This is a genomic window from Mycobacterium persicum, assembly GCF_002086675.1.
Classification (GTDB): Bacteria; Actinomycetota; Actinomycetes; order Mycobacteriales; family Mycobacteriaceae; genus Mycobacterium; species Mycobacterium persicum.
Window position 1 is genome coordinate 1 of sequence record NZ_MVIF01000016.1, and the last position, 55,720, is coordinate 55,720.

General features: G+C 66.6%; 56 protein-coding genes, 1 tRNA gene, 1 other RNA gene and 1 pseudogene (1 of these 59 cut by a window edge). 33 read left to right on the forward strand and 26 right to left on the reverse strand.

Annotated features, from left to right (window positions below):
- Positions 1–125: 125 nt before the first annotated feature.
- Entirely contained in the window at positions 126–482 is a 357-nt protein-coding gene (locus BST40_RS07770; protein ID WP_240316526.1) for a hypothetical protein, read from the reverse strand.
- Here BST40_RS07770 and BST40_RS07775 point away from each other — a divergent pair.
- On the forward strand, positions 472–651 hold the full coding sequence (locus tag BST40_RS07775; RefSeq protein WP_083153938.1) for a hypothetical protein: 180 nt from the start codon (positions 472–474) through the stop codon (positions 649–651). The genes BST40_RS07770 and BST40_RS07775 overlap by 11 nt on opposite strands.
- Here BST40_RS07775 and BST40_RS07780 read toward each other — a convergent pair.
- From BST40_RS07780 to BST40_RS07790, 3 genes are read right to left on the reverse strand one after another with little or no spacing between them, the layout of a single operon-like run.
- The gene (locus tag BST40_RS07780; protein WP_082275377.1) at positions 641–1,783 is read right to left on the reverse strand and encodes a DUF4185 domain-containing protein; all 1,143 of its coding nucleotides are present in this window, start codon (positions 1,781–1,783) and stop codon (positions 641–643) included. The two genes, BST40_RS07775 and BST40_RS07780, sit on opposite strands and share 11 nt — an antisense overlap.
- A 1-nt stretch (position 1,784) precedes the next feature.
- Positions 1,785–2,828: an aspartate-semialdehyde dehydrogenase gene (locus BST40_RS07785; protein WP_083153940.1), complete on the reverse strand. Its 1,044-nt coding sequence runs from the start codon at positions 2,826–2,828 to the stop codon at positions 1,785–1,787.
- Entirely contained in the window at positions 2,829–4,094 is a 1,266-nt protein-coding gene (locus BST40_RS07790) for an aspartate kinase (RefSeq protein WP_075546880.1), read from the reverse strand. It lies immediately after the preceding gene.
- A gap of 329 nt (positions 4,095–4,423) precedes the next feature.
- Between BST40_RS07790 and leuA the strand changes: the two genes are divergently transcribed.
- The gene (leuA, locus tag BST40_RS07795; protein ID WP_075546879.1) at positions 4,424–6,241 is read left to right on the forward strand and encodes a 2-isopropylmalate synthase; all 1,818 of its coding nucleotides are present in this window, start codon (positions 4,424–4,426) and stop codon (positions 6,239–6,241) included.
- An 87-nt stretch (positions 6,242–6,328) separates the two neighbouring features.
- Here leuA and BST40_RS07800 read toward each other — a convergent pair whose 3' ends face one another.
- Genes BST40_RS07800 through BST40_RS07810 form a run of 3 tightly spaced genes read right to left on the reverse strand, consistent with a single transcriptional unit; the run spans position 6,329 to position 8,362 of the window.
- Positions 6,329–6,895, reverse strand: coding sequence for a TetR/AcrR family transcriptional regulator (locus tag BST40_RS07800; RefSeq protein ID WP_083153941.1), 567 nt, complete (start codon positions 6,893–6,895; stop codon positions 6,329–6,331).
- Positions 6,895–7,332: a hypothetical protein gene (locus BST40_RS07805; RefSeq protein WP_075546877.1), complete on the reverse strand. Its 438-nt coding sequence runs from the start codon at positions 7,330–7,332 to the stop codon at positions 6,895–6,897. The genes BST40_RS07800 and BST40_RS07805 overlap by 1 nt, the downstream gene beginning before the upstream one ends.
- A gap of 40 nt (positions 7,333–7,372) precedes the next feature.
- Entirely contained in the window at positions 7,373–8,362 is a 990-nt protein-coding gene (locus BST40_RS07810; RefSeq protein ID WP_083153943.1) for a DEDDh family exonuclease, read from the reverse strand.
- A 197-nt stretch (positions 8,363–8,559) separates the two neighbouring features.
- Between BST40_RS07810 and BST40_RS07820 the strand changes: the two genes are divergently transcribed.
- Together BST40_RS07820 and BST40_RS07825 are read left to right on the forward strand one after the other, a co-directional pair.
- A complete protein-coding gene (locus BST40_RS07820; RefSeq protein WP_075546876.1) occupies positions 8,560–9,789 on the forward strand; it encodes a Mur ligase family protein in 1,230 nt (409 codons plus the stop codon).
- On the forward strand, positions 9,782–10,489 hold the full coding sequence (locus BST40_RS07825) for a type 1 glutamine amidotransferase (RefSeq protein ID WP_075546875.1): 708 nt from the start codon (positions 9,782–9,784) through the stop codon (positions 10,487–10,489). The genes BST40_RS07820 and BST40_RS07825 overlap by 8 nt, the downstream gene beginning before the upstream one ends.
- Before the next feature lie 8 nt (positions 10,490–10,497).
- On the opposite strand, the gene BST40_RS07830 is transcribed toward BST40_RS07825, so the two are convergent.
- From BST40_RS07830 to BST40_RS07840, 3 genes are all read right to left on the reverse strand, one after another.
- Positions 10,498–11,343, reverse strand: a complete 846-nt coding sequence (locus BST40_RS07830) for a hypothetical protein (protein ID WP_075546874.1) — start codon at positions 11,341–11,343, stop codon at positions 10,498–10,500.
- A 145-nt stretch (positions 11,344–11,488) separates the two neighbouring features.
- The gene (gene recR, locus BST40_RS07835) at positions 11,489–12,100 is read right to left on the reverse strand and encodes a recombination mediator RecR (RefSeq protein ID WP_075546873.1); all 612 of its coding nucleotides are present in this window, start codon (positions 12,098–12,100) and stop codon (positions 11,489–11,491) included.
- 11 nt (positions 12,101–12,111) lie between these two features.
- On the reverse strand, positions 12,112–12,534 hold the full coding sequence (locus BST40_RS07840; RefSeq protein WP_083153944.1) for a YbaB/EbfC family nucleoid-associated protein: 423 nt from the start codon (positions 12,532–12,534) through the stop codon (positions 12,112–12,114).
- Positions 12,535–12,632: 98 nt separating this feature from the next.
- Here BST40_RS07840 and BST40_RS07845 point away from each other — a divergent pair, with 98 nt between their 5' ends.
- Complete coding sequence (locus BST40_RS07845; RefSeq protein ID WP_075546871.1) at positions 12,633–13,415, forward strand: Rv3717 family N-acetylmuramoyl-L-alanine amidase; 783 nt, start codon at positions 12,633–12,635, stop codon at positions 13,413–13,415.
- Here BST40_RS07845 and BST40_RS07850 read toward each other — a convergent pair.
- Positions 13,412–13,849: an SRPBCC family protein gene (locus BST40_RS07850; RefSeq protein ID WP_083153946.1), complete on the reverse strand. Its 438-nt coding sequence runs from the start codon at positions 13,847–13,849 to the stop codon at positions 13,412–13,414. The two genes, BST40_RS07845 and BST40_RS07850, sit on opposite strands and share 4 nt — an antisense overlap.
- A gap of 71 nt (positions 13,850–13,920) precedes the next feature.
- Here BST40_RS07850 and BST40_RS07855 point away from each other — a divergent pair, with 71 nt between their 5' ends.
- Positions 13,921–15,297, forward strand: a complete 1,377-nt coding sequence (locus BST40_RS07855) for an FAD-binding oxidoreductase (RefSeq protein WP_208618904.1) — start codon at positions 13,921–13,923, stop codon at positions 15,295–15,297.
- A complete protein-coding gene (locus BST40_RS07860; protein WP_083153949.1) occupies positions 15,294–16,607 on the forward strand; it encodes a class I SAM-dependent methyltransferase in 1,314 nt (437 codons plus the stop codon). The genes BST40_RS07855 and BST40_RS07860 overlap by 4 nt, the downstream gene beginning before the upstream one ends.
- A gap of 5 nt (positions 16,608–16,612) precedes the next feature.
- Here BST40_RS07860 and BST40_RS07865 read toward each other — a convergent pair whose 3' ends face one another.
- The 3 genes from BST40_RS07865 to ffs all read right to left on the reverse strand — a co-directional run bounded on the left by BST40_RS07865 (position 16,613) and on the right by ffs (position 19,999).
- Positions 16,613–18,427, reverse strand: a complete 1,815-nt coding sequence (locus BST40_RS07865; protein ID WP_075546867.1) for a DNA polymerase III subunits gamma/tau — start codon at positions 18,425–18,427, stop codon at positions 16,613–16,615.
- 145 nt (positions 18,428–18,572) lie between these two features.
- A complete protein-coding gene (locus BST40_RS07870) occupies positions 18,573–19,859 on the reverse strand; it encodes an aspartate aminotransferase type Ic (RefSeq protein WP_089025061.1) in 1,287 nt (428 codons plus the stop codon).
- A gap of 43 nt (positions 19,860–19,902) precedes the next feature.
- An RNA gene (gene ffs, locus BST40_RS07875) (signal recognition particle sRNA small type) lies at positions 19,903–19,999 on the reverse strand.
- Between the two features lie 79 nt (positions 20,000–20,078).
- Here ffs and BST40_RS07880 point away from each other — a divergent pair.
- Both BST40_RS07880 and lucA read left to right on the forward strand, forming a co-directional pair.
- Positions 20,079–20,167, forward strand: a tRNA-Ser gene (locus BST40_RS07880).
- Positions 20,168–20,257: 90 nt separating this feature from the next.
- Entirely contained in the window at positions 20,258–21,079 is an 822-nt protein-coding gene (gene lucA, locus BST40_RS07885) for a lipid uptake coordinator LucA (protein ID WP_083153951.1), read from the forward strand.
- Position 21,080: 1 nt separating this feature from the next.
- Here the strand turns inward: lucA and BST40_RS07890 are convergent, their stop codons facing one another.
- On the reverse strand, positions 21,081–21,809 hold the full coding sequence (locus BST40_RS07890; protein ID WP_075546864.1) for an enoyl-CoA hydratase/isomerase family protein: 729 nt from the start codon (positions 21,807–21,809) through the stop codon (positions 21,081–21,083).
- Between the two features lie 136 nt (positions 21,810–21,945).
- Between BST40_RS07890 and BST40_RS07895 the strand changes: the two genes are divergently transcribed.
- From BST40_RS07895 to BST40_RS07905, 3 genes are all read left to right on the forward strand, one after another.
- Entirely contained in the window at positions 21,946–22,419 is a 474-nt protein-coding gene (locus tag BST40_RS07895) for a lipoprotein LpqH (protein WP_075546863.1), read from the forward strand.
- A gap of 62 nt (positions 22,420–22,481) precedes the next feature.
- Complete coding sequence (locus BST40_RS07900; RefSeq protein ID WP_083153971.1) at positions 22,482–24,227, forward strand: hypothetical protein; 1,746 nt, start codon at positions 22,482–22,484, stop codon at positions 24,225–24,227.
- Entirely contained in the window at positions 24,224–25,585 is a 1,362-nt protein-coding gene (locus BST40_RS07905; RefSeq protein WP_075546862.1) for a CHAT domain-containing protein, read from the forward strand. The genes BST40_RS07900 and BST40_RS07905 overlap by 4 nt, the downstream gene beginning before the upstream one ends.
- A gap of 3 nt (positions 25,586–25,588) precedes the next feature.
- Here BST40_RS07905 and BST40_RS07910 read toward each other — a convergent pair whose 3' ends face one another.
- Positions 25,589–25,885, reverse strand: coding sequence for a hypothetical protein (locus tag BST40_RS07910; RefSeq protein ID WP_083153972.1), 297 nt, complete (start codon positions 25,883–25,885; stop codon positions 25,589–25,591).
- A 210-nt stretch (positions 25,886–26,095) separates the two neighbouring features.
- Between BST40_RS07910 and BST40_RS07915 the strand changes: the two genes are divergently transcribed.
- The 7 genes from BST40_RS07915 (at position 26,096) to BST40_RS07945 (ending at position 33,646) form a co-directional block, all read left to right on the forward strand.
- Positions 26,096–27,427 carry a hypothetical protein gene (locus tag BST40_RS07915; RefSeq protein WP_083153952.1) on the forward strand — a complete coding sequence of 444 codons (1,332 nt, stop codon included), beginning with the start codon at positions 26,096–26,098 and terminating at the stop codon, positions 27,425–27,427.
- Complete coding sequence (locus BST40_RS07920) at positions 27,424–28,557, forward strand: hypothetical protein (RefSeq protein ID WP_075546859.1); 1,134 nt, start codon at positions 27,424–27,426, stop codon at positions 28,555–28,557. The genes BST40_RS07915 and BST40_RS07920 overlap by 4 nt, the downstream gene beginning before the upstream one ends.
- A 47-nt stretch (positions 28,558–28,604) precedes the next feature.
- Entirely contained in the window at positions 28,605–29,669 is a 1,065-nt protein-coding gene (locus BST40_RS07925; RefSeq protein ID WP_083153954.1) for an NAD(P)H-dependent amine dehydrogenase family protein, read from the forward strand.
- A 70-nt stretch (positions 29,670–29,739) separates the two neighbouring features.
- Positions 29,740–31,542: a PPE family protein gene (locus tag BST40_RS07930; RefSeq protein ID WP_083153955.1), complete on the forward strand. Its 1,803-nt coding sequence runs from the start codon at positions 29,740–29,742 to the stop codon at positions 31,540–31,542.
- Positions 31,543–31,618: 76 nt separating this feature from the next.
- On the forward strand, positions 31,619–31,801 hold the full coding sequence (locus BST40_RS07935) for a CsbD family protein (protein ID WP_075546857.1): 183 nt from the start codon (positions 31,619–31,621) through the stop codon (positions 31,799–31,801).
- A gap of 12 nt (positions 31,802–31,813) precedes the next feature.
- Positions 31,814–32,539: a cutinase family protein gene (locus BST40_RS07940; protein WP_075546890.1), complete on the forward strand. Its 726-nt coding sequence runs from the start codon at positions 31,814–31,816 to the stop codon at positions 32,537–32,539.
- A 129-nt stretch (positions 32,540–32,668) separates the two neighbouring features.
- On the forward strand, positions 32,669–33,646 hold the full coding sequence (locus BST40_RS07945; protein WP_075546856.1) for an SDR family NAD(P)-dependent oxidoreductase: 978 nt from the start codon (positions 32,669–32,671) through the stop codon (positions 33,644–33,646).
- Positions 33,647–33,722: 76 nt separating this feature from the next.
- On the opposite strand, the gene BST40_RS30740 is transcribed toward BST40_RS07945, so the two are convergent.
- Entirely contained in the window at positions 33,723–33,872 is a 150-nt protein-coding gene (locus BST40_RS30740; protein ID WP_162877232.1) for a hypothetical protein, read from the reverse strand.
- A 138-nt stretch (positions 33,873–34,010) separates the two neighbouring features.
- On the opposite strand from BST40_RS30740, the gene BST40_RS07950 reads away from it, so the two are divergent.
- The 5 genes from BST40_RS07950 (at position 34,011) to BST40_RS07970 (ending at position 37,253) form a co-directional block, all read left to right on the forward strand.
- Positions 34,011–34,313, forward strand: a complete 303-nt coding sequence (locus BST40_RS07950) for a carboxymuconolactone decarboxylase family protein (RefSeq protein ID WP_075546855.1) — start codon at positions 34,011–34,013, stop codon at positions 34,311–34,313.
- The gene (locus BST40_RS07955; protein WP_075546854.1) at positions 34,310–34,888 is read left to right on the forward strand and encodes a carboxymuconolactone decarboxylase family protein; all 579 of its coding nucleotides are present in this window, start codon (positions 34,310–34,312) and stop codon (positions 34,886–34,888) included. The genes BST40_RS07950 and BST40_RS07955 overlap by 4 nt, the downstream gene beginning before the upstream one ends.
- A gap of 71 nt (positions 34,889–34,959) precedes the next feature.
- A complete protein-coding gene (locus BST40_RS07960; RefSeq protein ID WP_075546853.1) occupies positions 34,960–35,694 on the forward strand; it encodes a Crp/Fnr family transcriptional regulator in 735 nt (244 codons plus the stop codon).
- A gap of 231 nt (positions 35,695–35,925) precedes the next feature.
- Positions 35,926–36,609, forward strand: a complete 684-nt coding sequence (locus BST40_RS07965; protein ID WP_075546852.1) for a haloacid dehalogenase type II — start codon at positions 35,926–35,928, stop codon at positions 36,607–36,609.
- 164 nt (positions 36,610–36,773) lie between these two features.
- Complete coding sequence (locus tag BST40_RS07970) at positions 36,774–37,253, forward strand: MPT63 family protein (RefSeq protein ID WP_075546851.1); 480 nt, start codon at positions 36,774–36,776, stop codon at positions 37,251–37,253.
- Between the two features lies 1 nt (position 37,254).
- On the opposite strand, the gene BST40_RS07975 is transcribed toward BST40_RS07970, so the two are convergent.
- Both BST40_RS07975 and BST40_RS07980 read right to left on the reverse strand, forming a co-directional pair.
- On the reverse strand, positions 37,255–37,899 hold the full coding sequence (locus tag BST40_RS07975; RefSeq protein WP_241780241.1) for a hypothetical protein: 645 nt from the start codon (positions 37,897–37,899) through the stop codon (positions 37,255–37,257).
- 86 nt (positions 37,900–37,985) lie between these two features.
- Positions 37,986–39,653 carry a multicopper oxidase family protein gene (locus BST40_RS07980; protein WP_244174314.1) on the reverse strand — a complete coding sequence of 556 codons (1,668 nt, stop codon included), beginning with the start codon at positions 39,651–39,653 and terminating at the stop codon, positions 37,986–37,988.
- Between the two features lie 265 nt (positions 39,654–39,918).
- Here BST40_RS07980 and BST40_RS07985 point away from each other — a divergent pair, with 265 nt between their 5' ends.
- Positions 39,919–40,503 carry a hypothetical protein gene (locus BST40_RS07985; RefSeq protein ID WP_083153958.1) on the forward strand — a complete coding sequence of 195 codons (585 nt, stop codon included), beginning with the start codon at positions 39,919–39,921 and terminating at the stop codon, positions 40,501–40,503.
- 69 nt (positions 40,504–40,572) lie between these two features.
- Here BST40_RS07985 and BST40_RS07990 read toward each other — a convergent pair whose 3' ends face one another.
- The gene (locus tag BST40_RS07990) at positions 40,573–41,418 is read right to left on the reverse strand and encodes a patatin-like phospholipase family protein (protein ID WP_075546847.1); all 846 of its coding nucleotides are present in this window, start codon (positions 41,416–41,418) and stop codon (positions 40,573–40,575) included.
- A 320-nt stretch (positions 41,419–41,738) separates the two neighbouring features.
- On the opposite strand from BST40_RS07990, the gene BST40_RS07995 reads away from it, so the two are divergent.
- Together BST40_RS07995 and BST40_RS08000 are read left to right on the forward strand one after the other, a co-directional pair.
- On the forward strand, positions 41,739–42,251 hold the full coding sequence (locus BST40_RS07995; RefSeq protein WP_240316717.1) for a protein disulfide oxidoreductase: 513 nt from the start codon (positions 41,739–41,741) through the stop codon (positions 42,249–42,251).
- Positions 42,248–43,129, forward strand: coding sequence for a cytochrome c biogenesis CcdA family protein (locus BST40_RS08000; protein WP_083153960.1), 882 nt, complete (start codon positions 42,248–42,250; stop codon positions 43,127–43,129). Before BST40_RS07995 ends, BST40_RS08000 begins: the two co-directional genes overlap by 4 nt.
- A gap of 259 nt (positions 43,130–43,388) precedes the next feature.
- Here the strand turns inward: BST40_RS08000 and BST40_RS08005 are convergent, their stop codons facing one another.
- Positions 43,389–43,781, reverse strand: a complete 393-nt coding sequence (locus BST40_RS08005; protein ID WP_425270694.1) for a hypothetical protein — start codon at positions 43,779–43,781, stop codon at positions 43,389–43,391.
- Positions 43,758–44,048: pseudogene (locus BST40_RS31050) on the reverse strand (DUF427 domain-containing protein); the annotation flags it as partial. The gene BST40_RS08005 and the pseudogene BST40_RS31050, both read right to left, overlap by 24 nt.
- 165 nt (positions 44,049–44,213) lie before the next feature.
- On the opposite strand from BST40_RS31050, the gene BST40_RS08010 reads away from it, so the two are divergent.
- Both BST40_RS08010 and BST40_RS08015 read left to right on the forward strand, forming a co-directional pair.
- A complete protein-coding gene (locus BST40_RS08010; RefSeq protein WP_083153961.1) occupies positions 44,214–46,523 on the forward strand; it encodes a radical SAM protein in 2,310 nt (769 codons plus the stop codon).
- Between the two features lie 102 nt (positions 46,524–46,625).
- Positions 46,626–47,810, forward strand: coding sequence for a zinc-binding dehydrogenase (locus tag BST40_RS08015; protein ID WP_083153963.1), 1,185 nt, complete (start codon positions 46,626–46,628; stop codon positions 47,808–47,810).
- Positions 47,811–47,829: 19 nt separating this feature from the next.
- Here the strand turns inward: BST40_RS08015 and ligD are convergent, their stop codons facing one another.
- Positions 47,830–48,870: a non-homologous end-joining DNA ligase gene (gene ligD / locus BST40_RS08020; protein ID WP_075546843.1), complete on the reverse strand. Its 1,041-nt coding sequence runs from the start codon at positions 48,868–48,870 to the stop codon at positions 47,830–47,832.
- Between the two features lie 37 nt (positions 48,871–48,907).
- Here ligD and BST40_RS08025 point away from each other — a divergent pair, with 37 nt between their 5' ends.
- The 3 genes from BST40_RS08025 (at position 48,908) to BST40_RS08035 (ending at position 52,511) form a co-directional block, all read left to right on the forward strand.
- The gene (locus tag BST40_RS08025) at positions 48,908–50,002 is read left to right on the forward strand and encodes an ATP-dependent DNA ligase (protein WP_083153965.1); all 1,095 of its coding nucleotides are present in this window, start codon (positions 48,908–48,910) and stop codon (positions 50,000–50,002) included.
- A gap of 12 nt (positions 50,003–50,014) precedes the next feature.
- Positions 50,015–51,586 (forward strand): FAD-dependent monooxygenase, encoded by a 1,572-nt coding sequence (locus BST40_RS08030; protein ID WP_083153966.1) that lies wholly within the window; start codon positions 50,015–50,017, stop codon positions 51,584–51,586.
- Between the two features lie 469 nt (positions 51,587–52,055).
- The gene (locus BST40_RS08035; protein ID WP_240316529.1) at positions 52,056–52,511 is read left to right on the forward strand and encodes a hypothetical protein; all 456 of its coding nucleotides are present in this window, start codon (positions 52,056–52,058) and stop codon (positions 52,509–52,511) included.
- A gap of 321 nt (positions 52,512–52,832) precedes the next feature.
- Here the strand turns inward: BST40_RS08035 and BST40_RS08040 are convergent, their stop codons facing one another.
- Positions 52,833–54,077 (reverse strand): cytochrome P450, encoded by a 1,245-nt coding sequence (locus BST40_RS08040; protein WP_075546841.1) that lies wholly within the window; start codon positions 54,075–54,077, stop codon positions 52,833–52,835.
- Positions 54,078–54,278: 201 nt separating this feature from the next.
- Here BST40_RS08040 and BST40_RS08045 point away from each other — a divergent pair, with 201 nt between their 5' ends.
- A complete protein-coding gene (locus tag BST40_RS08045) occupies positions 54,279–54,545 on the forward strand; it encodes a hypothetical protein (protein ID WP_075546840.1) in 267 nt (88 codons plus the stop codon).
- A gap of 79 nt (positions 54,546–54,624) precedes the next feature.
- On the opposite strand, the gene BST40_RS08050 is transcribed toward BST40_RS08045, so the two are convergent.
- Positions 54,625–55,530 (reverse strand): haloalkane dehalogenase, encoded by a 906-nt coding sequence (locus BST40_RS08050; RefSeq protein ID WP_075546886.1) that lies wholly within the window; start codon positions 55,528–55,530, stop codon positions 54,625–54,627.
- 17 nt (positions 55,531–55,547) lie between these two features.
- Positions 55,548–55,720: the 3' end of an NUDIX hydrolase gene (locus BST40_RS08055; RefSeq protein ID WP_075546839.1), read on the reverse strand. It continues 313 nt past the right edge of the window; only the last 173 of its 486 coding nucleotides appear in the window; the start codon falls outside the window, past its right edge; the stop codon is at positions 55,548–55,550.

A 55,720-nucleotide genomic window follows, 5' to 3' on the forward strand; every position in this document is an offset into this window, starting at 1 on the left:
CTCATCACTCGAATATTGCTCAGCGCCGCGACAACCGCAAAGGGTTACGGCGATACGGCACCGGATTGATCACAAACTCATGAGGCCCGGTGCTCGAGTGAGCACCGGGCCTGGTGTCGAAGTTTCTAACGACCGGGTGTGGTGGCGGGTGCAACCGAGGACGGCACCTGCGCGGGACCGCCGGGACTCACCGCTGGGACGCCACCATTGGGACCTCCCATTCGGTGCATCATCGCGTGGGGCTTGTGATGGCGGTGGTGGCCGTAGCCGCCGTGACCGCTTTGCATCCCGAGCCGGAAGCCGGTGAAGAAGATCACCGCGACGATGAACACGATTCCGGCGACGATGGCCACCCACGCCGCGGCTTTGAAGACCTTGGGGGTCTGATGGGGCGCTGGTGGCAGCGCCGGCGGTGGGGGTGGTGCCACGGCGGTCGACGTCGGCGCTGTCGGTATTTCAGGTGTTTCGTTCATGACACGCATGATGCCGGGGCAAACAGTGGTGGCGGCTATGCACAACTTATGTAGTAGCTATGAGCCATTCTGGCCAATCGCCCGGCGGGCAGGGCGACCTCTGGGCGGCGGCACCGGCGGCACCGGCGGCACCGGCGGCACCGGCGGCGCGGGCGGCATCCAGATGATCACGGCTTGAACGGATTGACCGCGAACTGGATCACCCGGTACGGCGCACGGGCACGCGGGTCGGCGTTGTTCCACTGGCTGACGAATATCCGCAACTCATCGAGCGTGGACCCGGGCGAGATGTAGCCGCCATACGGCTGCGCCAGCCGATTGTCGTAGGGCGGCGGCAGGCTTTCGGCCGGCTCGGGCCACTCCTCCTCGTGTTGCACCACGGTGGTCACTGGCGCGGTACCGAGTGACGTCGGGTCGTCGGCCACTCTGACCTCCATGTCGCCGTTGCTGGCGTTGAAATACGAAAGCACCGTTTTGCCCTCGATCTGCTTAATGCTCATCTCGCCGACCTGGTCAAGCCATAGCGGGGTCGGTGGCTTGTTCCAGCCGCCGCCGGCCCCGGCGGCCCAGCCCTGCCAGCGGGACCGGTCGGTGAACGCCTCCGGGGTGGCCCGGTACAGCACCACAGGTAGCCAGCGGGTGAAGCTGTTGGCCACGATGTACACCCACCCGCTGGGCGATTCCGGGGTAGGGATCGGGTCGTAGTACCCGCTGATCTGCGTCTGTCCCCAGCGCTGGTAGGAGGCGTCGCGCCGAGACCCCGGAACTGTCTGCCAGCCGCCGCGCGCCGCTTCGGCCACCACCAGCCGCGTGCTCTGCGGCACCAGGTCCTTGGTCGTGGTCACCATCAGATAGTTGCGCCGGTTGATCTGCACCACCCCGGCGGGCAGCTGCGAATCCCCGGGTGGCGTCGGGTCGGCGAGCAGCGGCTTGCTTACACCGGTGACGCCGGTGTAGCGCACCCCGGCGGGGTCGTCGACCGACGCGGTGTCGACGTGCAACGCAACCGGCGAGTACCAGCCGCCGAACCCGACACCCTGGCCGGCGAAGCTGTCGCCGCAAACCTGCAGCAATTGGCTGGGGAATTCGACGAAGTCGCACAGGTCCGTGGCCCCGATACCGTAGTCACCGGTGGGGGTTCCGGTGCCGGCAGTCGGACCGATCCGCAGCACCTGACCGGGTTCCAGCGGCTGCAGGATCGGCTGCGGCAGCGGCGCCGGTGGATCGGCGTGCGCGACCCAAAAGCACTGCGGGACAAGTAAAGACGCTACCAGCGAGCACCGCGCGACCCAGGCGGAGCTCACCCGCATGTCACAAGTCGGCGGCCAGCAACTCGGCGATCTGGATGGTATTCAGCGCCGCCCCCTTGCGCAGGTTGTCGCCCGCGACGAACAGCGCCAGACCGCGCCCGTCCGCTACCCCGGGATCGTGCCGGATGCGCCCGACCAGTGACTCGTCCACCCCGGCCGCGGCCAGCGGCGTCGGCACGTCGACCACCTTCACACCGGGCGCGCCGTCAAGCAGCTCACGAGCCCGCTCAGGCGAAAGCGGCCGGGCGAACTCGGCATTGATGGACAAGCAGTGCCCGGTGAACACCGGCACCCGCACGCAGGTACCGCTGACCGCCAGGTCGGAAATGCCCAGGATCTTGCGGCTCTCGAACCGCAGCTTCTGGTCCTCGTCGGTCTCCCCCGAGCCGTCGTCCACCAACGACCCGGCCAGCGGCACCACGTTGAATGCGATCGGCGCGACGTACTTTTGCGGCGGCGGGAAATCCAGCGCACCGCCGTCGTGCACCAACGCCTCGGCGTCGTCGATGACCGCACGCGCCTGGGCAGCCAACTCGGCCACCCCGGCCAGGCCACTACCGGAGACCGCTTGATAGGTGGAGGCCACCACGCGAACCAGCTGGGCTTCGTCGTGCAGCACCTTGAGCGCCGGCATCGCGGCCATGGTGGTGCAGTTGGGATTGGCGATAATGCCCTTCTTGAGGGGCCCCGCCCCGCGCACGTCGCGCGCGAAGTTGACCTCCGACACCACCAACGGCACATCGGGGTCTTTGCGCCACGCCGACGAATTGTCGATCACCGTCACGCCCGCGGCGGCGAACCGCGGCGCCTGCACCCGCGACATCGCCGCCCCCGCGGAGAACAGGGCGATGTCCAGGCCGCTCGGATCCGCCGTTTCGGCGTCTTCGACCTCGATCTCCTGACCGCGGAAGGCCAGCTTGCGGCCCTGGGAGCGGGCCGAGGCGAAGAACCGCACCGAGCTGGCCGGGAAGTCGCGCTCGTCGAGCAACGTGCGCATCACCTGGCCCACCTGACCGGTGGCACCCACAACTCCTATCGCAACCATCTAACGTCCCGTCCCCGCATAGACCGTGGCCTGCTCGTCGCCGCCGAGTCCGAACGCCTCGTGCAGCGCGACCACCGCCTTGTCCAGCTCGGTGTCGCGGCACAGCACCGAGATCCGGATCTCCGACGTCGAGATCAGATCGATGTTCACCCCGACGGCGGCCAGCGCCTCACAGAACGTCGCGGTCACCCCGGGATGGCTGCGCATGCCCGCCCCGATCAGCGACAGCTTGCCGATGTGGTCGTCGTAGAGCACCTGGGAGAAGCCGATCTCGTCTTTGAGCGAGTCCAGCTTGGCCACCGCGGTCGGCCCGACGTCGCGCGAGCAGGTGAAGGTGATGTCGGTCTTGCCGTCCTCGATCTTGGAGACGTTCTGCAGCACCATGTCGATGTTCACCTCGGCGTCGGCGATGGCGCGGAACACCTTGGCCGCATAGCCCGGGATGTCGGGCAGCCCGACGATGGTCACCTTGGCTTCGCTGCGGTCGTGCGCGACTCCGGTCAGGATGGGGTCTTCCATAGGTACGTCCTTGATCGATCCGACGACGACGGTGCCCGGCCTGTCCGAATACGACGAGCGGACATGCACCGGAATGTTGTAGCGGCGGGCGTATTCCACACAGCGCAGCATCAATACCTTGGCGCCGCAGGCCGCCATCTCGAGCATCTCCTCGAATGTGACGGTGTCTAGCTTGCGCGCGTTGTGCACGATCCGCGGGTCGGCGGTGAAAATGCCGTCGACGTCGGTGTAGATCTCGCAGACGTCGGCGCCCAGCGCCGCCGCCAGGGCGACCGCGGTGGTGTCCGAGCCGCCGCGGCCCAACGTGGTGACGTCGCGGGTGTCCTGGCTGACGCCCTGGAATCCGGCGACCAATACGATGCGGCCTTCGTCGAGTGCGGCCCGGACCCGTCCCGGCGTGACGTCGATGATCTTGGCGTTGCCGTGGGTGCCGGTGGTGATCACCCCGGCTTGCGAACCGGTGAACGACCGGGCCTGGGCGCCCAGCGATTCGATCGCCATGGCAACCAGCGCGTTGGAAATGCGTTCGCCGGCGGTCAGCAGCATGTCGAGCTCACGCGGCGGCGGCACCGGGCACACCTGCTGAGCCAGGTCCAGAAGATCGTCGGTGGTGTCGCCCATCGCCGAGACGACGACGACCACGTCGTTGCCCTGCTTCCTGGTCTCGACGATGCGTTCGGCGACCCGGCGAATCCGGTCGGCGTCGGCCACCGAGGATCCGCCGTACTTCTGCACGACGAGCGCCACTGATCTTTTCCTGTCTGGGATTCTGGTCCTGGATTCAAGTCCACAACAGAATACGTGGACGAGCATCGAGGGTGAGCTGACGGCATCGAGTGAGCGCTCCGGGCGGAACTTCCGCGATTTGGACGCCCTCAGCGCACGCCCAAAGCCGTCAGCTCACACTCGATATCAGTGGTTTTGGTGATCGGGCCGATAGCGGTAGAGTGCACAACGTGCAGCGGGTGCTCCTCCTCGGACGCCGCGACGGGGTCTGATCCAGACCGGCTTCCCGTCGCGGGACGTTCGCGATTGCGCCGGTCTGAGGTTCCTTCTGACACCCCGGAGCAACTACCGTGACAAATCCTGATACACCCGACGCGTATCGATCGGCGCGAACCGTCGTCAAACCTTCCGGCCCACCGCGACCCGGCCAACCCGGCTGGAATCCCCAGCGAGGCTCGTCGATGCCGGTCCACCGCTACCGCCCCTTCGCCGAAGAAGTCGAGCCCATCCGCCTCGCCGACCGCACCTGGCCCGACCGCGTCATCACCCACGCCCCTTTGTGGTGCGCGGTGGACCTGCGCGACGGCAATCAGGCGCTGATCGACCCGATGAGCCCGGCCCGCAAGCGCCGCATGTTCGACCTGCTGGTTCGCATGGGCTACAAGGAGATCGAGGTCGGGTTCCCGTCGGCCAGCCAGACCGACTTCGACTTCGTCCGCGAGATCATCGAGCAGGGCGCCATTCCCGACGACGTCACCATCCAGGTGCTGACCCAGTGCCGTCCGGAGCTCATCGAGCGCACCTTCGAAGCGTGCCAAGGTGCCGCAAAGGCCATCGTGCACTTCTACAACTCGACGTCGATCCTGCAGCGCCGGGTGGTGTTCAAGGCCGACCGGGCCGCGGTGCAGGCCATCGCGATCGACGGCGCCCGCACATGCCTCGAGGAGGCCGCCAAATATCCCGGCACGCAATGGCGTTTCGAGTATTCGCCGGAGTCCTACACCGGCACCGAGCTGGAATACGCCAAAGAGGTCTGTGACGCCGTCGGCGAGGTCATCCAACCGACGCCGGACAACCCGATCATCTTCAATTTGCCTGCCACCGTCGAGATGGCCACGCCCAATGTCTACGCCGACTCGATCGAGTGGATGAGCCGCAACCTGGCGCGTCGCGACTCCGTGATTCTGAGCCTGCATCCGCACAACGACCGCGGAACCGCCGTCGCCGCAGCCGAATTGGGCTATCAGGCCGGGGCTGACCGGATCGAGGGCTGCCTGTTCGGCAACGGGGAGCGCACCGGCAACGTATGCCTGGTAACCCTGGGGCTCAATCTGTTCTCCCGCGGGGTGGACCCGCAGATCGACTTCTCCAACATCGATGAGATCCGGCGCACGGTGGAGTACTGCAACCAGCTGCCGGTGCCCGAGCGGCACCCCTACGGCGGCGACCTGGTCTACACCGCGTTCTCCGGCAGCCACCAGGACGCCATCAACAAGGGCCTGGACAGAATGAAGATCGCCGCAGATGAGGCCGACACCGATGTTGAAGACATGCTGTGGCAGGTGCCGTATCTGCCGATCGACCCGCGCGATGTCGGCCGCACCTACGAGGCGGTGATTCGGGTCAATTCGCAGTCCGGTAAGGGCGGGGTGGCCTACATCATGAAGGCCGATCACGGCCTGGTCCTGCCGCGGCGGCTGCAGATCGAGTTCTCTCGCGTAATCCAACAGATCGCAGAGGGCGCGGCGGGCGACGGCGGTGAGGTCTCACCGAAGGAGATGTGGGACGTATTCGCCGAGGAATACCTCGCCCCGGTGCGGCCGCTGGAGCGCATCAAGCAACATGTCGATGCCGCTGACGACGACGGCGGCACCACCAGCATCGTCGCGACCGTCAAAATCGACGGCGTGGAGACCGAGATCAGCGGCAGCGGCAACGGCCCCCTGGCGGCGTTTGTCGACGCACTCCATCCGGTTGGCTTCGACGTGGCCATCCTGGACTATTCCGAGCACGCGATGAGCGCCGGCGGCGACGCTCAGGCAGCGGCATATGTCGAGGCGTCGGTGGCGGGCAAGGTCGTATGGGGCGTGGGCATCGCGCCGTCGATCACCACCGCGTCGCTGCGGGCGGTGGTGTCGGCGGTCAACCGGGCCAGCAATCGGCGATGAGCTGACGCCTGCCCACCGGCGCCGCCGCCGTAGGACCACTATCAGGTGTGCATGCCGTCGGCCGCTCCGAGTATTCGCTGCGGCTCACTACTGCTCGAATAACGCACCTAACAGCCGGTCGACGACTCCGGCCGGATTCGGTGCTCCGCCCGGTATCGTGAGGTTGCTGAACAGGTAACCGTTCAGCAGCCGACTCAACTCGTCCATCTGCTCAGGCGTCGGGGTGAAGCCCGCCGCCTCGAGGATCAGCGTGGCGGACTTCACCGCGGCGGCCTGAAGATCTTTCAGGAACGGCTGCAGCTCGGGCCGGCGCGTCCCCTCCATGAACAGCTCGAACCGCGCCAGCGTGTAGCGTCGCGCCCGCTCGTCGGGGTCGGCCAGCATGCGCGTCAGGAGCGCTTTGACGCCGTCACGGGCCAGCGAACCGACCGCGGTTTGCAGCGCCGCCACGCGTTGCCAATGAAGGTCGACGGTGCGCGCCGCGGTCGCTTCGAGAAGTGCCTGGCGTGTCCGGAAGTAGTTCGAGGTGGTGCCCGCGGGCAGGCCCGCCCGCTCGTCGACCTGGCGATGCGTCAGCTCGCCGATTCCCTCCTCGGCGAGTATGCCGATGGCGACGTCGAGGATCTGCGCGCGGCGTTGCGGATTCGGCGGCATCAGTGGGTGTAGCGCAGCCGCCAGAACATGGTCAGGAACGCCGGATAGACCGCGATCAGCAGCAGGTAGCTGAACGACATCGGAAACCACGTCACCATCGACACGTCCCTGACCACATAGGACATGTAGAGGTGCAGCGGCACGCTGCCGGCGATGTAGACCAACGATGCGGTGAAGAACAGCCGATGCCGTTTGCCGGTGAACCGGACCCGGTGCCACACCAGAATGCCGGTGATGGCCGCATACGTCATCGGCACCAGCAGGATTCGGTCCGTCGTTACCGTCACCATGTAGCGCAGGGTCAATTCGTCTCCGAAGACCACCCGGTACAGGTGCAGGACGACGCCGAGCGAAATCGTCAGGATCGCGGCTTCCCGGAAGAAATAGCCGTGCCGGCGGTACACGGTTCGGCCTACTACATCCGTAGTGGTTGCCATGGGTAAGACGTTACCACTACGGTTGTAGTGCAAGCAAGGTTCAGAAGAGGGCGAGCTGATTGTCGATCAGGCCGGGATCGGTGAATTGCTCCATGCTCGTGCCGCCGGTGACGGACTCCACGCGGTCCATGAACTGCACGTCGGATAACACCGGTACCCCCAATTGCATTGCGTGATATCCCTTGCCCTGATCGGGAGCGGTCTCGTTGCAGACCACAAGCGAGGTCTCGCGGTCCACGTCGTCGCTGTAAGCCAGTCCGGCGTACAAGATCCGCTCGACCAGCTCCTCGTGGGTGCGCCCCACCTCTGCGGCCAACGCCACCCGCATGCCCTGCACCAAGGGCCGGCCGGTGACGTAGCGGCCCGGGTTGAGATACGGGCAGAGCATCCGCGATGCCATCACCTTCAGCGGGCGCAGCTCGTCATGAGTCACCCGCCCGTTGGGCCAATGACGCCGGGTCACCGGCCGTATCGGCAGCCAGACATCCAGTTCCCGAGCGCGGGCGAGAGCGGGCGTCAGCACTCCGGTCAACACCAGCGCGTCGTCGAACGCGTCGTGGGGGCGCTGCTGGGTGATACCCCAGTGCGCCGCGAGCGTCTCCAGCCGCAGGTTGTCCATGCCAAGCTCGAGCCGGCGTGCCAGCTCGACCGTGCACATGACGGTGTCGACGGGAAGTTCGGCGTCCGCGAGTTCGGCTTCGGCGGCCAGGAACGCGTAGTCGAACGCGACGTTGTGCGCCACCAGGGTGCGCCCGCGCAGCACTTCGACCACGTCACCGACAATGTCGGCGAATTGCGGCTGGTCTTCGAGCATGGCCGCGGTCAGACCGTGGACATGGGTGGGGCCCGGGTCCACTCCCGGATTGAGCAGGCTGACCACGGACTGCTCCACCCGCCCGGCGGCGTCGAGGCCTAGCGCGGCGATGCTGATGATCCGGGCCTGACCAGGGCGAAAGCCCGAGGTCTCGACGTCGATGACGGCCCAACCCCCGTGTGGGTGGCTGGCCGGCCGTCCCCAGGTGTGGCTCACAGAATGAGAATCGCATGCGCGACCGACATCAGCGGCGTCGCTGCGCATCGTGTCGGGCATGAAACCACACGAGGGCGACCCGCCGCGCCCGGCGCCACAAGCGCCGAGCTTGCGATCGCCCCGCAACCCCACCAGGGCGACCCGCCGCGCCCGGCGCCAAAAGCGCCGAGCTTGCGATCGCCCTTAAACTCACCCGGGTGATCACCACCCGGGCCCGCCTTGCCCTCGCCGCCGGAGCGAGCGCGCGCTGGGCATCGCGGGTCACCGGGCGCGGAGCCGGCGCGATGATCGGCGGTCTGGTCGCGATGACCCTGGACCGCTCGGTGCTGCGCCAACTCGCCGTGGGCCGTCGCACCGTGGTCGTCACCGGGACCAACGGCAAGTCGACGACCACCCGAATGACGGCCGCAGCTTTGGGCACGTTGGGCGCAGTAGCCACCAACGCCGAGGGCGCCAACATGGACGCCGGCCTGGTGGCCGCACTGGCCGCGGATCGCCATGCCAAGCTGGCTGCCCTGGAAGTCGACGAAATGCACGTGCCGCACGTGTCCGACGCCGTGGAGCCCACCGTCATCGTCCTGCTGAACTTGTCGCGGGATCAGCTGGATCGCGTCGGCGAGATCACCGTGATCGAACGCACGCTGCGCGCCGGGCTGGCGCGGCACCGGCAGGCCGTCGTCGTCGCCAACTGCGACGACGTGCTGATGACCTCGGCGGCCTACGACAGCCCAAACGTCGTGTGGGTGGCCGCGGGAGGTTCCTGGTCCAACGATTCGGTGAGCTGTCCTCGCAGCGGCGAGGTCATCGTCCGCGAGCACTGCCACTGGTATTCCACCGGCGCCGATTTCAAGCGGCCCAGCCCGCAGTGGTTCTTCGACGACGACACCCTGTACGGGCCTGGCGGGCTCGCGCTGCCGATGCGGTTGACGCTTCCGGGCGCGGTGAATCGCGGCAATGCCGCCCAGGCCGTCGCCGCCGCCGTCGCGCTGGGCGCCGACCCTTCGAAGGCGGTCGCGGCCGTGTCGAGTGTCGACGAGGTCGCCGGCCGCTACCGGACCGTGCGGATCGGTGCGCACGAAGCCCGCATCCTGCTGGCCAAGAACCCGGCCGGCTGGCAGGAAGCGCTGTCGATGGTGGACAAGCACGCGGCCGGGGTGGTCATCGCGGTCAATGGGCAGGTGCCCGACGGCGAGGACCTGTCGTGGCTGTGGGACGTCCGTTTCGAGCATTTCGAAGAGACCCCAGTCGTCGCCGCCGGCGAACGCGGCACCGACCTGGCGGTGCGTCTGGGATACGCGGGTGTCGAGCATACATTGGTGCACGACACTATGGCGGCCATCGCGTCCTGCCCGCCCGGGCGGGTCGAGGTCGTCGCCAACTACACCGCGTTCCTGCAGCTGCAACGGGCACTGGCGCGACATGGCTGAATCCAAAATGCGGATCGGGCTGGTACTACCCGACGTGATGGGCACCTACGGCGACGGCGGCAACGCCGTGGTGCTGCGCCAACGACTGCTGCTGCGCGACATCCCCGCCGAGATCGTCGAGATCACGCTGGCCGACCCGGTTCCGGAATCGTTGGACCTCTACACGTTGGGCGGCGCGGAGGACTACGCGCAGCGGCTGGCCACCAAGCACCTGCTGCAATACCCCGGCCTGCAGCGCGCGGCGGCCCGGGGCGCGCCCGTGCTGGCGATCTGTGCGGCCGTCCAGGTGCTGGGCCAGTGGTATGAGACATCCTCGGGAGAGCGGGTCGACAGCGTGGGCCTGCTCGATGTCACAACCACGCCGCAACCGGCCCGCACCATCGGCGAACTGGTCAGCACGCCATTGCTGACCGGTTTGAGGCAGCCGTTGACCGGCTTCGAAAACCACCGCGGCGGTACCGTCCTGGGCCCCGCGGCGTCGCCGTTGGGGGCGGTGGTCAGGGGTGCCGGCAACCGGGCCGGTGACGGCTTCGACGGCGTGGTTCAGGGCAGCGTGATCGCGACCTATATGCACGGGCCGTGTCTGGCCCGCAACCCCGAGCTCGCCGACCTGTTGCTCAGCAAGGTGGTAGGTTCGCTACGACCGCTGGAGCTCCCCGAGGTGGACCTGCTGCGCCGCGAGCGGTTGGCTGCTCGCTAAGGCTAAGGCTAGGGCCGCCAGCCTCTGGCCAGCAGTGCGTGGCGCACCCGGGCGATTACCTCTTCGGACCTGTCTTCGGCGATCACCCGGATGACCAGCCAACCCAGCTGCGCGAGCGTACGCAGTCGCCGTTGGTCGTGCGCATACCGCCGGCGGTCGGTGCGGTGTTGGTCACCGTCATATTCGGCCGCCACCTGGTATTTCTCCCAGCCCATATCCAGCATTGCGATCAGCCGCCAATCCTTCTGCACCGGTATCTGCGTGCTGGGCGTGGGAAATCCGGCATCGATCAGCAAGAGCCGCAGCCAGGTCTCCCTGGGGGACGCCGCCCCCGCGTCGACGAGGGGCACCGCCGCCCGCAGTCGCCGGACACCACGCGCACCTGGATAGCGCGTGGCCAACAGGAGCACATCTTCGGTTGAGAACGGCGTCGCTCGCATGAGCGCGTCGAGGCGCGCCACCGCCTGCCCGCGCGGCAGATGCCTACCGAGGTCATAGGCCGTCCGCGCCAACGTGGTCACCGGCAGGCCCGCTACCCGGGTGATCTCGTCATCGGCCAGGACTTCGTCGCGAGCGACGAGCCCCCGCGGCGGCCTGGTGTTCGACCAGACCAACTCGATGGCGACGTCATCGTCGATCCATTGCGCGCCGTGTAGTGCGGACGCGGCTACACCGGAGATGACCGCTCGGCGTCCCGACCATAACCATGCCCCGATGGTCCGGTCGCGCAGTGACAGGTTGTGCCGCTGCGGGGCGTAGACACCTGGGTACACCGGCCGATACCACCGTTGCAGCTCGTGCCGGGTCATTTTTCTGGACGTGACCGCTTCGCTCCCGAGGAAAACCGCCGTCATGGCTCGAAATGTTGGCAGCGAGAGCCGACAACTCGCCGACCCTGTAAATCTGCAGGGAAAGTGCGAGTAGCGGCCTGCAAAATTACAGGCTCGGCGAAATCAACGGCGAAATCAATGGCGAAATCACGGCGACATCACGGCGACATCACGCGAGCACCCGGCGGCCGGTCAACGCGCGGCCGAGGGTCAGCTCGTCGGCGAACTCCAGGTCGCCGCCCATCGGCAGGCCCGATGCGATCCGGGTGACGGTCAGGCCGGGGATGTCGCGCAGCATCCGCACCAGGTAGGTGGCGGTGGCCTCACCCTCGGTATTGGGGTCGGTGGCGATGATCACCTCGGTGATGTCGACGTCGTCGACCCGCTCACCGATGCGGCTCAGCAGCTCGCGGATCCGCAACTGCTCAGGGCCGATCCCGGACAGCGGATCAAGCGCACCACCTAAGACGTGGTAGCGGCCGCGGAATTCGCGGGTGCGCTCGACGGCTTGGATGTCCTTGGGCTCCTCGACGACGCATACCAGGGAACCGTCGCGGCGCGGATCCGCGCAGATGCGGCAACGTTCGCCATCGGAGACGTTGCCGCACACGGCGCAGAACCGCACGCCGTCGCGCACCCGACCCAGTACGGCGGTCAGGCGGTCGATATCCGCTGGCTCGACCGACAGCAGGTGAAACGCAATGCGCTGCGCACTCTTGGGTCCGATACCCGGCAACTTTCCCAGCTCGTCGATCAGATCCTGGACAGGTCCCTCGAACATGTCGGTGCCGGTCAGACCCCCGGCGCTCCCGGCATCCCCGGCCCACCAGGCATACCCGGCATCCCGGGCGCTCCCGGCATCCCCGGCCCACCAGGCATACCCGGCCCGGGTGCACCGGGCGCACCGGGCGGACGCATCGCCCCGGCCAATGCCCCCAGCCGTTCCTGCGCCATCTTCGTCACTTGCTGTGATGCGTCGCGCATCGCACCGACGATCAGGTCCTGCAGGGTCTCGATGTCGTTGCGGTCGACGACCTTGGGATCGATCGTCACACCGATCACCTCGCCACTGCCTTTGACGTGAACCTGGACCAAGCCACCACCGGCTTGGCCGTGCACCTCAGAGTTGGCCAGTTGGTGCTGGGCTTCCAATAGCTTCTGCTGCATCTGCTGCGCCTGGGCCAGCAGTGCCGACATATCGCCTCCAGGTTGCATGACAGTCCCCTCGCATCTTGGTCTCGAGTTGGTTTCGCCTGCGGTTGTCGGGCGATTCGAAACACCTAGCCTAGACCGCGCCACGTTAGCTTTGCGCAGTGGACGTACCAGTAAGCCTGCGTGTCGGGATCGCCTTCCTACTCCAAAGGGTTGCCGGCGTGCTCGTCGCCGCCGCGGCACCGCTGATACCGATTGTCCCCACAGCCGCCGCCACCCCCGCCAGCATCGCCGGCATGGTGGTATTCATCGATCCCGGCCACAACGGGGCCAACGACTCGTCGATCGGGCGCCAGGTACCCACCGGTCGCGGCGGCACCAAGGACTGCCAAGCCAGCGGAACGTCGACCAACAGCGGCTATCCGGAACACACTTTCACCTGGGACACCGCGCTGCGGCTCCGGGCCGCGCTCAACGCGCTGGGGGTGCGCACCGCCATGTCGCGCGGCAACGACAACGCCCTGGGGCCATGCGTCGACGAACGGGCCAACATGGCCAACGCCCTGCGCCCCAACGCGGTCGTCAGCCTGCACGCCGACGGCGGGCCGGCCACCGGCCGCGGCTTCCACGTCAACTACTCCGCGCCGCCACTGAACGCGACCCAGGCCGGACCCTCGGTGCAGTTCGCCAAGGTGATGCGGGACCAGCTGCAGGCCTCGGGTATTCCACCGGCCAACTACATCGGCCAGGACGGACTGTACGGACGTTCCGATCTGGCGGGCCTGAACCTGGCGCAGTATCCGTCGATCCTGGTCGAGCTGGGCAACATGAAGAACCCCGCGGACTCGGCGCTGATCGAATCAGCCGAGGGCCGGCAGAAGTACGCCAACGCGCTGGTGCGCGGCATCGCAGGTTTCCTGGCCGCCCAGGGCCAGGCGCGTTAGCCTTCCAGCTGCTTCTTCAGGTTGGCCAGCACTTCGCCCTGAATTCGCTTCAAGCCCAACGGCGCAAACGTCTTTTCGAAGAAACCCTTGACGCCGCCGGCGCCGTTCCAGCTGGTCTTGACCGTGACGCTGCAGCCGGGACCCGCGGGAGCCACCGTCCAATTGGTGATCATGGACGAGTTCGCGTCCTTTTCGATCACCGTGTGGCCCGCGACGTCGACGTTGACTTGCACATTGCGCACGCGTGATTTGGTGGCCTGCAGCCGCCACTTGGCGACCGTGCCCTGCCCCTGCCCACCCTCGAGCACCTGATACTCGCTGTACTGCGGAGAGAGGATTTTCGGGCGGACATGGCGATAATCGGCCACCGCGTCAAGGGCGGCCGCGGGCTCGGCATTGATCAAGATCGTGCTGGCTGCGCTCACCTGTGCCATCAGGCGCAACTCCTCCGTATCGAGCCCGCGCGCGGATGCAGGGGCTGTGGTCGGTGACTACGATATATGTGATGCCCGCCCGTGAATCTGCGCTGTCCACCTACACCTCGGGCGTCCAGCGGTTGCTGGCGAGCTATCGATCCATCCCTGCAACCGCGACCGTCCGGTTAGCCAAGCCCACCTCAAACCTGTTCCGCGCCCGCACCAAACGCGATACCCCCGGCCTGGATACCTCCGGACTGACCGGCGTCATCGGTGTGGATCCCGATGCCCGCACCGCCGACGTAGCCGGCATGTGCACGTATGCGGACCTGGTCGCGGCGACGTTGCGTTACGGCCTGTCGCCGCTGGTAGTTCCGCAACTGAAGACCATCACCCTCGGCGGGGCGGTCACCGGCCTGGGCATCGAGTCGGCATCGTTTCGCAATGGCCTGCCGCACGAGTCGGTGCTGGAAATGGACATTCTCACCGGCGCCGGCGAATTGCTCACCACGTCTCCCGACCAGCACGCCGACCTGTACCGCGCATTTCCCAATTCCTATGGAACACTGGGCTATTCGACCCGGCTGCGAATCGAGCTGGAGCCCGTGAAACCCTTTGTGGCGTTGCGGCACATTCGATTCCACTCATTGGCCGAGATGATCGCGGCGATGGAACGCATTGTCGACACCCAAGGACTCGACGGGCTCCCGGTGGATTACCTCGACGGAGTCGTCTTCGGCGCCGACGAGAGCTACCTGTGCGTGGGCGTGCGAACGACGACTCCGGGCCCAGTCAGCGACTACACCGGAAAAGACATCTACTACCGGTCCATCCGGCATGGGACCGGAGTCAAAGAAGACCGGTTGACCATCCACGACTACTTCTGGCGCTGGGACACCGACTGGTTCTGGTGTTCACGCGCCTTCGGCGCGCAGAACCCGCGGCTGCGGCGCTGGTGGCCGCGCCGCTACCGGCGCAGCAGCGTCTATTGGAAGCTGATGGCGGTCGATCAGCGCTTCGGAATCGCCGACCGGATCGAGAAACGCAACGGACGTCCGGCGCGCGAACGGGTCGTGCAGGACGTCGAGGTGCCCATCGGGCGCACCGGCGAATTCCTGGAATGGTTCTTAGGCAATGTGCCGATCACACCCATCTGGGTGTGCCCACTGCGGCTGCGCAACCCCAGCGGGTGGCCGCTGTACCCGATCCAGCCGGATCGCACCTACGTCAATATCGGGTTCTGGTCGTCGGTGCCGGTAGGCGCCGCCGAGGGCGTGACGAACCGGGCGATCGAGGCGAAGGTGAGCGAACTCGACGGCCACAAGTCGCTCTACTCCGACAGCTACTACACCCGCGAGGAGTTTGACCAGCTCTACGGCGGGGAGTCTTACAACACCGTGAAAAAGATCTACGACCCGGACTCGCGTCTACTCGACCTCTACGCAAAGGCGGTGCAACGACGATGACAACGATCAAGGAGGCCAGCCGTCCCATAGCCGGGGGCAAGCTGACCATGGCCGAAATCCTGGCGATCTTCACCGCTCCTGGACAGCAGCCGCTGAAGTTCGCAGCCTATGACGGCAGCACTGCCGGGCGTGCCGACGCGGCGCTGGGTCTGGAACTCACGTCTCCGCGCGGCATCACCTACCTGGCGACGGCCCCGGGTGAACTGGGTCTGGCCCGCGCCTACGTGTCGGGTGACCTGCAGACCCGCGGCGTCCATCCCGGCGACCCGTATCAGCTGCTCAAGGCCCTGACCGACCGAGTGCACTTCAAACGCCCGTCGCCGCGGGTGCTGGCCAACGTCGTGCGCTCGATCGGTGTCGAAAACCTGCTGCCGGTCGCGCCGCCGCCGCAGGAGGCGCCGCCCCGGTGGCGCCGGCTGGCCGAGGGTCTGCTGCACAGCAAGTCCCGTGACGCCGAAGCCATCCGCCACCACTACGACGTCTCCAACACCTTCTACGAATGGGTGCTCGGCCCGTCGATGACCTACACCTGCGCGGTCTACCCGCACGCCGACGCGACGCTGGAAGAGGCCCAGGAGAACAAATACCGGCTGATCTTCGAGAAGCTGCGGCTACAACCCGGCGACCGGCTGCTCGACGTCGGTTGCGGCTGGGGCGGCATGGTGCGTTACGCAGCGCGACGAGGGGTCCATGTGTTGGGTGCCACGCTGTCGGCCGAGCAGGCCAAGTGGGCGCAACAGGCGATCGAAGACGACGGCTTGACCGACCTTGCCGAAGTGCGGCACTGCGACTATCGCGACGTGGCCGAGACGGGATTCGACGCCGTCTCGTCGATCGGACTGACCGAGCACATCGGCGTCCGGAACTATCCCGCCTACTTCGGCTTCCTCAAGTCGAAGTTGTGCACCGGCGGCCTGCTGCTCAACCACTGCATCACCCGCCACGACAACAAGTCGGCCCCATTCGCGGGCGGGTTCACCGACCGCTACGTCTTCCCCGACGGAGAGCTGGCGGGCTCGGGACGCATCATCACCGACATCCAAAACGCCGGTTTCGAGGTGCTGCACGAGGAGAACTTCCGGCATCACTACGCGATGACGCTGCGTGACTGGTGCCGCAACCTCGTCGACCACTGGGAGGAGGCCGTCGCCGAGGTCGGGCTGCCCACCGCCAAAGTGTGGGGTCTGTACATGGCTGCATCGCGAGTGGCGTTCGAACACAACAACATTCAGTTGCATCACGTGCTGGCCGCCAATGTGGACCCGTGGGGCGAGGATGACCTGCCGCTGCGGCCCTGGTGGACGCCTTAGATTTCCTAGTCGATGGGCCGGGCGCCCAGTTCGTTACGCAGCAGCTCGAGTGCCACCTCTTCGGGGTCGCGGCGCGGCTCGGAGGGGTTGTTGCGGCCGGCTTCGGCGAGCATGCTTTCCTCTTCGTCTTCCCTGGGCGGAGCGGAATCGGTTTCTGGCACAACCTCTTCCGCTCTCGCGGGCGCCGAGGCTGCGACGGGCTCGGGTCCGCCCACCTCGCAGCGCACCCGCCAGGCGACCCCCAATGCGTCTTTGAGCGCCTCGGCGATGACGTCTGCATTGCGCTGTTCGGACAAGCGCCGCGCCAGCGGCGCCGAATCGTGGGTCAGCACCAGGGTGTTGCCCTCCAGGGCGCGAACGGTGGCCCCCGCCAGCATCACCTCGGTGGTGCGGCTGCGCTGGCGCACCTTGTCGCGCACCGTCGGCCACATGGTACGAACGGCGGCCGCGTTGAGTTCGCTGGACGCCTTCTCCGGTTCGGGAGTCGATTCGGGAGCCGGCTGCGGCGGTGTGGGACGGGGCGGGGCCGCGGTGTCCGGCGGTCGCGCGGGCGGTGTCGGACGACTCCGCGCCGCGGCATCCGCCGGCCGCGCGGGCGGTGTCGGACGACTCGGCGCCGCAGTGTCCGGTGTCGCTGCAGCGGCCGGGATCGACATGGCCAATCGGGTTTCGATCCGCTCGACACGTTGCAGCAACGCCGATTCGGCGTCACTGGCCGACGGCAGGAGCAGCCGCGCGCAAATCACTTCCAGGAGCAAGCGCGGCGCAGTCGCGCCGCGCATCTCGCCCAGGCCGGCCTGAACCACCTCGGCATACCGGGTCAGGGTCGCCGGCCCGATGTGCGCCGCCTGATCCCGCATCCGGTCCAGCACGTCCTCCGGCGCATCCACCACGCCACGAGACACGGCATCCGGAACCGCTTGCAGGACAAGCAGATCCCGGAATCGTTCCAGCAGATCGGTGGCGAAACGGCGAGGGTCGTGCCCGGCGTCGATCACCGATTCGACCGCCCCGAACAACGCCGCCGCATCGCCCGCGGCCAGTGCGTCGACCGCGTCGTCGATCAGGGCCACATCGGTGGCCCCCAGCAGCCCCAGTGCCCGCTGGTAGGTCACCCGGATGCCGTCGTCGCCGTGGTCGGAGCCGGCCACCAACTGGTCCAGCACCGACAGCGTGTCGCGCGGAGACCCGCCGCCGGCACGGATCACCAACGGGTACACCGCGTCGTCGACGACGACGCCCTCCTGCTCGCAGATTCGCCCGATGAGCCCTCTCATGGTGCGCGGCGGCAGCAGCCGGAACGGGTAGTGGTGAGTGCGTGACCGAATCGTGGGCAGCACCTTTTCCGGTTCGGTGGTCGCGAAGATGAAGATCAGGTGCTCGGGCGGCTCTTCGACGATCTTGAGCAGCGCGTTGAAACCGGCGGTGGTCACCATGTGCGCCTCGTCGACGATGAACACCCGGTACCGCGATTGAGCCGGCGCGTAGAACGCGCGATCCCGCAGCTCGCGGGTGTCGTCCACGCCGCCGTGACTGGCGGCGTCGAGTTCGACCACGTCGATGCTACCGGGCGCGTTGGGCGCCAGCGCCACGCAGGAATCACAGACGCCGCACGGCGTGGCCGTCGGGCCAAGGGCACAGTTCAAGGAGCGCGCCAGGATGCGCGCCGACGACGTCTTCCCGCAGCCGCGCGGCCCTGAAAACAGGTACGCGTGGTTGATCCGGCCGGCTTCCAGGGCGACCGACAGCGGCTCGGTGACGTGCTCCTGCCCCACCACCTCGGCGAAGGTTGCCGGTCGATACTTGCGGTAGAGAGCCACGGTCAGCAGGCTACTCAGCTTGGGTGACTAGCGCCCGGCTGGGCATCCAGTGTGCTCTCACGGCGTCGAGGGTGCACACCGGGCGGGATTTCCGCGATTTCTGCCGCCTTGGACGCACAGCGAAAGCCCTGAGCGCACAGTCGATCTAGCTGTGATGACCAGGATCCAGCAGCGACTCAGTGGCCGCCAACAACGCACACGTCGCCAGCCCGTCGACGGCGTCGCGCAGGTCGGGAAGCGACGGGAACGTGGGCGCGATCCGGATGTTCTTATCGTCGGGATCCTTTCGATACGGGAACGACGCACCCGCCTCGGTGACCGCGATTCCGGCGTCCTTGGCCAATGCCACCGTGCGTCGGGCCGTTCCCGGCAGCACGTCGAGGCTGATGAAATAGCCGCCCTTGGGCTCCGTCCAGGAGGCGATCTTGGAATCCTGGAGCCGCTGATCCAGGATCTCCAGCGCCAACTCAAACTTGGGCGCCAGGATCTGCTGGTGGCGCAGCATGTGCAGGCGCACGCCGTCGGCGTCGCCGAAGAACCGCAGATGCCGTAGCTGGTTGACCTTGTCCGGGCCGATCGATTTCTTCCCGGCGTGCTGCAGATACCACGCGATGTTGCCCAGCGACCCGCCGAAGAAGCTGACGCCCGCTCCGGCGAAGGTGATCTTCGACGTGGACGCGAAGACGTAGGGGCGGTGCGGGTTGCCGGCCTTGACGGCCAGTCCTAGCACGTCGACCTGACGAATGAAGTCATGGGTCAGGGTGTGCACCGCGTAGGCGTTGTCCCAGAACAAGCGGAAATCGGGCGCGGCTGTCCGCATCAGGGCCAGCCGGCGAACGGATTCCCAGGAATAGGTGACACCGGTGGGGTTGCCGAACACCGGCACCGTCCACATGCCCTTGATCGCGGCATCGGCGGCGACCAACTCTTCGATCAGGTCGACGTCGGGGCCGTCGTCGAGGATCGGGACGGGGATCATCTCGATGCCCATTGTCTCGGTAATCGCGAAGTGCCGGTCATACCCGGGGACGGGACACAGGAACTTGACGCTCGGTTCGTCCTTCCACGGCCGGGGCGAATCGACCCCGCCGTAGAGCATCGAGAACGCGACCACGTCATGCATCAGCTCCAGGCTGGAGTTGTTTCCCGCGATCAGGTTCTGGACCGGGATTCCGAGCAGCTCGGCGAAGATGGCTCGCAGCGCCGGCAGACCATGCAGGCCGCCGTAGTTGCGGGTGTCGACCCCTTCCGGGTCGCGATAGTCGTCTCCGGGCAGGCTCAGCAGCTGGTTGGACAGGTCGAGTTGCGCCGCGGACGGTTTGCCGCGAGTCAGATCCAGCGCCAGCTTCTTGGCCTGCAGCTCCGCGTAGTCCTGCCGATGGCGGTCATGCAGCGCTGCCAGCTCGTCACGGCTGAGGGAATCGAACGACACCATGCGGCCCTTTCGCCGTCGAACGCGGTTACGCCTCCCCTGACCAGAGGGGACCCCGCGCACCCGACAGAGCCCGTTGACCCTTGCTGCCTTCCGGCCCTGGGGGAGTTCACAGGATAGACGCCGCGCGGGGTCCAACGATCAAGTCTAGTACCCCGGCTGACGCGCTCGACGACGGCCGCAAGACACCTGGCCCCGTCCAGCGGCTACCATATCGGCGGAGGATTCGCCTAGTGGCCTATGGCGCTCGCCTGGAACGCGGGTTGGGTTAATAGCCCTCGCGGGTTCAAATCCCGCATCCTCCGCCATAAGTCCGCAGCGCGGACACACACGGTGTGGGCCGGCCAGCTTGTGGGGCAACGTTAAGCTGACCAGTGCCAACCAGTATGAGGAGGCATATGCGCCGCAAGTGGGCCGTCGTTTGGCACGCGTCGTTTTCGATCGCCGCCGGCCTCCTCTACTTCTATTTCGTATTGCCCCGCTGGTACGAGCTGATGGGCGAGACCTCGCACGCGTTGGGAACGACGCTGCGGATCGTGGCCGGCGCGCTGATCGGCCTGGCCGCTCTGCCGGTGGTGTTCACCCTGTTGCGCACCCGCAAGCCAGAACTCGGCACCCCGCAGCTCGCGCTGTCGATAAGAACCTGGTCGATCGTGGCGCATGTGCTGGCGGGCGCGTTGATCATCGGCACCGCGATCAGCGAGATCTGGCTCAGTCTGGACTCCGCGGGACAGTGGTTGTTCGCGATCTATGGGGCCGCCGCCGCCATCGGGTTGCTCGGGTTCTTCGCGTTCTACCTGTCGTTTGTCGCGGAATTGCCGCCGCCGCCACCCAAACCGCTCAAGCCGAAAGCGACCAAGGAGCGGCGCAGTCGCCGCAAGAAGCCAGGCGACTCCGACGAGGCTGAGACCGAAGAGGCCCAGACCAAAGAAGCCGAGGAAGAAGAGGCCCCGGCCGCTGAAACGACCGAAGCCGAAACCCAGGCAACCGAAGAGGCGCCGGCCGAGCCGGAGACCCCGGAATCTACGGCTGAGGCCGAGCCGGAAGTGACGGCCGAGGTAGCAGCCGAGACCGAAGCCGCCGAGGAGCCCGAAGCGGCCGAGGAGCCCGAAGCGGCCGAGGAGCCGCGGAGTGCGATACGCAACCGCCGCCCGACCGGCAAGACGTCCCACCGTCGCCGGCGCACCCGCACCCGCGGCGGGGTCACGGTCGAGGATTAGCTCAGCGCCGGCGAAGACGCTCCAGGTAGTCGGCGATCCCCTGCCGGGTCTGCTCGGCACCCCAGCGCCGGCGGACGCCGTCGTCGATGTCGCCGGATTCGCGCATTCGTACCACCGTGGGTGCCCGCAGCTGGATCTTGGTGTGCCGGTATGCCTCGGCCGGAATGTCACCAAGGCTCGCTGCCTCCGCGACGGCCGCTTCGAGGAGGTCCTCGTCGACGACGGTGTGCGCAAGTCCCCGCGCGACGGCCTCGGTCCCGCGGAACGTGCCGCCGCCCAGCAGCACCTCCTCGGCGCGGTCGCCGCACGCATAGCGCATCACCTCCAGCGCGGCGACCGGGAAGGGCACTCCGACCCGTACCTCTGATGCGCCGATCTGGGCATCGGGGCTGATCAATCGCCGATCGCAGGCGCAGGCCAGCACACACCCGCCCGCGATGGCCGCACCGTTGATTGCGGCCACCGTCGGCCCGGGATAGCTGAACATCGCCTCGAACGCGCCGGACAGCGCCGGGATCAGCCGATCGGTATAGGCCGCACCGCCGTCCAGCACGCGATTGAGGTCCACACCGGCGCAGAACACCCGCCCGGCGCCGGTGATCACCAGCGGGCCCTGCAGCTGGTGCAGAACGTCGGTCAGCTCACCGAGCAGCTCGACGTCGAGGGCGTTCACCCGCCCCGATGAGAGCGTCACCACTTGCGCCGTTTCCCGAGTCTGGATGTCGATCACACTGACACTCCATCACCACGACCGAACAGCGGCGCTTGCGGGTCGCTCGAATACTTGGGATCGGTAGCGACCGAGCGGATTTGTACTTGCTGCCATGACGCCGCCATCGGGGCGGCGCACAACGGAAGGAAATCCGATGAAGCGTGTTATCGCGGTGGCGATTGGAACCATCGGCGGCGCTGCGGTACTGGTGGGCTGCTCCAGCGGCGGTCACACGGCCAGCCCGGCATCGAGCGTCTCCACCGGCGGTGGCGGCACTCAGGTCCAGGTCGGCGGCACCGATCTTCCCGGACTGAACCCGTCCTCGGTGACCTGCGTCAAGCAGGGCGGCAAGATCAACATCGGCAGCGGCTCCACCGGTGGTCAGCAACAGGCGCTGGCGGTGGTGATGACCGACGAGGCGACACCGCGGGTCGAGTCGCTGGCGCTGGTCGTCGACGGCAACGCCCTGTCCGTCGCGGACAACATGGGCGCCAAGGTGGGCTCGGCCAAGGTCGCGGTGGACGGCAAGACCTACACCATCACCGGCCAGGCGCAGGGAGCCGACTTAAAGAACCCGATGGCCGGAATGATCACCAAGGACTTCAACATCAAGGTGACGTGCGGCTAGCGCGGCAGATCCCGGCCGGCGGACATGCCTCCATGTCCGCCGGCCGGACTTATGATGCAGCCGTGTCGATCTCCGACGAGCTCGAACGCGCCCGGCGCCTGGCGTTCGCCGCCGACGAGGAGGGTGCGCGGCAACTGCTGCTGTCGCTGATGCCGCGTATCGAGCAGGCCGACCGAGACGACCTCATGCTGGAGGTTTTCGCGCAGCTCGGTGAGATCTACCTGGCTCGCGGCGCCAATGACGGTGTGGAGGAATGCATTCGGCGGATCCGCGACTGTGTGGCGAGCTATTCCGGGATTCTGGCCGGCGCGATGCCCGAGGCCGCCGTTCAGGTGCGGATGTCCGACGCGGACATCGCGTGGATGGTCTGCCGCTACTCGCGGCGCGCTCAGTTGCTGCACACCGGCCTGGCAGCGGCGCGCGGCGATCACCCCGGCGCCCAGACGGCGCTGGCGGAGTTGGCTGCGTTGGTCAGCGACTCCGGTGACGCCTTTCCCGACCTTGCCGGCGAGGGCGCCTGCCTGCTCACCCATGCCCGCCTCCGGTGCGCTGTTGCGCTCTGCGACGATGACCTGCATCCCCGATCGCTGCACCTGTGGGAGCAGATACTCGACGCCGTCAACCGGCCTACCGGCGAGGATTATGACGACTACCTCTGGGTTTGCGCGGCCACCGGATACGGCAGATTCTGCGTCGAGACCGGGCGACTGCCGGAAGCCGAGCCCTGGTTACTCCGGGCCGGAGCCCGCGCGGCCGCCAACGGCTGGGAATTCGCTTCGGCCAGAACGCAGTTGGAGCGCGCGGCGGCCCGCTGGCTGGTCGGCGACCACGTGATGACCGAGCAGTTGGTGTCGCAGGCTCATCCGGTCATCGCCCGGTACGCGCGGGCGCACGATGTCGCCCGGTGCTGGCTGTATCTGGGACTTGTCCGGTTGGCAAGCGGCGCACTGGAAGCCGCCGACGAATGCTGGGAACACGCCGAACGGCATTGGCGTGAACTGGGCAAGCCACTGCCTCTGCATCGTATTCTGCTGCAACGCAGCTGGATCCCGATCTTCTGCAGTCGCTTCGCCGAAGCGGTCGAGATGATTGCGCAAGCGCGCGAGTTGCTCGACTCGTCACCGCGCAGCAGTTGGCTGCAATACGCTCAGCTGGATAGCCACCTGGGCACCGTGTGGCGGGCAGACGCGCTGGCCGACTTGGGTTTTGACAGTTCCGGCGACCCGGAGGAGACGTTGCAGGAAACCGAGGCGCGGCAAGCCGAGGGGCTCGGCATCCTGCGCGGCGAGGTCGGGACCGCGCGATACCGGCGCGCGCTGACCAAGCTCGAGCAGGCCGCCGAGCTCAAGGTGCCCGCGGCGCTCGCCGTCGACTCGGTGCGCTATTCGATCGCCGACGCAGACGCGAGAGCACGGTGGGCCGCCAACGTCTCGGCGCCGATGCTGGCCGGCGCCTTCGCCGTCGCCTGGGAATGGGAGAACACCGGCCTGGTCAGCGAGCTGGTCGAATACCACAGTGCCAGAGGAACTTTCAGCGGCGTGCCGGAACGGCCGGCAATGGGCGAGTGGGCGTCGACCACCACGGCAACGGCATTGGCCGACACCGAGCCGGAGCCGGCCCTCGCGGCCCTCGCGGCAGCGGGTCCACCGGCGCAAACCGGTAACTCGCTGACCCGGCTTGGGCCGTTGCCGCCGCTGCGGATGGAGCCGGACGCCGAGCCCATCATGAGTCACTATCGGGCACTGGCGTTTCAGCGATACGGGCGCGCTGTCACCGCCACCGAGCCCGCCTGGTCGACCTGGCCATGAGCGATTCGGGCCGGCTGACTCTGGTCCTGCGATACGCCGACGTCGGAATCGCCACCTACGCCAGCTTGCGGATCGTTGGCCAGCCGTCGAAAACCGTTGCCTGGGTGGTGGAAGAGCCGATTCTGCTGGCGGCCCTCGACGAACTCGCCGACGCGCTGCCGGAGCCGCACGGCTCGGAGAGCCGCCGCGATGCCATCGAACGGTCACTGGCCACCGGTCCGTTCGCGACGCCGGATGCCGAACTGACGCTCGCCTACATCCTCGGTGTGCTGCTGATCGGTGCATCGGGATGGCAGCTACTGACGGAGTGCGTGTCGTCGCCGCGCCCGGTGCTGTTCGTCGCGCCCAGCGCCCGTCTGGCACGGGTGCCTTGGGGTCTGCTGGCGGTGCCGAAATCCGGACCCAGCAAGGAAGAGCTGGTGCGCGCCCGGCAGGAGGCCATCACCGCCAGCGGCCGGGCGGCCGCCCGCATCCCGTGGCAGCTGGCCGATATCACGGCCCACACCGACGGCTACCGGCTGATGGAGTTGGTCGACGTGCTGCTGGCGGTGCCGCAGAACATCGTCAATGCGCCGCGGGCACCGGCCGGCTGGGACGCCCGGCAAGACGGTCCGCCGGTGCTGGTCCTGGATCCCCGCGTCCCCGGGCAGCGGCCCGACTCCGCGCTGGGATCGGTGCTCGGCCGCCCATCGGAGCACACTGTGCTGGCGCGGCACTTTGCCGAGCTGATGCAACGCCGCGCGGTGTTGCCGGCCGTCGAGGCGGCAGTCGAATTGTTTCGCCGCAGCGATGCCGACCGCTGGTGGCTGGCCGGCTTACTGGCTCAAAACCCGAGCCGACTCGTATATGTCGGGCACGCGAGTTCGGCCGACAGTGATCTCGGCCGGGCCGACCGGGCCGCGCTGCACCTGGCCTGTCGGGCGGAGATCGCCGGCGATGCCGACGCGGTCGGCGAGCACCGGCCACTGACCGCGTCGGATCTGATGGCCCTGCGGTTGCCGATACCGCCGCGGGTGGCACTACTGGCCTGCGCGTCCGGCGGTGACTATCGGTTCGACGAGGCTACCGGCCTGGTGGCGGCGATGATTCTCGGTGGGGCGCAGCTGGTGACGGCCACCCTATGGTCGCTGCCCACTACCGCCGCCTATCGCCAATTCGCAACCGCCGGTGACGATCTGGTCGATCCGATGGCCGACGCGGTCGCCGCCGTGGACCGGGCCCACGACAACGTCGACGCCGGATGTGCCGTCAACCGCTGGCAGCGCGACCAGATGCGGCGCTGGCGGGACGGAGACGTCACCGCCAGCCCGCTGTATTGGGCGGCCGTGGTCACTTTCGCGGTCGACGGCGCTCGCTGACGGTCATGCGAAGCTCAGGCCGCGAGCGCGGACGGCCAACACGTCATCGGGCAGTGAAAGCGCCTCGCGGTCAGCGGGATCGAATGCCACCAGGACGACCAGGCCGGGACGCAACGCCGCTTCGTCAGAATCGTCGTCGTCACGCACCAGTCGGCCGATGAACGTGTCGCCGTGCACGCTGGCCACCTCGATCCAGATCTGGCGCTCCCCCGGGCCGACCGCGCGCACGGTGCCCACCCCGACGGTGCGGCTGTCTGCTGCTGCCGGGCGGGAGCCGCGGGCGAGTCGGCCAACGAGCATCACCGTCGCCGCGGCCAGGGCAACACCGGTGAGGGCGAGCCACGACCAGTGAAACATCAGGTACAGCAGGGTGGTTGCGATCAGCCCGATCTCGGCGATGACGGCCGGCAGCTTCGACGTGTTCATGCCACCAGGCTCTGGTATGCGACCGGCTACCGAACCCAACTTTCGGGTTATCACTATGGCCGCCCATACCCCTATCCTGTCGAGATGAGCGCGGATCCGCGGGTGGCGATGGCCGTAGCGGTGGGTCACCCCCGCCGGGCGGTGATCGACCGGGCGTGGCGCGCAATCGGTCCCGGTGTCGAGGTGCTCAGCAGTGATGACGGCGGCCCGCTGAGCCGCACCGTCAAACGGATCATCGATCCGCTGGTGCTGCGGTTGCGATCCAATCCCCAGTATTCGGCCCCGGTCGTCGACCCCGGCACGGCCGCGGCAATGAGCGACCTGATCATCGGCTGCGGGCACGAATTGCGTTGTGCGGCTGCGTGGTTCGACGTGCTTAAGCGAGAACGGCGGCGGCTGCGAATTCGCAGCGGAAACGCCCAAGAGCTCTACTTCCCGGTGTGTTTCGAGTTGGCTGTGACGAAAGGTCCACCCGCGCCGGATGATCGTGAGACCGCGGCCGCGGTGCTGCACGAGGTGCATCAGGGTCGGGACCGCACCGCCGTCGAAGTGCTCAACGAATACGTGTCGAGCGCCACGGTGGTCGCCGGCCTGACCGCGCAACTCGACCGCAGCTGGCGGGACATACGCGCCCCGGAAATGGCTCTGGACACCGTGGTCGAGTCGTTTCTGGCCGGGTTGGGAACCGTGCTGGATGCCGCCACCGGTCACCGCGCAGCCGCCGCCCGCCAGCGCGCCTGGTGCGCGCTTATCGCCGATGCCACCCCGTACAACCTGGGAGCGCTGGCCCGCGTCGACGATGCCCAGCTGCCGTGGTCGATAGTGACACTGGGGCTCAGTTCCGCTGCGCCGCAACGGCGCCCACAGGTCGTCGGCGGCTCCGACAGCGACCGCCCGCTCGACCGGACGGTGGTCGATCGGGTGCGTGCCACGCTACGGCGTGCCCTGGATCGCGACGCACTACCCGATGTGCCGCTGTTGTGCGCCGAGGAGGTGGACCGGGCCTGTGCCCCGTGGGGTCTGCTGGCCGAGGACAAGCAGGCAACGCTGGTGGCCGGCATCGAGGTCGCGGTCGAACTCGCGCCCCTGGACCGGTCGACGACCAATCGGTACCCGCTGGCCGCGCAGATCCAGTCCAGGTTGCGTAAGGAGGCGTACGTCCTGCACGCCCGGCGCTATCTCGCCGAAGGCGGGCCGATCCATCCCCGGCAGCAACAGGTTGTCGACGACCTTGCCGCCTACCCGCAGCCCTACCTGAGCCGACTGTGGGCTCGGCTGCACGGACGTGACGTCTGGCAGGAGCCCTGCGAGGACGTCGACGACGTGCGATCGCTGCTGGAGGGCGTTGCCCGGTCGGTCAGCCTCGACCACCGGCAGCGGATCAAGTCGATGCTGGAATTGCAGGTGGCGGGATGAGATTGGTCGCCGAATCCGGTTTGTGGACGACAGGCCCGGCTCATCCCGCGACGACACCGCTGACCGCGGTGCTGGAAGTCAGTGGCGCGGTGTTGTCGTGGACCATCGACGACCCGCCCGACGACGCCGCGACCCACATCGCCTTCACCGACGTGTCGCGCGCGGACTGGCTGTGGCGGGTGGTCGGCGAGACCGGCCATGTGGCGCTGACATCGGCGCTGGCCGCGCATCCTGCCGGTGACCTCGAGCTCGCCGGCGTCGACGTGGTGTCGGGGTCGACGGCCCCGCTGCGCAGGCTGGCGTTGGGCCACTGGCTGCGACGCTGGTGGCCCGCCAGTCAGCGCGACGGCATCGCCGGACTCGACCGGGCTCTGCTCGACGTCGAGGTGGCGGTGCTGACGGCCGGCGTGCAGGGCTTCTTCACCGACGACACCCTGGATTCGGATGTGGCCGGGCTGCTGGCACCGCATGCCGCCGCGCTGCTTTCCCACCTGCGGACAGACGATCGACGTGTCCTCGAGCTGGTGCGGTCCGGCGCCCGGCTGGCCGACGAGGCGGGCCTTGACGACATGGCCTGGGCGGAACTGTCCGCGGCAGTTGATGATTCGTCGGTTGTCGCGACGTTGCCGAGCGGCCGCCGGGACGACTACGCGCTGGCCGCCGGCACCGACGGGGCTCCGCGGGGCGCGGCATCGATCGGCCGGGGCGTGGCGTCGATCAACTGGGGTGCGGTGCCGCCGGGAATCTTCGATGCGGCCGAGGACACCGTCGACTGGAGTGTCGAGCCGGCGGGCCCGGGCGTTGTCGCGGTGATACGCGCAGCCGTCGTCGGGCCGGATGCGCCCACCGACATCCCGGTACGGGTGAACTCCGGGGAGGTCAGCGGCGCCGGAGCCCTGGACGCCGGCGGCCGGGCCACCCTCGCGCTCGCCGACGCACACCGGCACGCGATGGCGCAGGCCGCGGCCTGGAACCACGATTGGCCGCGGACATCGGTGGTGATCGGCGCCGATGTCGACGAATCGCGGCACACCCGCGATCGGGTCCGCCGCTGGGTGCGGGAGCGGTTGGACCGACCGCCGGCCGACGCGTTCCTCGCCGAAATCCTGGCCGGCGAGTCCGCGTATTGAGCCGGGATTCGCTGTCGCCGCGCAACCGGCATCCCTATGCTGAGCGAGTGCCAAAAACCTATCGGGTCGTGCAATGGACCACCGGAAACGTCGGCAAGAGCGCACTGCAGGCGATCGCCGCCAACCCAGCCCTCGAACTGGTGGGATGTTATGCATGGTCGCCGGAAAAGGTCGGCCGCGATGCCGGCGAATTGTGCGGCATCGCACCGCTGGGCGTGGCCGCCACCAACGATGTCGACGCGCTGCTGGACCTCGAGCCGGACTGCGTGGTCTACAACCCGATGTGGAAGAACGTCGACGAACTGGTTCGCATCCTGTCGACCGGCGCCAACGTGGTGACCACCGCGGCCTTCATCACCGGGCACAACCTGGGTGCCGACCGCGACCGGATCCTGGACGCGTGCCGGCGGGGCGGCTCGACGATCTTCGGCTCCGGCGTCAGCCCCGGCTTCGCCGAGCTATTGGCCATCGTGTCCGCGATGGTCTGCGACCGGATCGACAAGGTCACCGTCAACGAGGCCGCCGACACCACGTTCTACGACTCCCCGGCGACGGAAAAACCGGTCGGCTTCGGCCAGCCGATCGACCACCCGGACCTGCAGGCGATGACCGCGCACGGGACGGCCGTTTTCGGCGAAGCGGTCCGGTTGGTCGCCGACGCGCTAGGGATCGAGCTCGATGACGTGCGCTGTGTGGCCGAGTACGCCCAGACCACGGCGGACCTTGATCTCGGGTCGTGGACCATACCGGCAGGTTGCGTCGCGGGTGTGCACGCGAGCTGGCAGGGCGTGCGCGACGGCGCCATCGTCGTCGAGCTCAACGTCCGCTGGCGCAAGGGGCAGACGCTCGAACCGGACTGGAAGATCGACCAGGACGGCTGGGTCATCCAGGTCGACGGGCAACCGACGGTCACCACCCGGATCGGCTTCTTGCCGCCGCCGTACTTTCAGGCCGAGACGATCGCCGACTTCATGGTGCTCGGCCACATCATGACGGCGATGCCGGTGGTCAACGCGATCCCGGCCGTCGTCGCCGCGGCGCCCGGCATCGCGACCTATAACGACCTCCCGCTGACCCTTCCCCGCGGGACGATGCCGCGGCGCAGCGCATAGCGAATAGCGCAAACCCGCTCCCCGGCGCCGAACACGATCGTAGAGTTCTGGCGGAAAGGGGTCACGGGCGATGAACTTTTCGGTGCTGCCACCGGAAGTCAATTCGGCGCGGATCTTCGCCGGAGCGGGGACGGCGCCGATGCTGACCGCGGCGGTGGCCTGGGATCGGCTTGCCGACGAATTAGCCGCCGCTGCAAGCTCGTTCGGCTCCGTGACCACGACGTTGGCCGGTCAATCCTGGCAGGGGCCGGCGGCTGCCGCAATGGCCGCGGTGGCCACTCCGTACACCGCCCGGCTCGCCACGGCCGCGGCCCTGGCTGCGCAGGCGGCGGGGCAGGCCCGGGTGGCGGCCGCCGGCTACGAGGCCGCGCGGGCGGCATCCGTGCATCCGATGACGATCGCGGCCAATCGCGGTCGGCTGGTGTCGCTGGTGTGGTCGAATCTGTTCGGGCAGAACACCCCGGCGATCGCGGCCACCGAAGCCTGCTACGAGCAGATGTGGGCTCAGGATGCGGCCGCGATGTCCGGCTATCACGCGCTGGCGTCGGCGGTGGTCGCGCAGTTGCCACCGATCAACTTCGGTTTCGGCAACATCGGCTCGCTCAACCTGGGCGGTGGCAACACCGGCAATGCCAACCTGGGCAGCGGAAACATCGGCAACACCAACCTGGGCAGCGGAAACTTCGGCAACACCAACCTCGGCAGCGGAAACTTCGGCGACTTCAACCTCGGCAGCGGCAACGGGAACTTCTTGGACGCGGTGCAGGCCAACTTCAACGTAGGCAGTGGGAACAACGGCAGCAATAACGTGGGCTTCGGCAACTCGGGCCCGGGAAGTTCGGCGGGCAATGGAAACGTCGGCACTGGGAACCTGGGCAGCGGAAACTTCGGCAACGGCAACAGCGGTAACAACAACGTCGGATCCGGAAACAACGGTAACGTCAACGTGGGATACGGCAATGTCGGTGATCGCAACTGGGGCCTGGGCAACAGCGGCAACAACAACATCGGCTTCGGCAACACCGGCAACGCAAACATCGGTATCGGGCTCACCGGCGACAACCAGCGAGGCGTCAATCTCGCCGGCTGGCTGAATTCGGGCAGCGGCAACATCGGCTTCGGCAATTCGGGCACCGGCAACATCGGGTTCTTCAACTCCGGCAGCGGCAACGTCGGCATCGCTAATTCCGGGCTCAACAGCTTCGGCGTCGCGAACTCGGGCCAGGTCGACACGGGCATCTGGAACTCCGGCGACACCAATACCGGCGTCGGGAACTCGGGCTCCGGCGCCTTTGGCGGCGTCAACACCGGCTTCGGAAACGGCGGCTATCACAACACCGGTTTCGCGAACGGGGGCTCGTTCAACGTCGGCAGCTTCAACTCCGGCAACCACAACACCGGCGGCTTCAACTCGGGTTTCATCAATACCGGCTACTTCAATTCGGGCCCGTTGAACACCGGCCTGGCGAACTCGGGCGGTATCAACACCGGCCTGTTCAACGCGGGCGAGCTGAACACCGGGTTGGGCAGTTCGGCCGACCAGCCCGGGCCCAACTCGGGCTTCGGCAATTCGGTTTCCGGCAGCTCAGGGTTTTTCAACGGCGGCGAAAACAGCTCGGGCATAGGCAATATCAGCGGTCTCGGCTTGGACTCCGGCTTCTGGAACCAGGGCGGCGGCGGCCGCGCTACCGGCTTCTTCAACACGGGCGCAGGCTTCGGTGTGGCCGGCTTCTTCAATTCGGGCAGCGGCGGATTGAACTCGGGCTTTTTCAATTCCGGTGCCACCGGCAGCAACTCGGGCCTGCATAACACCGGTGGCAACAGCTCGGGCGGCTTCAACAGCGAGTCCGGGCAGTCGGGTTTCTTCCGCTGAGGGGCCCGATGCCCACTCGCTGCGCCGAATCATGGCGGAGGTTTCACCCTCGCCCGATGCCGGGTATCCAGGGATAATGAGTGCCAAGAACAACAAGGGCAAGCTGAAAAACAAAATCGAGGACCTGGGCGGCCGGGCCAAGGAAGCGATCGGCAGGGCCACCGGAAATCCGGATACCACGAACCGAGGCCGGGCCGACCAGGCGAAGGCCAACCTGAAGGCTGCCGGTGAGAAGGTCAAGGATGCCTTCCGGAAGTAGGGGATGACCACGATGGGCCAGCGCTGGCTGACGGCGCAGTTGGCACGGCTACGCCGGTTGACAACCGGCGCCGCGGTCGCAGTGGGCACGGTTGCCGCGTTGACCGCGGCACCTGCCGCCCAGGTTCCGTCGGCATCCGCCGAGCCATGCCCCGACGTCGAGGTGTTGTTCGCCCGCGGCACCGGCGAACCGCCGGGGATCGGCAATATCGGAGCCTCTTTTGTGGAGGCGCTGCGCTCGCAGATCGGTGCCAGGTCACTTGGGGTCTATGCGATCAACTATCCGGCCAGCAGTGACTTTTCCAGCAGTGATTTCCCGCTCACGGTTATCGACGGGGTTCGCGACGCCAGCACGCATATCGAATCCATGGCGGCCAGCTGCCCGGCGACTCGGCAGATACTCGGCGGCTACTCTCAGGGGGCGGCCGTGGCCGGTTACGTCACCTCCGCCGCCGTGCCGCCCGATGTTCCGGCGGCCGCAGTGCCCGCGCCGATGCCGGCCGAGATCGCCAATCACGTTGCGGCGGTTACCCTTTTCGGAACACCGTCGGGTCAATTCCTGAACCGGTACGGCGCACCGCCGATCGCCATAGGGCCGCTGTATCAGCCCAAGACGATCGAGTTGTGCGCGAACGGCGACGGCGTTTGCGGTGCCGGCAACGATCCCGTAGCCCACGTCTCGTATGCGATGAACGGCATGACAAGCCAGGGCGCGGATTTCGCGGCGCGCCACCTCTAGGACCACCCCCGCCGAGCGTGAACCACGCGACGCTTCGTCGGCGTTGCGTCGTCGGATGCACAGTCGGCGCTAGCTTCGTGAGTCCCGCCCCGGCCGCGTGCCGGTCGGCCCGCCGTGCACAATCGCTCCATGCATGTTCTGGTAACCGGAGGTACGGGGTTCGTCGGCGGCTGGACCGCCAAGGCCATCGCGGATGCGGGGCATTCGGTGCGCTTCCTGGTCCGAAATCCGGCAAAGCTGGAGAGGACCGTCGCCCAACTGGGTGTCGACACATCGGACTTCGTTCCCGCCGACATCAAGGACCGCGACGCGGTACGTGCGGCGTTGACCGGATGTGACGCCGTCGTGCACAGTGCCGCACTGGTTGCCACCGATCCGCGCCAGACACAACAGATGCTGAGCACCAACATGGAAGGCGCGCGCAACGTCCTCGGCCAAGCCGTCCAACTGGGGCTGGACCCCATCGTGCACGTATCCAGTTTCACCGCGCTTTTCCATCCCGACTTGGAAACCCTGACGGCCGACCTGCCGGTTGTCGGCGGAACGGACGGTTACGGAACGTCGAAGGCGCAGGTCGAAATCTATGCGCGCGGCCTGCAGGACGCCGGCGCACCGGTGAACATCACCTATCCCGGCATGGTTCTCGGCCCGCCCGTCGGGGACCAGTTCGGTGAGGCCGGCGAGGGAGTCAAAGCGGCGCTGCAGATGCACACGATCCCCGGGCGCCGGGCGGCGTGGTTGGTGATCGACGTCCGCGACGTGGCCGCCGTGCATGCCGCGCTGCTGGAACCGGGCCGTGGACCGCGCCGCTACATGGTGGGCGGGCACCGGATTCCGGTGACCGAGCTGGCCACCATGCTCGGTCAGGTGGCCGAGACACCGATGGTGAGCGTCCCGGTTCCCGACACCGTGCTGCGCGTCGCGGGGACGCTGTTGGACTTGGCCGGTCCGTACCTGCCGTTCGACAATCCGTTCACCGCCGCCGGGATGCAGTACTACACCCAGATGCCGGAGTCGGACGACTCGCCCAGCGAGTCCGAACTCGGCATCACCTATCGGGATCCGCTCAGCACCTTGGCCGATACGGTCGCAGCCCTGCGGGCGTAGCCGGTTGCGTCGAGATTGCCGTTAGGGCTGTGGTTTTCCGTCGGTGCACGACCGTGGCGGCAATCTCGGCGAGAAATCACGGCAGCGCGTCGGGGTGCTGTGTTTCGTCCCCCTCGGAGGGCGGGATAGGCGAATTCTTCAACCACGTGCGTAGCCGGAGAAGTTCGTTGATCACGATGCCGATGCCCACCAGCACCAGCACCGTCACCACAATCGCGGTGGTCACGTACTCCATGGTGACAGGCCGGCCAGTTGCCGGCATGCCCCGCGCTGAACGGCACCGTACCGGGATCGCTAAGGTCAGACGCACCTTGCCGTACCGGGCCACACCGGCCCACCAACAAGGGGGTGCGCGGTGCCGACAATGGGCCGATACCCACGCTTGCGGGAGAGGCTTCACCACGCTGTTCTCGATGCCCCGGCCGATACGGATCCGGCCCTGCGACGCGCCGCCTACCGCGGCGATAACCTGCCCGAGCCGTTGCAGGCATATGTGGACAAGCTGCGCCGGCATGCCTACCGGGTGCAGGACAGCGACATGGAGCGGCTGCGCGGAGCCGGCTATTCCGAAGACCAGATATTCGAGGTGACCATCGCCGCCGCGCTCGGTGCGGGTGACAGCCGCCGGCGCGCGGGTATGGCCGCCCTCGACGAGGCGTTGCGATGAGACTGCACAGCGTCGCACGTGGTCGATTCGGCACTCGCCTGGTGTTCGCGGCGTTGCGGGCCGCGACCCGCCGCGACATACCCGACATCATCAAGATGCGGCACTACCGTCCACGCTTCTTCGGCAAGCCGTTCTTCTCGCTGGCTCAGGCGGTGATGCGGGGACCATCGCCGTGGACGGTCGGTGAGCGAGAACTCTTCGCCGCCTTCGTTTCGGAGCAAAACCGTTGCCAATTCTGCGCCACCACCCATGAGGCGGTCGCTTCGGCTGTCCTCGACCCCACGATCACCGTTGCGGCAGTGAGCGATTGGCGTACCGCCCCGGTCGACGACCGGGTACGGGCGACGCTGGGCCTGCTGGAAAAGCTAACCCGCACACCCGATGAAATCGGACCGCCCGATGTGCGCGCGGTGCTCGACACCGGCGTCAGCGCGGAAGCGGTCCGGGACGCGATCGAGGTCTGCGCGTTGTTCAACACGATCAATCGGGTGGCCGACGGTCTCGACTTCAGGCTGCCGACGACCGCCGAGGGCGCCTTCAATGCTCGAGTTCTGCTCCGGCTGGGCTATCGCTGAGCGGGCATCGAGCCGAACCGGATATCGGCGCCCGCTTCGTGACATGATCGGCGGTGCATGAAGGAGGCGCGATGTCAGACCACCCGGCAAGTCCGCTCCGGCATCTCGTGCAGTCGCTGGGCGGCGGCCAGCAGGCCTCGGAGGCGCAGGTCCGACACGCAGCCTGGGTGGCACGGTGCGTGGGTCGCGGAGCATCGGCCCCGCTGCACCCCAACGATGTGTCAGCTCTCGCGGAAAGCCTCCAATCCAGAGACTTTGCCCCGGGAACGGTCGTGTTCCTGGCCGACCGCGCCGCCAGCGGGGTGTGCATTGTGCGGCAGGGACGGCTCGAACTCGCGGTCGGCTCCGGGCGGCGGCGCGTGGTGGTCGACGTGCTTCGCCCGGGTGATGTCGACGGCGACATCCCGCTGCTGCTCGACATGCCGCCGCCCTACACCGCAAGAGCGCTGACCGATTCGAGCTGCCTGTTTCTGGATCGGCAGGCATTCGATCGGCTGCTCGCAACCCACCCGGCGATTTCGCGGCGTTGGCTGTCGAGCGTGGCGCAACGAGTGTCGGCCAGTCAGTCGCGGTTGATCGGACTGCTTGGCCGGCCGCTGGCGGCTCAACTGGCGCAGCTGCTGCTCGACGAGGCCGTCGAGAACCACGTCGAACTGGCGCAGCGCACTATTGCGGCCATGCTCGGTGTCCAGCGTCCGTCAATTAACAAGGTGATCAAGGACTTTGAACGCGATCAGCTGATCCGGGTCGGATATGCGGTCATCGAGATCCTCGACGAGGCCGGGTTGCGCGCTCGCGCGCAATAACTTTCGAATCCGGGCCTGAGGTAGCCGGGGGGCGCCCGGCGCCATCGTCGAGTATTTCGCTGGTCATATTGGGATAGCCGCGTCCGAATTGGGTATCCATCGGCTAGCCATCACGAAGGAGCAACCGGCATGGCCAAAGCAACCGTTCCTGTCGGCATCGAATCGCACGCCGAGCCCGAGCGCGTGCCGAACGCCATGCCTTGCGGCGGTTACCCCGGGGGTAAGTGAGGCATGGCCTTACCGCACCGGCCGAAGGCGGTGGTATTCGACGTCGTCGAAACTCTGATCTCGTTGGCGCCATTGCGATCCCGATTCGCCGACATCGGGCTGGCGGCCGAGCTGGCCGAGCGCTGGTTTGATCGGCTATTGCGCGACGGGATCGCGCTGAGCTTGGCCGGCGACTACCAGCCGTTTCCGGTGGTCGCCGCCGCGGCACTGCGTACGCTGGCGCGAGACGAGCTCGACGAGGACGCGGTGGGCCACGTCATGGCAGGCTTCGGCGCGTTGCCCGCCCACCCCGACGCCGAACCCGCCATGCGAACCCTTGCCGATTCCGGGATCTCACTGGCCTGTCTGAGCAACGGCACCGCCGAGGCCACCATGGACTTTCTCAACCGCTCCAGCCTGGGGCGCTATGTCGATCAGGTGATCAGCGTGGCCGAGGTTCGCAGCTGGAAACCCGCGTCGCCGGTCTATACGCATGCGGCGGGCGTGATCGGGCACCGGCCCGAGGAACTCGCGCTGGTCGCAGTACACGCCTTCGACTGCCACGGCGCCAAGCGCGCCGGCTGGACGACCGGATGGGCCGGCCGTACCGACGGGCACTACGCCGAGGTCTTCGCTCCGGCCGACGTCGTCGGGACCGACCTCGTCGATGTCGCCACCAAGCTGCTCGCGCTGAGCGCTCACGCTTAGTTGCGGCCGAGCGGTGGGCATCCCGCGCCGGCCAAATCTCGATCAAATCCCGTGATACCGAGGCGCTGGCAGCGGCGGATAACAATTCTTGAAAACAGTGGTCATATGCGAAAAGGGTGATTTATATATATACCGTTGTCGCTCCAACCACCGAGGAGAGCACCATGAAAATCACCACCTTGATTCAGGCGGCAGTCGCAACCCTGGTCGTGGCAACCGCCGGGGTCACCAGTGCACCGACTGCGTCGGCCGCCTATCCGATGGTCGGCAAACTTGGCACCGAACTGACGATGACCGACAGCGTCGGTCAGGTTGTCCTCAGCTGGAAGGTCAGCAACCTGCAGCCCAGCAGCGATGAGACGCCGGGCTACCAGGTGGCCGGGAAGCTTTGGGAAGCGACAGCGACCGTCAAGGCCATTCGGGGCAGCGTCACTCCCGCCATTTCGCAGTTCAACGCCGTCGCTCCCGAACAAGCGGCTTACCGGGTTCTGTGGTTTGTCTCTTCGCCGTCCAACATCAGTGGAGCCACCATTCCCGAAGGCGCACAATCGACCGGAAAAATCCACTTCGACGTCACCGGCGCCTCGCCCACCACGGTGACGATGAACAACGGGATGGAAGACCTCATGATTTGGGGGCCATAAGCTAGCCAGGCGCCTCGGCAGCGGGCTCGGCCGGCCCGCCCGGCTCGAGGGTGACCATCGGCGGTAGGGGTAGCGGGGTCGGTGGCAGGCCGCCGCCGTAGGAGGCCTGCCGCACGCCGACGACAAGCGTCAGCACGTAGGTGGGCGGCGTGTCGGGCGGGAAGCCCAGCACTCTGACGTCCTCGGGGATCGGGTCGGGACGCAGGCAGATTGTTGCCAAACCCCTTCCGGCCCAGTAGTCGTCGGGGTTTCCGGGCAGGAGTCGGTAGTCGAAGATCGTGATGGTCCTGCTGCCGTCCACCCGTTTGTCGAACGGGATGTACACGCCGGGCAGTTCGTACGGGTTTGCCGACTCCCGGTAGCGGTTCTCGTTGGGAACGGTGCGCTGACCTTCAAGTTGCACGGCAACCCGCTGGTGCCGCGGGGGGCCGTCCGGGTACCACGAACCGCTGATTTCGGCCCAGTCCCAGCCCGGGCTCGGCTGACAGTCCGGTTCGCCGTAGGGAATCCAGTGGATCGGATCGCTCGGCAGTTGCACTTCGAGCAGGGCGCCTTTGGGGATGAGCTGCGGCACCCAGGTGCGGTTCCACCAACTGAGATTGTCGCGATGCTGTTGGTTGAAGGTGTAGCGACCTTCGCTCTCCATCGGCTGCATTGACGGATCGGCTGTTGCCAGGCCGACGGCCGACAATGTCGATAGCACAAAAGCGATGACAAGTGGGCGGCGCATCATCACTCCATCGCATGCTGTCCGGGCGGATCGATCATGAGAAGGCCCATCATTCCCCTGTCTTCGTGCGGCAGAATGTGGCAGTGATAAACGGTCATGCCGGTCACGTCGGGGCGGAAATACATACGTAGGGTGTACCGGCCGAACGGGGGTAGCCGGAAGGTGTCCCACCACACGTCCGGCTCCGTCTGCCAGCTGGTGTCCCCGGGTGGGATACCGTGGATGTCGACGACCTGAAACGGGTTGACATGGATATGAATTGGATGCTGAAAGACATCCTCATTGATCATCGTCCACTCTTCGATGGTGCCAGCCTCGACCTCGGTGTCAATCCGTTGGTGATCGAATTCCTTTCCGTCGATGAGGAACTGCACTCCCATGCCGGTCCGGCCGGTGATGTCTCCGGAGAACACCATGGTGCGACGGCGGGCGATGGGCAGGTTCGGCATCTGTGGCGGATCCACCAGGGTGGTGGGCATCCGGCTGTTGACCTTGTTCCCGGTCACCACCAATGTGCCCAACGGCATCGAGGGGCGCGGACCGCCGGGGTGGCCCTGGTCGTAGGCTGCCGCGTAGATCCGGTAGCGGCCCGGCTCACGCCCCTTGATGATGAACTCGGCCCGGTTGCCGGCGGCCAGCATGATGTTCGGCCGGGGCCGCGGTGTGTGGTAAGGCGTTCCGTCCGTGGCGATTTGGTGCAGCGTGTGACCCTCGACATGTAGCCAGATCGACCGATGCGGGCACGCGTTGAGAAACCGCCAGCGCTGCGCCTCCCCCGGTTTGATACTGATGTCGGGCAGCAGTTGGCCGTTGAGGGGGTAGTACATGGACGACGGCACCGCGGGAATGGATTCGAAGGGTGCGTGACCCGCCATGGGAACCACCACGGCGAACGGCACCTCGGCACTGTCGTCGGCGATCCACATCTCGTTGACGACGATGGTTCGCTCTCGCATTTCGGCAATCTCGGGTATCGCGTCGATGTCGCCCTCGACGATGATCGGACCGGACAGCCCGTTCCACAGCTGATGGGCCGTCGCCGTGTGGAAATGCGGGTGATACCAATGCAACCCGGTCGGCTGGTTGGCCGCGATGTTGTAGCTGTACTGGTGGTCTTGCAGCGGGCCCAGCTGAAGTCCCACGTTGTCCCCGGGGTCCTCCGGAGACACCTGCAGCCCATGGGTGTGCAAGTTCGTGTCGACCAACTCCTGGAACATGGTTGCCCTTCGCTCCCACCTATTCCAGAAGTCGTGGACGCAAGCTCGCCGGGTGTCGAAACGCGGGTCGTTCGACTTGGAGGCGCAATAGGGCACCATGAAAACATTATTTGTGGGAATGCCTACCGGAACGATGCGGTTCTTCAGCAAAATTCGTAGGTTGTCGCCCTGCCGTATCCGCAAGATCGGTCCCGGAAACTGGCCGTTGTATGTCTCCAGGGTCAACTGACGACCGCCCAGCTCTACCGGATTGGTCACCGCCTCCAGCGAATAGTCCAAGACGCCGTTCTCGCTGGACACCTGAGGCAGGTCTCGCAGCTCTTCGCCACCGGCCCGCGCCGGACCGGCGCTCCTGATCACACCCGCGCCGGCCGTGACAGCCATCAGGGCCAGAAATGTCCTGCGGTCCAGGGGATTTCGCCGCAGGCGACGCCCGAGGGATGCAGATTCCATTGCGGATCCTTGTCGTCGTGGAAGTCAGCGCAGAGCGTAACCCACACAGGCGGCCTGGAGAAGCCGATCTTTTACATCGTTATCCGGGGTGAGGTTATCCGGGGTTATCCGGGCCGGAGGCCGATTAGCAGAAGTGTTATCCAGATGACTATTCGGTTGAAAGAACTCGCGCACCCGAATACCGGCCCGGACCTCGCCGCAAAGGCTGCGGCAATGGCCAGAAAAACCTGGCCGGCAAAGCAGGCGGAGCGTATTGTCTGCCGTCATGAGTCCCACCACGCGCAGCTGGGCGGTGATCGCCGCCGTGACGGGCGCTGCCCTCGGCTGGCTGCTGACTCCCGCGACTGCACTGGCCGACCCGCACAACCCGCACAACGTCACCTACATCGTGAAGGTGGACGCGCCCATTTCCAGCGCTCGAGCGATCTACATGGTCAACGACAGCTATACGGCTACCGCCCCGTTGAGCGCGACAGGCCGCGAATTCACCACCAACACCATGCTGGCCGATCCGGCGAAAGCTGGTATGCAAGTGAGCATTCCGTCACCGTATGCCGGAAACGTGCACTGCGAGATCGACGTGGACAACAATGTCGCCGCAATGGTGGATCAATACGTGACGTCGTCGCCCGGAGCTCCCGGCGACCCGGATACCTACGGGGTGGTGGCCTGCGGCGCCTCCCCGCTACCCGTACCGCAGTGGTGGGCCAAACTCTGCGACGCCTGGTGGTGTGTCGACACTTCCTTTCCTTCCAACGCTCGCGACGAGGCCCGTACCGACGTGACGCGGGACTCCGACCCTGAGCACAGCCCGACGTGGCCGCGTCGCCCCTACGAACCGGCGCTTTAGTATCGAGCGGTCTTGCCGCCACCACACGCTTCCGCTGAACCAGGGCGATTCTTCGGCGCTCGCGATGGTTCAATGCCGATGCGGCGCGAGCAACGCCGCCTGACCAACGACGGGGCGACGCGTCGCCAGCCACTCGCGGGTGCTGTTATGCGATCGTTCGATGAGCCGGGTGGTATGCGAGAAGTCGATTGGCGTAACACCGAGTGGACACAGCGGTGGGACGACGCGCAGGTCGACCGATTTCTCATAGGTGGCGACATCCACGGCCAGGCGTTGGTTGATGGCAAGGGTCAAGGCGTATATCGCCATCGCCAGCGCCCCCCTTGGTGCTTCGGGCAGCGCGCATGGGTAGCCGGTCGGCAGCACCCAGACCAGATCGGCGCCGAGCGCCACCGCGTGCGACAGCGGAGTGTTGTTGACGACACCGCCGTCCATCAGATCCCGTCCGTCGATGTTCACTGGGGGAAAGACGGCGGGAATGGCGGCGCTGGCAGTGATCGCGTCGACCGCGTCACCCGAGGAAAGCAGGACGTCGTGGCCCGACAGCACGTCGGTGGCCACCACATGCAGCGGTATCGGTGCATCCTGCAGCCGGGAAAACTGCAGATGGCCCTTGAGAAGCCGCCGCATACCGTGGCTCGGCACCAGGTTGGAACGCAGACCGAGAAAACCCAACAGCCCCACGATCGGGCGGGTGGGGAACACGTCTTCTCTCGATATCGACCGCCACAGGTCGGCCAGCATGCGAATGCCCTCGACATCAGCACGCGACGCCAGCCAACCGCCGTTGACGGCGCCGACGGAGGTGCCGACGATCAGGTCCGGCCTAATGCCGCTTTCGGCCAAACCGAGGAGCATCCCCACCTGGATAGACCCGAGGCTGCCGCCCCCGGAGAGCACAAACGCGGTTGTCATAGTTCACCTATTAGCACGTACCGGCACCGCATCTATCTGATCCCACGCTGATACCCGGTCCGGACCGTTCCGCAACCGGCGTGAACATGGACAATTGTCAGCACGCTGACCAACCTGTGTTTTCCGTCGAGCCGTTGGGCTGGACTATGGACGTGACGAGCAGAAGACTGTCCATCGGCGCGACCATTCCGGTTCGCCACCTGAACATGACCACCGGCCAAACCTCGCGCGGGCCATTCCGCCGGCCTACTGACGCCGGAATCGGCGATGGCACAACCCATTTGGCCTTGCTAGCCCCCCTTGTCGCTCTTGCAGCCCTCATCGCCTTGATCGCCGGGTGCGCCCGCGGTGCTACCACGCTGCCGGCTGCGGCGCCGGCGGTAGCGTCGGTCGCGACGTCCGGATCGGCCGGCGCCCATCTGCCCGTGCCGGCGCAGTTGCAGTTCACCGCCAAGACCCTTGATGGCCGCATATTTTCGGGCGAAGGCCTGTCGGGCAAGCCTGCAGTGCTGTGGTTTTGGGCGCCGTGGTGTCCCGTCTGCCAACGGGAAGCCGCAACGGTCGGCAAAGTCGGCGCCGCGTATCCCACGGTGACCTTCGTAGGGGTAGCCGCGCAAGACCAGGTACCGGCGATGCGAGACTTCGTCGACAGATACCAGCTCACCTCGATGCCGCAGCTGGCCGATACCGACGCGGCGGTCTGGGCGAAGTTCGGCGTGACGGCGCAACCGGCTTTCGCGTTCGTCAGCGCAAACGGCACTATCGACGTCGTCGAAGGTCCCTTGACCGAACCCGAGTTGACCAAGCGGGTTAGCATGCTGGCTGACCTGTGATCGACACGACCCCGCTGGTCCTGGCGCTGACCGCCGGGCTGGTGGCCGCGCTGAACCCGTGTGGATTTGCGTTCCTGCCAGGCTATCTGGGCTTGGTCATCGCCGGCGGCAGCCAGATCACGTCGCGGCCAGCGGCGCTGGCCCGTGCTGGAGCGGCCACGCTTGTCATGTCAGCCGGATTCCTCACGGTGTTCGGCCTCTTCGGTCTGCTGATTGCGCCACTGATCGCCTCGGCGCAGCAGTATGTTCCGTTTGCCACCGTGATCATCGGTGTGTTGCTGATCGGTTTGGCGGCCTGGCTGCTCAGCGGCAGAGATATCGCTGTGGTGGCGCCAAAGATTTCCGGTGGCGCACCAACTGCGCGCCTGCGTTCCATGTACGGCTACGGCGTCGCATACGCGGTGGCCTCGCTGTCGTGCACGATCGGGCCATTTCTGGCGTTGATCAGCACCACATTTCGGCGCGGCTCGATACACACCGGGGTTCTGGCATTCGTGGTCTACGCCCTCGGCATGGCCATCACTGTGGGAGTGGCCGCACTGGCCGTGGCATTTGTCGGGTCATCGGCGGCGGGTGTGCTCCGTCGCATCCTGCCCGCCCTCGGTCGCGTGGCAGGCCTGCTGCTGCTGCTGACCGGGCTCTACGTGACCTATTACGGTTACTATGAGATCCGGCCGTATTTCACCGACGCCGACACGGAGGATCCCGTCATTGAAGCCGCCGGTGCGGTGCAAACGTGGCTGGTCCAACGCGTGGACTCGCTCGGGGTATGGCCGCTGCTGGCTATTCTCGCCGCACTCCTGACTGGCGCCCTCGGATTGCGAATGTTAGCCTGTCGCAGCATGTTTCGCCGTAGCACTGCATCGTCAAGCGGTTGACAGGTGCACCGCCGTCAGCCGGATTGGCGGGTTGGATTCGTTCCATGGAGGTGGATCTGAATGTCCGCATTCCGAGTCCGGGGGCGAGACCGCTCAGCGGAGCTAGCCCCGATAGCCGATTGCGCCGACTTTCGTCATCGCCCGGGACCTCGAGACCGGCTTTCTGAGTGAGCTTTTCGACTGTCATCTCGGGTGTGCTGCTGGTGGGGCGCCCGCGCGCCGCCATGTCCGGGTAAGTCACCGCGTTCAACGCCGTGGTCTAGGCGAACCTTTCCAGCCAGGTCGTCACCGCGTACAACACCGCGTAGGTGCCAACCGCGATGCCCAGCGTGGTCGCCAGCCGCCACCGTAACCGGCGGATGCCGCCGAGACTGCACTGATTGCGCCGCCGCAACGCAATCCATACCAGCAGCGCGAGGACGCCCAGGCCACTCAGCCGGAACCACCACGCGTAGTTGCCGTACAGATTGTTGGCCCACACCAATGCCGTTGCACCGCTGATGATTCCGAACATCGCAAGGACGGTGGGTCCCACACAGCACAGGATGCCGACCAAACCGCCGGTGATGCCGATGCGCCAGATCGGCAGCCGGCCATCCTTAAACGATGGTCTTTGCGGAGGAGCTTCTTCCGGCTCGCCTTCCACGCGCACACCGTTCCAGAACGCGACGTGGTTCTTGATCCGACGCGCCAGCGGGCTCGGACGTGGGTAGTACCACGCGGCGTCCGGATTCACATCACCGTTGACCGATACGGTGTAATAGTGCGCCAGGCCCTTCCACGGGCATATCGACTTCGTCGAGCTGTCGACCAGGTGCTCGCGCCGCAGCGACTCCGGCGGAAAGTAGTCGTTGCCCTCCACCCGGACGGTTCGCGGCGCCTCGGCAAGCACCGCGCCGTTCCAGACAGCACGAATCATTCTGGTCAACCTCCTGCAATCATCCTTGCCGCTATAGCACGCTATTGCGGTGCGCCGCGCAGCTGAACTGTAGTCCTGATGACAGTTGCGCGCGGGCACGCTACCCGCCGTGATGAGCTACCCCGGTTTACCGGGCCGATGGGAAACGGGGCACCAGTGACGACGATGAAACGGGATCGCGACGAGGTATTCCTCGAGTACACCAGGAGCATCTGCCCGGTGTGCAAGGTCGTGATCGACGCACAGGTCAACGTCCGCGGCGGCAAGGTATATCTGCGCAAGCGCTGCCGCGACCATGGCGAGTTCGAGGCCCTGGTGTACGGGGATGCCCAGATGTACTTGGACTCGATGCGATTCAACAAACCCGGCACCATTCCGCTGCAATTTCAGACCGAGATCCGCGACGGCTGTCCCACCGACTGCGGGCTTTGCCCGGATCATAAGCAGCATGCCTGCCTGGGGTTGATCGAAGTCAACACCCACTGCAACCTGGACTGCCCGATCTGTTTCGCCGACTCCGGTCACCGGCCCGACGGCTACGCGCTCACCTTGGCGCAGTGCGAGACGATGCTCGACGCACTCGTCGCCGCCGAAGGCGAACCCGAAGTCGTGATGCTCTCCGGCGGCGAGCCGACGATCCACAAGCAGATCCTGGAGTTCGTCGACGCCGCCCAGACCCGTCCGATCAAGACCGTCATCATCAACACCAACGGCATTCGGCTGGCATCGGATCGGCAGTTCGTCGCCAACCTTGCGCAGCGCAACCGGCCGGGGCGCCCAGTGCACATCTACCTGCAGTTCGACGGCCTCGAGGAAGCCACCTATCGCCAGATCCGCGGCCGTGATCTGCGGGACATCAAGGCCCGCGCGCTGGACAACTGCGCGGCGGCGGGCCTGACCGTGACCTTGGTGGCCGCCGTCGAGCGCGGGGTCAACGACCACGAACTCGGCGCCGTCATCCGTCACGGTATGGCGCAGCCAGCGGTGCAATCGGTGGTGTTCCAGCCGGTCACCCACGCCGGCCGGCACCTGCAGTTCGATCCCCTGACCAGGCTGACCAACTCCGATATCGTCCACGGCATCGCCGCCCAGCTGCCCGCCTGGTTCCAGGCCGACGATTTCTTCCCGGTTCCGTGTTGTTTTCCCACCTGTCGATCGATCACCTATCTGCTCACCGACGGTGAGCATGTGCTGCCAATTCCGCGACTGCTTGACGTGCAGGACTATCTCGACTACGTGTCCAACCGGGTGATCCCCGACCTGGCGATTCGCGAAGCGCTGGAGAAGCTGTGGTCGGCGTCGGCGGTGATGGGCACCGACACCACGATCGAACAGTTGCAGCGGGCGGCAGCCGCGCTCGACTGCGCCAACGCCTGCGGGATCAACCTGCCCGAGGCGCTGGCCAACCTGACCGATCGGGTCTTCGCCATCGTGATCCAGGACTTCCAGGACCCCTACACCCTGAACGTCAAGCAACTGATGAAATGCTGTGTGCAGCAACTCACTCCGGACGGGCGACTGATCCCGTTCTGCGCCTACAACTCGGTGGGCTACCGCGAGCAAGTCCGCGAACAGCTCACCGGCGTGCCGGTTCCCGATATCGTGCCCAACGCCGCCCCGCTCGCCGGTCTGGTGACCGATTCCCCACACGGTTCCAAGCAGGCCGGCCACCGTGCGACGCCGATCACGCTGTCACCGCAGCAGATCAAAGCCTGCTGCGCCGAAGCTTATTCCGGCGACATCGTCACCCTGCTGCTCGGCGACTCCTATCATCCGGGCGGCGCGGCACTGACCCGCAGGCTGGCAAACCGGCTGGGGCTACGGCCAGGGCGGCGGGTTGCCGATGTCGCCGCCGGGCGGGGCGCCACCGCACGACTGCTCGCCAGTGAATACCATGTCGAGGTCGACGGGGTGGAGCTCAGCGACATCAATGTGACGCGCGCCCGGGCGGCCGTTGCGCAAGCCGGGCTGCAGCATCGGGTGCACCTCCATCACGGCGACGCCGAGGCACTTCCCCTGGCCGACAACGCTTTTGACGCCCTGGTGTGCGAATGCGCACTGTGCACCTTTCCGGACAAGGCTGCGGCAGCCCGCCAGTTCGCCCGGATCCTGCGTCCGGGAGGCTTGGTCGGCATCACCGATGTCACCGTCACCGATGCCGGCCTACCGCCGGAGCTGACCTCACTGCGCGCCTGGGTGGCTTGCATCGCCGACGCCCGGTCGGTCACCGACTACACCGGCATCCTGCAGCAGGCGGGGCTACGCATCCGCCACGTCGAGTCGCACGACCGGAGCTTGCTGGACATGATCGACCGCATCGACTCGCGGATCACCGCCTTGGCTATCGCCGTGCCAGATACCTTGGCAGACAACGGTATCCAGCTCGACACCGTCCGCGCGTTCACCGCGCTGGCGCGATCCGAAGTCCAGGCCGGACGCCTCGGCTACACCCTGATGATCGCGGAGAAGCCGTGATCGGTGCGGGTGATGACGCCCTGGGGGGGTGACAGCCGGGTTCGTCCAGGCTTACGTTTGCCCCGGCAACAACATCAATCCGACCGAACAGGCTGTCTCAGGATGAGAGCGGTAACCTGCACCAACGCGAAGCTCGAGGTAGTCGAACAGCGCACCCCGCAACCGGCCAAAGGGCAGTTGCTGATCGATGTCCGCAAGTGTGGCATCTGCGGATCGGACCTGCACGCCCGTTACCACTGTGACGAACTCGCCGACATGATGGACGAATCGGGCTACCACGCCTTCATGCGATCCGATCAGCACGTGGTGTTCGGACACGAATTCTGCGGCGACGTGGTCGACTACGGCCCCGGCACCCGCAAAGCTCCCCGGCCCGGCACCCCGGTTGTGGCCATGCCGCTGCTGCGACGCGGCAACGAGGTGCACGGGATCGGACTGTCGACAATGGCGCCGGGCGCCTACGCCGAGCAGCTGCTCGTCGAGCAGTCGCTGACGTTTCCCGTCCCTAACGGCCTGTCGCCGGAGATCGCTGCGCTGACCGAGCCGATGGCCGTCGGCTGGCACGCCGTGCGGCGCGGCGACGTGGGCAAACGCGACGTCGCAATCGTGATCGGCTGCGGCCCTATCGGCCTCGCGGTGATCTGCATGCTGAAGGCACACGGCGTGCGCACCGTGATCGCCAGCGACTTCTCCGCGGGCCGGCGCGCGCTGGCCACCGCCTGCGGCGCCGACGTCGTCGTCGATGCGGCGCAGGACGCCCCCTACGAGGCGGCCGCCGCCCATGGACCGGGAAAGGGCTACCTGAAAAGCATCCTCGACGCGTTCGACCTCGCGGTCGGCACCGTCGAAAAGCTACACCGGCTGCGGCTGCCCTGGTGGCATCTGTGGCGCGTGGCCGAAGCGGCTGGCGCGGCAACGCCCAAGCACCCGGTCGTCTTCGAATGTGTCGGTGTCCCAGGCATTATCGACGGCATCATCGCGAGCGCCCCACTGTTTTCCCGCGTTGTGGTGGTCGGGGTCTGCATGGGCGCAGACCAGATCCGCCCGGCGATGGCGATCAACAAGGAGATCGACCTGCGGTTCGTGCTCGGCTACACCCCGCTCGAATTCCGCGACACGCTGCACATGCTCGCCGACGGCAAGGTCAACGCCGCGCCGCTGATCACCGGGACCGTCGGGCTGCCCGGTGTCGAGGCCGCGTTCGACGCGCTCGGCGACCCCGAGGCACACGCGAAGATCCTGATCGACCCGAAGAGCGACGCCGCGAGCCCACAACCGGTGCGCTGACCGCGGTATGAGTTCGGCGCTACCCGTTGCGGGCATCCCTCTTCAGATCGGTATCCCGGCTCGGCTGCACCCGTTTCGGTTCCCCGGGCATCTTCGGGTAATTCGGCGGGTACGGCATGTCTCCGAGGCCGCGCTCTTCGTCCGCGGCAACCATGTCCAGCAACGGCGCAATCGACTGCGCCACATCATCCATGCCGGCCCAGGGATCGTCACGACGCCGCACTAGGTCGGGCACCGTGGCCATGGTGTAGTCGTCGGGGTCCGCGCCCGCCAGCTCATCCCAGGTCAACGGTGTCGACACGGTGGCAATCGGGGTACGGCGCACCGAATACGCCGACGCCATGGTGCGGTCGCGGGCATTCTGGTTGAAGTCGATGAAGATCCGCTCGCCGCGTTCTTCCTTCCACCAGGACGTGGTCACCGCGTCGGGCGCGCGACGCTCCACCTCGCGGGCCAGCGCGATGCCCGCCCGACGCACGGCGATGAAGTCCCAGTCGGTGGCGATCCGGAAAAACACGTGCACCCCGCGCCCGCCCGATGTCTTCGGGTAGCCGACCAACCCGAGTTCGTCGAGCAACGGCCGCAACACGTCGACGGCGACATCCCGCGCCTGCACAAAACCGGTACCGGGCTGCGGATCCAGATCGATGCGCAATTCGTCGGGGTGCTCGGTGTCAGGACAGCGCACCTGCCACGGGTGCAGTGTCACGGTGCCCATCTGCGCCGCCCAGACGATCGCCGCCGGGTGGGTCACCTGCAATGCGTCGGCGGTGCGTCCCGACGGGAACGTCACCCGGCAGGTCTGCAGGTAGTCGGGACGGTGCTGGGGCACCCGCTTCTGATAGATCTCCTCGCCGTCGATGCCGTCGGGAAAGCGCTGCAGATGCGTGGGCCGGTCGCGCAACGCGGCCAGCATCGGGCCCCGGCCAACGGCGCGGTAGTACTCGACCAGCCGGCGTTTGGTGCCGCCGGAGCCGAGCTGCGGGAAGTACACCCGGTCCGGGTTGGTCACCCGCACCCGGATGCCGTCGACGTCGAGTTCTTCTGCAGCAGCGGCCATAGCTGGATTCCAGCATGCCGCACGCCAGAATGAACCCATGGACCTACCCGTGATACCGCCCGTTTCGCCGATGCTGGCCAAGTCCGTCAAGACCATCCCGGCGGACGCCTCATACGAGCCGAAATGGGACGGCTTCCGGTCCATCTGTTTTCGTGACGGCGACGAGGTCGAGCTGGGCAGCCGCAACGAGCGGCCGATGACCCGCTATTTCCCCGAGCTGGTCGCGGCGGTGCGCGCCGAGTTGCCGCCGCGCTGCGTCATCGACGGCGAGATCGTCATCGCCACCGAGCACGGCCTGGATTTCGAGGCGCTGCAACAGCGCATCCACCCGGCCGATTCGCGGGTGCGCATGCTCGCCGAGCACACCCCGGCGTCGTTCATCGCGTTCGACCTGCTGGCCCTGGGCGACGACGACTACACCAAGCGTCCGTTCACTGAGCGCCGGGCGGCGCTGGTGGATGCGCTGTCCGGCTCCGGCCCGTCGATCCACGTCACCCCGGCCACCACCGACCTGGCGACCGCGCAGCGCTGGTTCTCCGAGTTCGAGGGCGCAGGTCTCGACGGCGTCATCGCCAAACCGCTTTCCATCACCTATCAGCCGGACAAGCGCGTCATGTTCAAGATCAAGCACGAACGGACCGCCGACTGCGTGGTGGCCGGGTACCGGGTGCACAAGTCCGGCGGTGACGCGGTCGGCTCGCTGCTGCTGGGGCTCTACCAGGATGACGGCCAACTCGCCTCGGTCGGTGTGATCGGCGCCTTCCCAATGGCGCAGCGGCGGCAGCTCTTCACCGAATTACAGCCGCTGGTAACGACTTTCGACAACCACCCATGGAACTGGGCGGCCCACGAAGCCGGCGAACGCACCCCGCGCAAGAACGAATTCTCCCGCTGGAACGCCGGCAAAGACCTGTCGTTCGTGCCGCTGCGCCCCGAGCGCGTCGTCGAAGTGCGTTACGACCACATGGAAGGCGCGCGGTTTCGCCACACCGCCCAGTTCAACCGGTGGCGCCCGGACCGCGATCCACGCTCGTGCACCTATTCCCAACTCGAACAGCCGGTGTCGTTTCGACTGAACGACATCGTGACCGGCTTGGGACCGCGCACCGCGGCGGGCACCGGAACGGACTAGTAGTCTCACCCCGTGGTCCAGGTCGTCATCGCCGGAGCCGGCCCCAACGGGCTGATGCTGGCATGCGAACTGGGACTGGCCGGGATCCGGCCGGTGCTGCTGGACGGCAGTCCCGGCCCTAACCGCCAACCTCGCGCGGCGGGCATTGTCGGCCAAGGGGTTCGGATCTTCGACCACCGCGGCCTGTACAGCACTCTCACCGGGACGGATGAGCCCCCGCAACCCGCCCCCGGCTCGTTCTTCGCCGGGTTCGCATTCAGTTTCGCGCAGGTGCCGAACCACCAGCTGTACACGCTTCGGGTGGAACAACCCAGGCTCATCGAGGTGCTGCTGGCCGCAGCCCAGAAATACGGCGTCGACTTCCGCTGGGGTCACGCGTTGACCGGCTTCGACCAGGGCGACGACGGCGTCACCGTCAACATCGCCGGGCCGGACGGCGCCTATGAGCTGGCGACCGAATACCTGATCGGCGCCGACGGCGGCTCGAGTTTCACCCGCAAGCTGGCCGGCATCGACTTTCCCGGGATGTCGTCGTACGACGTCATCGAACATGTGACGTTCGGGGTGCTGCCGCCGCTTGACTGGGTGGATCCGGTGAACGGCTCGCTGAATGTACCGGGGTTCGGTGCCGTCCCGCCCCGGCAGTACTTTCGCACCCCCCACGGCATCTTCGGTTGGGGCCTGCAACTGACAGACCGGCCGGGGGCATTCACCATCGAGCTGGATAGCGCACCGCGCGAAAACCCCGACTCCACCGACAGCGACACCGCGCCCATGTCCGTTGCCGAGCAGGAGGCCAGCATCAAACGCGTGCTGGGCGCGGCTGTGCCGCTCCAGCCCGAATCCACCGGCGCACCACCGGATTTGCGGCGTTACCGCGGCGTGAACTCGAGGATCGCGTCGCGATACCGGGCCGGCCGGGTCCTGCTGGTCGGCGATGCCGCGCACGTGCAGCCGCCGCTCGGGGGACCAGGTCTCAATCTGGGTTTGCAGGATGCGATGAACCTCGGCTGGAAGCTGGCCGCCGTGCTCGACGGACGGGTCGGCCCCGAGCTACTCGACACCTACGAGGCCGAGCGCCGGCCCGCCGCCGAGCGGGTGATCATGTACAGCCGCGCCCAGCTGGCCCTTATTCGGCCCGGGGCCGAAGTCACCGCGTTACGGGAACTCTTCACCGAATTGCTGGCGCAACCCGATGTGGTCCGCCACCTCGGCAACCTGGTGTCGGGCGCCGATATTCGCTATGCGGCGAGTTCGGATGAGCATCCCCTCGTCGGGCGCTGGGTGCCGGATTTTGCGGTCGAAAACTCGCGCGGAGCCACCCGCATCGCGGAGCTCGCCCGCGACGGGAGGCCGTTGCTGGTAGACCTCACCGAGCACGGCGTGGTGGCTCAGGCGGCGGTCGACATCGACCGGGTCACCGTCGCCGCCGGACGCCCGGTCGGGGACGTGCCGGCAACGGCGCTGCTGGTACGTCCAGATGGCTACGTAGCCTGGGCGTCCGCGGCGCCAACACCTAACATCGCCGACCTCGACGAGCTTGATCGCCTGCTCACCCGCTGGTTCGGCGTCACCTTGACCTGATTACGACAACCCCCGATCCCGCCTGATGGCGGACCCCCGTTGTCCACCGTTCGTGCTACTCGGAATTCGTCGTAAAGAACCCCTGATCAGGGGACAACGCATGCCGCTGAAATGAGGCATCGTTGCAAGGCTGGGCACTTCCGCACGGCAGGTGAATTGCGATAAGGAGATACCTGATGAGCCATGAAGCCCTTTTCCACGAGGTGGACGCCGCATACGCGTGGGCTGTCTTCGTGGTCGACGACATCGATTCGTAAGCACCGTGTCGGCTGTCGGGCCGACTAGATCGGAGGTCAAGTCCCGAGACGCGGTGTAGCTACGCTCGATCGCCCGACCCCCTGGGCGGGCAGTTCCGGCGGTGCGATATCCGCCTTTATCGCTACACCGCGTCCCCGGGCGCAGCCCTGCGCGGCGCGCCCGCAAATTCGAACGTCCGGATTCAGCCATTCGACGCCCTTAAGATGTCGGAATGCTGCACGTATCTTCATTGTTCGTTGCCGGCACCGCGACATTGGACGAATACGGCGCGATCAATGCGACGCGCATTCCGATGACCTGGTTTCAGGTCGACCAAATGCCGCTCTGGGCAAAGGTTCCCGTTGTTCTGGTGGTGCATGCCAAAGCAGGTGGTGACTACGACCCAGAACTCCACGTCGTGTGCAAAGACCCCGCCGGGGTGCCGCGCGGAACCCTCAAAGCCAGTTGGCACTGGCCGGACGACGACGATAAAGCATCCAAATACCGGTGCTTTACCCAAGAACTCTCTTTCCCGATCGAGATAGAAGGCGAGTACACGATCGGCGCCTACTATGACGAGCAAGGCAAATTCGAGCTGTCCACACCAATACCGATCTCGATCATTTTGGCCGCCCAGACCCCTTCCGGCGAAGAGGGCCAAAGCGGTGAGAACGACAACCGCGACTAGAGTTTGGGCGACGTCCGCTGTCCACGAATGCCGCTAGTTCCCTCAGCCTATCGGCGCCCTCCGACACGAATGCGGGTAGAAAGTGCCTGCCCACCAACCGATTTCACATGTTCACCCACAGCGAACATCAACGGGGGCAAACTGCCTCACCAGTCACATAGCAGACCCGACACCCAATCTGCCCTCCAGTCCGCGACAACGCCAGTAACGCAACGAATTTGCCGCTCAGAGGCAGACGAAAGGCGACACCCCACCCCCGGTGACTCACGTGACTCAAGTCACCAGACCGACCGCCGCGCGCCCAACGGCTGGGCGAAGTAACTAGATCACGACGGACAGCGCCTGCAGCCCGCGCAACGTGACGTTCGTTTTGTACTGTGGCTCACCGGCCAGCCAGGCGTCGGGGAATCGGGCGGTGATCGCCGACAACGCCACCCCGGCTTCCAACCGTGCTAGCGGGGCTCCCAAGCAGTAATGCGCCCCGTGGCCGAAACCCAAGTGCCGCAACGGCCCGCGTGCCGGGTCGAAGTTGTCTGGTCGGTCGTATTCGGTGGGATCACGATGTGCCGCCGCCAGCAGCAACATCATTGTGTCCCCCTGAGCCACCCCGACGTCCCCAATCATCATGTCAGCGCCCGCGATTCGGCCGATCAACTGCACCGGCGGGTCGTAGCGCATGGTTTCCTCGATGACCGCCGGCGCTCGGGCAGCGTCGGCGCCCAGCGCAACCCAGTGCCGACGGTCCCGCAGCATCGCCAAGATGGCGTTGCCGATCAGGTTCACCGTGGTCTCGTGTCCGGCGACCAGCAGCAGCATGCAGGTCGACACGATCTCCTCCTGGGTCAACTGATCTCCCGACTCCTCTACCGCGATAAGACCGGACATCAAGTCGTCGCCGGGCTGCGACCGGCGCCTCGCGATCAGCCCGCGCAGATACTCGCGCAGCCAGCTGCCAGCCGCCAGCCCGTCGTTAAAGTCCTCCGGATCCTCGCCGGTGAAGGCGAGGAACGGGTCCAGCGACTGCGCCAGCAAGGCCGACGCCCGGCTGAACTGTGGCTCGTCTTCCAGCGGCACCCCGAGCAGCCGGCAGATCACCGCCACCGGCAACGGATAGGCGAAGTCGCCGACCACGTCGAAGCGGCCCTTTTCGGCGATCCGGTCCAGCAATCCGTCAACCAGCGCGGTGACATCGGGTCGCAGTGCGTTCACTACTTTCGGGGCGAACGCCTTACTGACCAGCTTGCGCAGCCGGGTGTGATCGGGCGGATCGAGAAACAAAAAGCCGGGCGGGAATTCGGTGCCCGCGGCCGGTGCATCCTGCAGCCGTCGCCGGGCGATCGTCGAGTTGGACCGGTCGCTGCTCGACAACGGGTGCCGCAGCACCTCGTCGCAGTCGTGATAGGTCGAGAAAAGTACGAAGTTGGCGTCCGGCAGCTGCAGCGGCCCGTGCTCACGAAGCTGTGCGCACACCGGATACGGGTTGGCACGGATCGCCGGGTCCAGCAGTTGCAGCAGCAATGCCTGCGGTTCGGCATATTCCGTGGGCTCCATGGGCCGTGTCGTCATGCTGACATTGTGCCCGTACGTCGAGTGCGCCCTGGTCAAAGTGGGTGGCCGCGACCATGGCGGCGCGTAGCAAGGCGACCTTCGTCGAGTTGGACGCGTTGACCGCTCCACAAATCCAGCATCAGCGCCGCTGGGTCCTGGGAATGGGCTTTCCGAGAGCCGCCGCGCCGCGCGAGGGAGCCACTGCAGCCCATGCCCCGGATGTCGTCAACCAGGTACTACGCCTCGGACCGCAGATCCCGGCAATTCACCCAGGTCCAGTTCGCGGGCACGGTCGCCGGCCAGGTTCGTGACCCGGTGCTGCGGGAACTGGCCGGCAACCACGGGTCCCATCTGACCAAGACTCAGGTCGACGTGTACCAAACGTCGCAAATCTCTTCGGATTTCGTGTTCGGCAACGCGCCCAACGACGACGCTTACCGGCAACTGGTCGTCGTGTACGACAACGTCGCCATCCGATCGTGGTGATCCTGTTCGCCGGACTCCTGATGGCTGTCATCGTGGCGGCGGTGGTTTTGTTCGTCCTCTTCCGGCGACGCGGACTGGGTCAGCGACGCAGAAACGTCACGATATAGTCGGCCAGCTCTTCGCCGGCGTCCTCTTGCAGAAAGTGGCCGGCGCCGTGCACCACCGGGTGCTCGACGCCCTGCGCTCCGCGCATCTCACGCTTGAAGATCTCGGCCATCGGCCCGGTGATCGGGTCACTGTCGCTGAACGCCACCAGCATGGGCGTCGGACTCACACACAGTTTCGTCCAGGCCGTCTTGTTCGCCGCTGCCGCCGGGTCGTCGGGGGAGGTCGGCACCAGACCGGGCATGGCGCGCGGGCCGGCACAGTATGCGTCGTCGGGAAAAGGGGCGTCATAGCCGGCACGCACCGCGTCACTCATCTGCCGCCGGCATCCCCCTTGCACGAACCAGCCGATGTCCAGCTTCGGCGCGGTCTGGATCGCTTCCCGGAAGCGCCACCAGATCTCGGCCATCGGCTGCTCGCCGTTGGGCAGGCCGGTGTTGGCCACGACCAGCCGCGCGAAGCGCTCGGGATGCTCGGCGGCCAGCCGCAATCCGATCAACCCACCCCAGTCCTGTCCGACCAGAGTCACGTTGCGCAAGTCCAGCACGTCGAAAGCCAGCGTGCGCATCCACTCGACATGACCCGCATAGCTGTGGTCTTCGCGGCGGGTCGGCTTATCGGATCGGCCGAAACCGACCAGGTCCGGGCAGATGACACGATGGCCCGCGGCGGCCAGGACCGGAATCATCTTGCGGTACAGATAGGACCACGACGGCTCGCCGTGCAGCATCAGCACCGGGTCGGCGCGCTCCGGCCCGTCTTGCACCCAGGCGACCCGCAGGGTCCCGCCTTCGCCGTCGGGCAACTCGCAATACCTTGGCGCGTAAGGAAAGTCAGGGAGGTCGTGGAACCGCTCGTCGGGTGTGCGCAATGTCTGCATCATGCGAACATACGCCGTCACGAACCCTCGGTTAAGCCTGCCACGGACGGCTGCGCCATCAGCCGGTCAAGGAATTCCCGCTGCCCCTTGAGCAGCTTGGTACGCGCTTGCGCCACCGGAAACCAGCCGACCCGGTCGACCTCGGGGAATGCGCGCACCGTGCCGGACCCCTTCGGCCACTCCAGCTCGA

What these genes read in the sequence shown, in the direction of transcription:
- BST40_RS07860 (WP_083153949.1), top strand. Translation starts at nt 15,294, where the DNA reads ATGACAACGATCAAGGAGGCCAGCCGTCCCATAGCCGGGGGCAAGCTG.
- BST40_RS07905 (WP_075546862.1), top strand. Translation starts at nt 24,224, where the DNA reads ATGAGCGATTCGGGCCGGCTGACTCTGGTCCTGCGATACGCCGACGTC.
- BST40_RS07985 (WP_083153958.1), top strand. Translation starts at nt 39,919, where the DNA reads ATGAGTCCCACCACGCGCAGCTGGGCGGTGATCGCCGCCGTGACGGGC.
- BST40_RS07780 (WP_082275377.1), bottom strand. Translation starts at nt 1,783, where the DNA reads ATGCGGGTGAGCTCCGCCTGGGTCGCGCGGTGCTCGCTGGTAGCGTCT.
- BST40_RS07775 (WP_083153938.1), top strand. Translation starts at nt 472, where the DNA reads ATGACACGCATGATGCCGGGGCAAACAGTGGTGGCGGCTATGCACAAC.
- BST40_RS07955 (WP_075546854.1), top strand. Translation starts at nt 34,310, where the DNA reads ATGAGACTGCACAGCGTCGCACGTGGTCGATTCGGCACTCGCCTGGTG.
- recR (WP_075546873.1), bottom strand. Translation starts at nt 12,100, where the DNA reads ATGTTCGAGGGACCTGTCCAGGATCTGATCGACGAGCTGGGAAAGTTG.
- BST40_RS07910 (WP_083153972.1), bottom strand. Translation starts at nt 25,885, where the DNA reads ATGCTCGTTGGCCGACTCGCCCGCGGCTCCCGCCCGGCAGCAGCAGAC.
- BST40_RS08015 (WP_083153963.1), top strand. Translation starts at nt 46,626, where the DNA reads ATGAGAGCGGTAACCTGCACCAACGCGAAGCTCGAGGTAGTCGAACAG.
- BST40_RS07975 (WP_241780241.1), bottom strand. Translation starts at nt 37,899, where the DNA reads ATGGAGAGCGAAGGTCGCTACACCTTCAACCAACAGCATCGCGACAAT.
- ligD (WP_075546843.1), bottom strand. Translation starts at nt 48,870, where the DNA reads ATGGCCGCTGCTGCAGAAGAACTCGACGTCGACGGCATCCGGGTGCGG.
- BST40_RS07950 (WP_075546855.1), top strand. Translation starts at nt 34,011, where the DNA reads ATGGGCCGATACCCACGCTTGCGGGAGAGGCTTCACCACGCTGTTCTC.
- BST40_RS07970 (WP_075546851.1), top strand. Translation starts at nt 36,774, where the DNA reads ATGAAAATCACCACCTTGATTCAGGCGGCAGTCGCAACCCTGGTCGTG.
- BST40_RS07915 (WP_083153952.1), top strand. Translation starts at nt 26,096, where the DNA reads ATGAGCGCGGATCCGCGGGTGGCGATGGCCGTAGCGGTGGGTCACCCC.
- BST40_RS07805 (WP_075546877.1), bottom strand. Translation starts at nt 7,332, where the DNA reads ATGGCAACCACTACGGATGTAGTAGGCCGAACCGTGTACCGCCGGCAC.
- BST40_RS07840 (WP_083153944.1), bottom strand. Translation starts at nt 12,534, where the DNA reads ATGCAACCTGGAGGCGATATGTCGGCACTGCTGGCCCAGGCGCAGCAG.
- BST40_RS07825 (WP_075546875.1), top strand. Translation starts at nt 9,782, where the DNA reads ATGGCTGAATCCAAAATGCGGATCGGGCTGGTACTACCCGACGTGATG.
- BST40_RS08035 (WP_240316529.1), top strand. Translation starts at nt 52,056, where the DNA reads ATGCTGCACGTATCTTCATTGTTCGTTGCCGGCACCGCGACATTGGAC.
- BST40_RS07935 (WP_075546857.1), top strand. Translation starts at nt 31,619, where the DNA reads ATGAGTGCCAAGAACAACAAGGGCAAGCTGAAAAACAAAATCGAGGAC.
- BST40_RS08045 (WP_075546840.1), top strand. Translation starts at nt 54,279, where the DNA reads ATGTCGTCAACCAGGTACTACGCCTCGGACCGCAGATCCCGGCAATTC.
- BST40_RS07850 (WP_083153946.1), bottom strand. Translation starts at nt 13,849, where the DNA reads ATGGCACAGGTGAGCGCAGCCAGCACGATCTTGATCAATGCCGAGCCC.
- BST40_RS08050 (WP_075546886.1), bottom strand. Translation starts at nt 55,530, where the DNA reads ATGCAGACATTGCGCACACCCGACGAGCGGTTCCACGACCTCCCTGAC.
- BST40_RS07960 (WP_075546853.1), top strand. Translation starts at nt 34,960, where the DNA reads ATGTCAGACCACCCGGCAAGTCCGCTCCGGCATCTCGTGCAGTCGCTG.
- BST40_RS07920 (WP_075546859.1), top strand. Translation starts at nt 27,424, where the DNA reads ATGAGATTGGTCGCCGAATCCGGTTTGTGGACGACAGGCCCGGCTCAT.
- BST40_RS07990 (WP_075546847.1), bottom strand. Translation starts at nt 41,418, where the DNA reads ATGACAACCGCGTTTGTGCTCTCCGGGGGCGGCAGCCTCGGGTCTATC.
- BST40_RS07945 (WP_075546856.1), top strand. Translation starts at nt 32,669, where the DNA reads ATGCATGTTCTGGTAACCGGAGGTACGGGGTTCGTCGGCGGCTGGACC.
- BST40_RS07785 (WP_083153940.1), bottom strand. Translation starts at nt 2,828, where the DNA reads ATGGTTGCGATAGGAGTTGTGGGTGCCACCGGTCAGGTGGGCCAGGTG.
- lucA (WP_083153951.1), top strand. Translation starts at nt 20,258, where the DNA reads ATGCGCCGCAAGTGGGCCGTCGTTTGGCACGCGTCGTTTTCGATCGCC.
- BST40_RS07940 (WP_075546890.1), top strand. Translation starts at nt 31,814, where the DNA reads ATGGGCCAGCGCTGGCTGACGGCGCAGTTGGCACGGCTACGCCGGTTG.
- BST40_RS07930 (WP_083153955.1), top strand. Translation starts at nt 29,740, where the DNA reads ATGAACTTTTCGGTGCTGCCACCGGAAGTCAATTCGGCGCGGATCTTC.
- BST40_RS07965 (WP_075546852.1), top strand. Translation starts at nt 35,926, where the DNA reads ATGGCCTTACCGCACCGGCCGAAGGCGGTGGTATTCGACGTCGTCGAA.
- BST40_RS07770 (WP_240316526.1), bottom strand. Translation starts at nt 482, where the DNA reads ATGCGTGTCATGAACGAAACACCTGAAATACCGACAGCGCCGACGTCG.
- BST40_RS07895 (WP_075546863.1), top strand. Translation starts at nt 21,946, where the DNA reads ATGAAGCGTGTTATCGCGGTGGCGATTGGAACCATCGGCGGCGCTGCG.
- BST40_RS07830 (WP_075546874.1), bottom strand. Translation starts at nt 11,343, where the DNA reads ATGACGGCGGTTTTCCTCGGGAGCGAAGCGGTCACGTCCAGAAAAATG.
- BST40_RS08040 (WP_075546841.1), bottom strand. Translation starts at nt 54,077, where the DNA reads ATGACGACACGGCCCATGGAGCCCACGGAATATGCCGAACCGCAGGCA.
- BST40_RS07800 (WP_083153941.1), bottom strand. Translation starts at nt 6,895, where the DNA reads ATGCCGCCGAATCCGCAACGCCGCGCGCAGATCCTCGACGTCGCCATC.
- BST40_RS07980 (WP_244174314.1), bottom strand. Translation starts at nt 39,653, where the DNA reads ATGGAATCTGCATCCCTCGGGCGTCGCCTGCGGCGAAATCCCCTGGAC.
- BST40_RS08025 (WP_083153965.1), top strand. Translation starts at nt 48,908, where the DNA reads ATGGACCTACCCGTGATACCGCCCGTTTCGCCGATGCTGGCCAAGTCC.
- BST40_RS07855 (WP_208618904.1), top strand. Translation starts at nt 13,921, where the DNA reads ATGCCCGCCCGTGAATCTGCGCTGTCCACCTACACCTCGGGCGTCCAG.
- BST40_RS08010 (WP_083153961.1), top strand. Translation starts at nt 44,214, where the DNA reads ATGAAACGGGATCGCGACGAGGTATTCCTCGAGTACACCAGGAGCATC.